Annotated in this window: 56 protein-coding genes (2 of these 56 only partly in view); 47 read left to right on the top strand and 9 right to left on the bottom strand. The window is 70.4% G+C overall.

Annotation, left to right across the window (positions count from 1 at the left end; translation table 11 throughout):
- The 8 genes from B7K21_RS09570 to B7K21_RS09540 form a co-directional block, all read left to right on the top strand.
- Positions 1–1,028, top strand: the 3' portion of a protein-coding gene (locus B7K21_RS09570; protein ID WP_084075206.1) for a polysaccharide biosynthesis tyrosine autokinase. The gene continues 388 nt to the left of window position 1, outside the view; only the last 1,028 of its 1,416 coding nucleotides appear in the window; its start codon lies beyond the left edge, outside the window; its stop codon occupies positions 1,026–1,028.
- A gap of 8 nt (positions 1,029–1,036) precedes the next feature.
- Complete coding sequence (locus B7K21_RS09565) at positions 1,037–2,437, top strand: hypothetical protein (protein WP_084075205.1); 1,401 nt, start codon at positions 1,037–1,039, stop codon at positions 2,435–2,437.
- Positions 2,434–2,724, top strand: a complete 291-nt coding sequence (locus B7K21_RS09560) for a hypothetical protein (RefSeq protein ID WP_084075204.1) — start codon at positions 2,434–2,436, stop codon at positions 2,722–2,724. Before B7K21_RS09565 ends, B7K21_RS09560 begins: the two co-directional genes overlap by 4 nt.
- Before the next feature lie 171 nt (positions 2,725–2,895).
- Positions 2,896–3,456 (top strand): hypothetical protein, encoded by a 561-nt coding sequence (locus B7K21_RS09555; protein ID WP_084075203.1) that lies wholly within the window; start codon positions 2,896–2,898, stop codon positions 3,454–3,456.
- A 135-nt stretch (positions 3,457–3,591) separates the two neighbouring features.
- Positions 3,592–4,230 (top strand): hypothetical protein, encoded by a 639-nt coding sequence (locus tag B7K21_RS09550; RefSeq protein WP_084075202.1) that lies wholly within the window; start codon positions 3,592–3,594, stop codon positions 4,228–4,230.
- Positions 4,231–4,327: 97 nt separating this feature from the next.
- Positions 4,328–5,326 carry a dTDP-glucose 4,6-dehydratase gene (rfbB, locus tag B7K21_RS09545; protein ID WP_084075201.1) on the top strand — a complete coding sequence of 333 codons (999 nt, stop codon included), beginning with the start codon at positions 4,328–4,330 and terminating at the stop codon, positions 5,324–5,326.
- Positions 5,327–5,537: 211 nt separating this feature from the next.
- On the top strand, positions 5,538–5,672 hold the full coding sequence (locus tag B7K21_RS12870; RefSeq protein ID WP_255373763.1) for a hypothetical protein: 135 nt from the start codon (positions 5,538–5,540) through the stop codon (positions 5,670–5,672).
- A 196-nt stretch (positions 5,673–5,868) separates the two neighbouring features.
- Entirely contained in the window at positions 5,869–7,425 is a 1,557-nt protein-coding gene (locus tag B7K21_RS09540; RefSeq protein ID WP_084075200.1) for an HNH endonuclease signature motif containing protein, read from the top strand.
- A gap of 123 nt (positions 7,426–7,548) precedes the next feature.
- On the opposite strand, the gene B7K21_RS09535 is transcribed toward B7K21_RS09540, so the two are convergent.
- Positions 7,549–8,742, bottom strand: a complete 1,194-nt coding sequence (locus B7K21_RS09535) for a homoserine O-acetyltransferase (RefSeq protein ID WP_084075199.1) — start codon at positions 8,740–8,742, stop codon at positions 7,549–7,551.
- A complete protein-coding gene (locus B7K21_RS09530; protein ID WP_084075198.1) occupies positions 8,742–10,121 on the bottom strand; it encodes a bifunctional o-acetylhomoserine/o-acetylserine sulfhydrylase in 1,380 nt (459 codons plus the stop codon). Before B7K21_RS09530 ends, B7K21_RS09535 begins: the two co-directional genes overlap by 1 nt.
- Before the next feature lie 403 nt (positions 10,122–10,524).
- Between B7K21_RS09530 and B7K21_RS12775 the strand changes: the two genes are divergently transcribed.
- The 4 genes from B7K21_RS12775 to B7K21_RS09510 all read left to right on the top strand — a co-directional run bounded on the left by B7K21_RS12775 (position 10,525) and on the right by B7K21_RS09510 (position 14,559).
- Positions 10,525–11,211 carry a hypothetical protein gene (locus tag B7K21_RS12775; protein WP_084075197.1) on the top strand — a complete coding sequence of 229 codons (687 nt, stop codon included), beginning with the start codon at positions 10,525–10,527 and terminating at the stop codon, positions 11,209–11,211.
- 195 nt (positions 11,212–11,406) lie between these two features.
- On the top strand, positions 11,407–12,735 hold the full coding sequence (locus B7K21_RS09520; protein WP_084075196.1) for a CAP domain-containing protein: 1,329 nt from the start codon (positions 11,407–11,409) through the stop codon (positions 12,733–12,735).
- Between the two features lie 23 nt (positions 12,736–12,758).
- Complete coding sequence (locus tag B7K21_RS09515; RefSeq protein ID WP_159448468.1) at positions 12,759–13,481, top strand: SGNH/GDSL hydrolase family protein; 723 nt, start codon at positions 12,759–12,761, stop codon at positions 13,479–13,481.
- 112 nt (positions 13,482–13,593) lie between these two features.
- Complete coding sequence (locus B7K21_RS09510) at positions 13,594–14,559, top strand: glycosyltransferase (RefSeq protein ID WP_084075194.1); 966 nt, start codon at positions 13,594–13,596, stop codon at positions 14,557–14,559.
- Between the two features lie 37 nt (positions 14,560–14,596).
- Here the strand turns inward: B7K21_RS09510 and B7K21_RS09505 are convergent, their stop codons facing one another.
- Positions 14,597–15,793, bottom strand: a complete 1,197-nt coding sequence (locus B7K21_RS09505) for a homoserine O-acetyltransferase (RefSeq protein WP_084075193.1) — start codon at positions 15,791–15,793, stop codon at positions 14,597–14,599.
- A 231-nt stretch (positions 15,794–16,024) separates the two neighbouring features.
- On the opposite strand from B7K21_RS09505, the gene B7K21_RS09500 reads away from it, so the two are divergent.
- Positions 16,025–17,395, top strand: a complete 1,371-nt coding sequence (locus tag B7K21_RS09500; RefSeq protein ID WP_144016159.1) for an NlpC/P60 family protein — start codon at positions 16,025–16,027, stop codon at positions 17,393–17,395.
- 214 nt (positions 17,396–17,609) lie between these two features.
- On the opposite strand, the gene B7K21_RS09495 is transcribed toward B7K21_RS09500, so the two are convergent.
- Positions 17,610–18,128 (bottom strand): inorganic diphosphatase, encoded by a 519-nt coding sequence (locus B7K21_RS09495; RefSeq protein ID WP_084075191.1) that lies wholly within the window; start codon positions 18,126–18,128, stop codon positions 17,610–17,612.
- An 89-nt stretch (positions 18,129–18,217) separates the two neighbouring features.
- Between B7K21_RS09495 and dacB the strand changes: the two genes are divergently transcribed.
- From dacB to B7K21_RS09420, 15 genes are all read left to right on the top strand, one after another.
- Positions 18,218–19,642 (top strand): D-alanyl-D-alanine carboxypeptidase/D-alanyl-D-alanine-endopeptidase, encoded by a 1,425-nt coding sequence (gene dacB / locus B7K21_RS09490; protein ID WP_084075190.1) that lies wholly within the window; start codon positions 18,218–18,220, stop codon positions 19,640–19,642.
- Between the two features lie 39 nt (positions 19,643–19,681).
- Positions 19,682–20,683, top strand: coding sequence for a tRNA lysidine(34) synthetase TilS (tilS, locus tag B7K21_RS09485; protein WP_084075189.1), 1,002 nt, complete (start codon positions 19,682–19,684; stop codon positions 20,681–20,683).
- Between the two features lie 82 nt (positions 20,684–20,765).
- Positions 20,766–21,305 carry a hypoxanthine phosphoribosyltransferase gene (gene hpt, locus B7K21_RS09480; protein WP_144016193.1) on the top strand — a complete coding sequence of 180 codons (540 nt, stop codon included), beginning with the start codon at positions 20,766–20,768 and terminating at the stop codon, positions 21,303–21,305.
- A gap of 282 nt (positions 21,306–21,587) precedes the next feature.
- Positions 21,588–22,481 carry a type IV toxin-antitoxin system AbiEi family antitoxin domain-containing protein gene (locus B7K21_RS09475; protein ID WP_084075187.1) on the top strand — a complete coding sequence of 298 codons (894 nt, stop codon included), beginning with the start codon at positions 21,588–21,590 and terminating at the stop codon, positions 22,479–22,481.
- A gap of 130 nt (positions 22,482–22,611) precedes the next feature.
- Positions 22,612–24,720, top strand: a complete 2,109-nt coding sequence (gene ftsH / locus B7K21_RS09470; protein ID WP_084075186.1) for an ATP-dependent zinc metalloprotease FtsH — start codon at positions 22,612–22,614, stop codon at positions 24,718–24,720.
- Between the two features lie 3 nt (positions 24,721–24,723).
- Positions 24,724–25,290: a GTP cyclohydrolase I FolE gene (gene folE / locus B7K21_RS09465; protein WP_084075185.1), complete on the top strand. Its 567-nt coding sequence runs from the start codon at positions 24,724–24,726 to the stop codon at positions 25,288–25,290.
- Between the two features lie 4 nt (positions 25,291–25,294).
- Positions 25,295–26,131: a dihydropteroate synthase gene (gene folP / locus B7K21_RS09460; protein ID WP_084075184.1), complete on the top strand. Its 837-nt coding sequence runs from the start codon at positions 25,295–25,297 to the stop codon at positions 26,129–26,131.
- 5 nt (positions 26,132–26,136) lie between these two features.
- Positions 26,137–27,345: a 2-amino-4-hydroxy-6-hydroxymethyldihydropteridine diphosphokinase gene (gene folK, locus B7K21_RS09455; RefSeq protein ID WP_159448467.1), complete on the top strand. Its 1,209-nt coding sequence runs from the start codon at positions 26,137–26,139 to the stop codon at positions 27,343–27,345.
- On the top strand, positions 27,342–27,821 hold the full coding sequence (locus B7K21_RS09450; protein ID WP_084075182.1) for a DUF3180 family protein: 480 nt from the start codon (positions 27,342–27,344) through the stop codon (positions 27,819–27,821). Before folK ends, B7K21_RS09450 begins: the two co-directional genes overlap by 4 nt.
- Before the next feature lie 177 nt (positions 27,822–27,998).
- Positions 27,999–28,475: a PH domain-containing protein gene (locus B7K21_RS09445; RefSeq protein ID WP_084075181.1), complete on the top strand. Its 477-nt coding sequence runs from the start codon at positions 27,999–28,001 to the stop codon at positions 28,473–28,475.
- Complete coding sequence (locus tag B7K21_RS09440; RefSeq protein ID WP_084075180.1) at positions 28,472–30,100, top strand: PH domain-containing protein; 1,629 nt, start codon at positions 28,472–28,474, stop codon at positions 30,098–30,100. The genes B7K21_RS09445 and B7K21_RS09440 overlap by 4 nt, the downstream gene beginning before the upstream one ends.
- On the top strand, positions 30,097–31,029 hold the full coding sequence (locus B7K21_RS09435) for a Rossmann-like and DUF2520 domain-containing protein (RefSeq protein WP_084075179.1): 933 nt from the start codon (positions 30,097–30,099) through the stop codon (positions 31,027–31,029). The genes B7K21_RS09440 and B7K21_RS09435 overlap by 4 nt, the downstream gene beginning before the upstream one ends.
- Positions 31,026–31,880 carry a pantoate--beta-alanine ligase gene (panC, locus tag B7K21_RS09430; RefSeq protein ID WP_084075178.1) on the top strand — a complete coding sequence of 285 codons (855 nt, stop codon included), beginning with the start codon at positions 31,026–31,028 and terminating at the stop codon, positions 31,878–31,880. The genes B7K21_RS09435 and panC overlap by 4 nt, the downstream gene beginning before the upstream one ends.
- Positions 31,881–31,908: 28 nt before the next feature.
- On the top strand, positions 31,909–32,385 hold the full coding sequence (gene panD / locus B7K21_RS09425) for an aspartate 1-decarboxylase (protein ID WP_234989266.1): 477 nt from the start codon (positions 31,909–31,911) through the stop codon (positions 32,383–32,385).
- Positions 32,386–32,468: 83 nt separating this feature from the next.
- A complete protein-coding gene (locus B7K21_RS09420; RefSeq protein ID WP_084075177.1) occupies positions 32,469–34,157 on the top strand; it encodes an L-aspartate oxidase in 1,689 nt (562 codons plus the stop codon).
- Positions 34,158–34,434: 277 nt separating this feature from the next.
- Here the strand turns inward: B7K21_RS09420 and B7K21_RS09415 are convergent, their stop codons facing one another.
- Positions 34,435–36,117, bottom strand: a complete 1,683-nt coding sequence (locus B7K21_RS09415; protein WP_084075176.1) for an FAD-dependent oxidoreductase — start codon at positions 36,115–36,117, stop codon at positions 34,435–34,437.
- Positions 36,118–36,295: 178 nt separating this feature from the next.
- Between B7K21_RS09415 and B7K21_RS09410 the strand changes: the two genes are divergently transcribed.
- Entirely contained in the window at positions 36,296–37,018 is a 723-nt protein-coding gene (locus B7K21_RS09410; RefSeq protein WP_084075175.1) for a hypothetical protein, read from the top strand.
- Entirely contained in the window at positions 37,015–38,172 is a 1,158-nt protein-coding gene (locus B7K21_RS09405) for a PrsW family intramembrane metalloprotease (RefSeq protein ID WP_084075174.1), read from the top strand. Before B7K21_RS09410 ends, B7K21_RS09405 begins: the two co-directional genes overlap by 4 nt.
- On the opposite strand, the gene B7K21_RS09400 is transcribed toward B7K21_RS09405, so the two are convergent.
- Positions 38,156–38,425, bottom strand: a complete 270-nt coding sequence (locus B7K21_RS09400) for a metal-sensitive transcriptional regulator (RefSeq protein ID WP_084075173.1) — start codon at positions 38,423–38,425, stop codon at positions 38,156–38,158. The two genes, B7K21_RS09405 and B7K21_RS09400, sit on opposite strands and share 17 nt — an antisense overlap.
- Positions 38,426–38,516: 91 nt before the next feature.
- On the opposite strand from B7K21_RS09400, the gene nadC reads away from it, so the two are divergent.
- From nadC to B7K21_RS09370, 6 genes are all read left to right on the top strand, one after another.
- Positions 38,517–39,425 (top strand): carboxylating nicotinate-nucleotide diphosphorylase, encoded by a 909-nt coding sequence (gene nadC, locus B7K21_RS09395; RefSeq protein ID WP_084075172.1) that lies wholly within the window; start codon positions 38,517–38,519, stop codon positions 39,423–39,425.
- 183 nt (positions 39,426–39,608) lie between these two features.
- Positions 39,609–41,072: a lysine--tRNA ligase gene (gene lysS / locus B7K21_RS09390; protein WP_084075479.1), complete on the top strand. Its 1,464-nt coding sequence runs from the start codon at positions 39,609–39,611 to the stop codon at positions 41,070–41,072.
- Positions 41,069–41,296, top strand: coding sequence for a hypothetical protein (locus tag B7K21_RS09385; RefSeq protein ID WP_084075171.1), 228 nt, complete (start codon positions 41,069–41,071; stop codon positions 41,294–41,296). Before lysS ends, B7K21_RS09385 begins: the two co-directional genes overlap by 4 nt.
- A 181-nt stretch (positions 41,297–41,477) precedes the next feature.
- Positions 41,478–41,804, top strand: coding sequence for an Lsr2 family protein (locus B7K21_RS09380; protein WP_084075170.1), 327 nt, complete (start codon positions 41,478–41,480; stop codon positions 41,802–41,804).
- A gap of 4 nt (positions 41,805–41,808) precedes the next feature.
- On the top strand, positions 41,809–42,912 hold the full coding sequence (locus tag B7K21_RS09375; protein WP_159448466.1) for a beta-propeller fold lactonase family protein: 1,104 nt from the start codon (positions 41,809–41,811) through the stop codon (positions 42,910–42,912).
- Positions 42,913–43,009: 97 nt separating this feature from the next.
- The gene (locus B7K21_RS09370) at positions 43,010–43,756 is read left to right on the top strand and encodes a phosphoglyceromutase (protein ID WP_084075168.1); all 747 of its coding nucleotides are present in this window, start codon (positions 43,010–43,012) and stop codon (positions 43,754–43,756) included.
- A gap of 141 nt (positions 43,757–43,897) precedes the next feature.
- On the opposite strand, the gene phoU is transcribed toward B7K21_RS09370, so the two are convergent.
- Complete coding sequence (phoU, locus tag B7K21_RS09365; protein ID WP_084075167.1) at positions 43,898–44,557, bottom strand: phosphate signaling complex protein PhoU; 660 nt, start codon at positions 44,555–44,557, stop codon at positions 43,898–43,900.
- 132 nt (positions 44,558–44,689) lie between these two features.
- Between phoU and B7K21_RS09360 the strand changes: the two genes are divergently transcribed.
- From B7K21_RS09360 to pstB, 6 genes are all read left to right on the top strand, one after another.
- The gene (locus B7K21_RS09360) at positions 44,690–45,811 is read left to right on the top strand and encodes a cell wall metabolism sensor histidine kinase WalK (protein WP_084075166.1); all 1,122 of its coding nucleotides are present in this window, start codon (positions 44,690–44,692) and stop codon (positions 45,809–45,811) included.
- Positions 45,808–46,509 carry a response regulator transcription factor gene (locus B7K21_RS09355; protein WP_084075165.1) on the top strand — a complete coding sequence of 234 codons (702 nt, stop codon included), beginning with the start codon at positions 45,808–45,810 and terminating at the stop codon, positions 46,507–46,509. The genes B7K21_RS09360 and B7K21_RS09355 overlap by 4 nt, the downstream gene beginning before the upstream one ends.
- Before the next feature lie 220 nt (positions 46,510–46,729).
- Positions 46,730–47,848 (top strand): phosphate ABC transporter substrate-binding protein PstS, encoded by a 1,119-nt coding sequence (gene pstS / locus B7K21_RS09350; protein WP_084075164.1) that lies wholly within the window; start codon positions 46,730–46,732, stop codon positions 47,846–47,848.
- A gap of 83 nt (positions 47,849–47,931) precedes the next feature.
- A complete protein-coding gene (gene pstC, locus B7K21_RS09345; protein WP_084075163.1) occupies positions 47,932–48,933 on the top strand; it encodes a phosphate ABC transporter permease subunit PstC in 1,002 nt (333 codons plus the stop codon).
- Positions 48,933–49,901 (top strand): phosphate ABC transporter permease PstA, encoded by a 969-nt coding sequence (pstA, locus tag B7K21_RS09340; RefSeq protein WP_084075162.1) that lies wholly within the window; start codon positions 48,933–48,935, stop codon positions 49,899–49,901. Before pstC ends, pstA begins: the two co-directional genes overlap by 1 nt.
- An 11-nt stretch (positions 49,902–49,912) precedes the next feature.
- Entirely contained in the window at positions 49,913–50,692 is a 780-nt protein-coding gene (gene pstB / locus B7K21_RS09335; protein WP_084075161.1) for a phosphate ABC transporter ATP-binding protein PstB, read from the top strand.
- Positions 50,693–50,940: 248 nt separating this feature from the next.
- Here the strand turns inward: pstB and B7K21_RS09330 are convergent, their stop codons facing one another.
- Entirely contained in the window at positions 50,941–51,408 is a 468-nt protein-coding gene (locus B7K21_RS09330; protein WP_084075160.1) for a hypothetical protein, read from the bottom strand.
- A gap of 185 nt (positions 51,409–51,593) precedes the next feature.
- Between B7K21_RS09330 and B7K21_RS09325 the strand changes: the two genes are divergently transcribed.
- From B7K21_RS09325 to rlmB, 5 genes are all read left to right on the top strand, one after another.
- A complete protein-coding gene (locus tag B7K21_RS09325) occupies positions 51,594–52,076 on the top strand; it encodes a CarD family transcriptional regulator (protein WP_084075159.1) in 483 nt (160 codons plus the stop codon).
- A complete protein-coding gene (ispD, locus tag B7K21_RS09320; protein WP_084075158.1) occupies positions 52,073–52,738 on the top strand; it encodes a 2-C-methyl-D-erythritol 4-phosphate cytidylyltransferase in 666 nt (221 codons plus the stop codon). The genes B7K21_RS09325 and ispD overlap by 4 nt, the downstream gene beginning before the upstream one ends.
- Positions 52,735–53,208, top strand: a complete 474-nt coding sequence (gene ispF / locus B7K21_RS09315; RefSeq protein ID WP_084075157.1) for a 2-C-methyl-D-erythritol 2,4-cyclodiphosphate synthase — start codon at positions 52,735–52,737, stop codon at positions 53,206–53,208. Before ispD ends, ispF begins: the two co-directional genes overlap by 4 nt.
- 71 nt (positions 53,209–53,279) lie before the next feature.
- On the top strand, positions 53,280–54,701 hold the full coding sequence (gene cysS / locus B7K21_RS09310; RefSeq protein WP_084075478.1) for a cysteine--tRNA ligase: 1,422 nt from the start codon (positions 53,280–53,282) through the stop codon (positions 54,699–54,701).
- 48 nt (positions 54,702–54,749) lie between these two features.
- The gene (rlmB, locus tag B7K21_RS09305; protein WP_084075156.1) at positions 54,750–55,709 is read left to right on the top strand and encodes a 23S rRNA (guanosine(2251)-2'-O)-methyltransferase RlmB; all 960 of its coding nucleotides are present in this window, start codon (positions 54,750–54,752) and stop codon (positions 55,707–55,709) included.
- 6 nt (positions 55,710–55,715) lie between these two features.
- Here rlmB and B7K21_RS09300 read toward each other — a convergent pair whose 3' ends face one another.
- Positions 55,716–56,345 carry the final stretch of a DUF4032 domain-containing protein gene (locus B7K21_RS09300; RefSeq protein WP_084075155.1) on the bottom strand. It continues 828 nt past the right edge of the window, so the window shows 630 of its 1,458 coding nt (coding positions 829–1,458); its start codon lies off the right edge, out of view; its stop codon occupies positions 55,716–55,718.

Here is a 56,345-nt window from a genome sequence, read left to right as displayed (position 1 = left end):
AGGCGTGGATCTTCGGCATGACAGAGGTGGTCGCGGGTATCGAGACCTCTGACGGCTCCGACACGATCGTCGCGCTCCAGACGCTCGACACTGCGTCTCTGCCGGGCGCTCCGTCGTCGCCGAACACCAAGCTGTATGTCGCGTTGGGCGTGCTGCTGGGCCTCGCGCTCGGCATCGCGTACGCGCTCATCAAGGCTGCGCTCGACCGACGCCTGCGGACCCCGGCGGACGTCGAGCGGGAGTTCGAGCTCGCAGTGCTGGGAGCGCTTCCGTACGACGACTCGATCGCCAGGAAGGGCGCAGGCAAGGCCGTCACCGACAACGCGATGGTCGAGGCGATCCGCCAGGTGCGCACCAACCTTGAGTTCATGGACGTGGACAACCCGCCGCGCGTCATCGTCATCACCTCGTCGCTGCCCGGCGACGGTAAGTCCACCACCTCCATCAAGCTCGCCGAGGCGATCGCGGACTCCGGCCGCAACGTCGTCCTGATCGATGCGGACCTGCGCCGCCCCACCATCGCCAAGGCGTTGGGGCTGGTGGAGGGCGTCGGGCTCACCGACGTGCTCGTGGGCCGCGCGCAGTCCGCTGACGTGATTCAGTCCTATGGGCGCACGGGCCTTCTCCACGTCCTCGGCGCAGGGGCCATCCCGCCAAATCCTTCGGAGCTGCTCGGCTCCCAGGCCATGCACTCGCTGCTGTACTCGTTCCACGAGGACGCGATCGTGCTCGTCGACTCTCCGCCGCTCATCCCCGTCACCGACGCCGCGATCCTCACCGCCCGCACCGACGGTGCGCTCGTCGTGGCGCGCGCCGGCAAGACGACGATCGACCTCCTGGACCGCGCGCTCGCGAACCTCGACCGCGTGAAGGGACGTGCGCTCGGGGTGATCCTCGACGGCGTCAGCCGCAAGGGCCCGGACTCGCAGCTCTACGGCTACGGCTACGAGTACACGCCCGGCAAGCTCACCCGCGCGGAGGCGCGCGCCGCCAAGGCGGCTGCCCGCAAGGCTGCGAAGGACGCGTAGAGGTTCGCATGCCGACCGGAGCCGGCGTTGCCTTCCGCGTGCTCATCGTCGACGACCTCAACATCGGCCGTGGGCCCATCGGCGAGCGCCTGCTGCGCCGCAGCCTGGGCGCCAACGCCATCCCCGCGTCGGCCATTCGCGTCACCAGCGCCGGCCTCGACGCACGGGACGGCGCGAAGCTCCACCCCGAGGCGGCCCGCCTCATCGTCGCGCACGGCGGCAACGCCGACGGGTTCATCGCCAGATCCCTCAGTCCCGAGATCGTCGCCACCACCGATGTGTTCCTGACCGGCACCTCCCAGATCCGCGACGAGCTCGTTCGCCGTTTCCCACGCACCGCACGACGCGCCTTCAGCATGTCCGAGCTCGCCGAGCTCTATCAGGGTGCGATCGAGATTGCAGCCCCTCTCCACGAGCACCCGCTCATCCTCGACCGGATGCGCCGCGGCCGCACGATCGCGGAGAACTGGGACCTGCCGTCGATCGAGGACGCCGACGCTCGGCGCGACGTCATTGCCGAGCGCATCTCCGAGACGGCCGCCTGGGCTGCGGACCTGTGGAGCGCGCTGCTACCTCAGCCCGCGCACGCCGCCGAAGCGCGGCCCGTCGGCGAGCACTTCTTGCTGGATGCCTTCGGGGTGCGCATGGAAGTGAACTGCACGGGAAGCGGGGCGCGTGCTCTGAGTGCAGCAACCCGCCGGGCGTGGAGTCGATGCCTGATGCCCGCCTCGACCGAGACTCAGCACGAAGACGTGATCGAGCTGTGCGTAGACCCCAGCCCGACCGTGCTCGCCACAGCGCGTTCTCGTGGAGCGCTCGCCTACCCGGACGTGGAGCAGGCGCTGCATTACCTGTCGTCCGCAGTGACGGTGCGCGCGATCGATGCGCGCGCGGGGCGGCTCCTGATGTTGCACGCGAGTGCGGTGGCGTCTCGCGAGGGCGATGTGGTGGGCTTCGTCGCCCCCTCAGGCACGGGCAAGACGACGCTCTCGCGCATCCTGGGCGCGCACTACGGATATGTCACGGACGAGACGCTCGCGATCGCGGGGGACCGCGTGGTGCCGTACCCCAAGCCGCTGTCCGTGATCACCGAGTCGCACCACGGCATCAAGCTCCAGTGGAGTCCCGACTCGCTCGACCTCGCGCTGCCCGGCCGCGATCTGCGGCTCGCGCGGCTCGTGCTGCTCGACCGGCGGCCCGACGGCCCCGACGAGCCGTACCTCGAGGAGCTGCCACACCTGCGAGGCATCGCGGAGCTGGCCGAGCAGACCTCCTACCTGCCGCGCCTGGCGCGGAAGCTCCACACCCTGTCCGACACCGTCGAGATGGTCGGCGGTCTCACCCGCCTCGTGTACCGCGAGGCCGCGACCGTGCTGCCCCTCATGCCGGAACTGCTGGGGGAGCGATGACCGACCCGCGCGCGAGCGACCTCCTCTCGACGACCATCATCTCGACCTGCTACGACGACGCGCTCGCGCGCGACGGAGAGTTGCTGGTACTCGCTGGCGACGAAGTCGTGCTGCTGTCGCCGCTCGCCTCAGAGCTGGTGTGGTCCGCGCGTCATGGTGCGACTCTTGCCGAGACAGTGGCTCACCTCATGAGTACTTTCGGCGCGCCCGAGGGCGCGGATCCTGAAGCGATGGTGCGCGACTTGGTGATCGAGCTCGCGGCTCGGGGCGTCCTCGAGCTGCGCTGACCCAAGCCGCGCCGCGAAACCCAGAATTCACACGGCGCCGTGCCAGTTTGTCCAGTTTCGCAACATTTGCATCGTTCCTGCTAGTAGACGTGATGTCCGTCACACCGCTATGGTCTTGCTCGATGGAACGCCGCCTACCCCCGGGCGGCGCTGACTGAGGGGTCCACTGCCATGACTGCTACTGTCCCTGCGCCCGAGCGCGCCCACGATGGCCTTTCCCGCCGCCGCATCCTGCAGGGCGCCGCGTGGGCCGCGCCTGCGATCGTGCTTGCCACCGCTGCTCCCGCCTTCGCCGTCGGCTCTGGCGACGCGTCGACCTCGACGCCCGTCGCGTCGGGCACGTTCACCGCGGACCTGAAGAACCCGGGCGCCACACAGAAGGCCGGGTCGCTCGTCGTGACCCGACAGGACACTGGCTCGACGATCCCCTTCGTGATCACGTCCATCACGATCGCCTTCACGTCGACGCAGCAGAACCAGGGCACTCAGGGCGGCATCAGCACCGCCGGCTGGGAGGTCGACGCCGACGCGAGCACGTTCCCGGTGCCGGGCAACCTGGCGGGCACCATGGTGATCGTCCCCACGTCCGGCGGCTACTCGCTCAGCGGCAGCGACGCGATCACGCTCGCATGGTCGCTGTCGCGTTACGAGTCGATCGACTCGGTGACGCTGGTGGGAACCGCCGGTGCTGGCGGCGTAGAGCTGCCTGGGGTCTCGCTGAGCCGCGAGTGAGGCATCGCTGTTCCCAACATCGGGAATGATGTGAGTTCTGTCACATTGCGTCACATAGTGCCAAATGCCCCCATAATGGGGGGCAGTGACGCGTCCGGCTGAGGGGCGCTCCAGCGTTGCTGAGGAGCGAGAGCGATGTACGACGATATGACCGCGCCTGCGGTCCAGGAAGAACTGCCCATCTCCGACGGGGGTCCGTTGCTGACCCGCCGCCATACCCTCCAGGGCTTCGCCTGGGCAGCTCCCGCGATCGTCGTGGCGCGTGCCGTGCCAGCCGTTGCGGGATCCGGCGTAGCGCCGGCCGGGGCCCTGCCGCAAGGTCAGGGACTCACGCCCACCTTCAACACAGCCCAGTACACGAAGGACCACTGGGTCGAGTCGGCAGGCGGCAAGGTCAAGGCCGTCGTCGCGGGCATGTACATCCAGAACCTCGACCCGAACCAGGGTGTGCCCGCCTCCGCGACCATGACGCTCACGCTCGTGGTGCCGATCCGGGGTGGAAGCAACCACCGCTGGGGCTTCGGCGGAGAGCAAGGAATCCCCTCCGGCATGCCCTGGACACTCGCCTCATTCTCGACGACGAGCACACATGCCACGCTCGTCCTGGTCTACACCGGCCCTGGCATGGGGGCTTGGGGCGGCGTCTCGCTCTCGAACCTCTGGATCGAGTCCCAGGGGTCCACCGCAAACGAACGCATCGAGGTGACCATCAACGCCACGTACCGCAACGGCGCCACCTCCACCCGCGTCGACTCGGCCACCGTCGCCGCCTAGCGTCGGCGCCCGCCCGGCCCCAGCGTCGGGCATGTGAGTTGGCGGCGCCCGTGCCCAGCAGGGATGATGGCCCCACCGGTACAGGAGGGGCACGACCATGGCGCGACTGCTCGTCACCGGGGGAGCGGGCTTCCTCGGCGTCAACTTCGTGCGCCACGTCCTGGCTGTCACGGATCACCGCATCACCGTGCTGGACAAACTCACCTACTCGGGCAACCGCGTGTCCCTGGAGGGGCTGCCTGAGTCTCGCCTGACCTTCGTCGAGGGCGACATCGTCGACGCGCTCCTCGTCGACGCCCTCGTGCAGGACGCCGACGCGGTGGTCCACTTCGCCGCCGAGACCCACAACGACCACGCGCTCGCCGAGCCCGCGCCCTTCGTGCGCGCGAACCTCGTCGGCACCTTCACACTGCTTGAGGCCGTGCGAGCGCACGGAGTGCGCTTCCACCAGGTTTCTACCGACGAGGTCTACGGCGACCTCGCGCTCGATTCGCCAGACCGGTTCCACGAGGGCGATGCCTTCTCACCCTCATCGCCCTACTCCGCCACCAAAGCCGGAGCCGACCTGCTCGTGCACGCCTGGGTCCGCTCGTACGGGCTGCGGGCCACCGTGTCGCACTGCTCCAACAGCTATGGCCCCTACCAGCACGTCGAGAAGTTCATTCCGCGCCAGATCACACAGGTGCTGCGCGGGGACCGTCCCCGCGTCTACGGCAGCGGCGAGCAGGTGCGGGACTGGATCCACGCCGAGGACCACTCCTCCGCCGTGCTCGCCATCCTTGAGCGCGGCACACCCGGCGAGACCTACCTGATCGGTGCCAACGGCGAGCGCAGCAACCTCGAGGTGGTGAAGCTCATCCTCGAACTCATGGGTCAGCCGCAGGATGCGTTCGACCACGTCGCGGACCGCCCCGGACACGACGCCCGGTACGCGATCGACTCCACCAAACTGCGCACCGAGCTCGGCTGGGAACCCGTGCACCGCGACTTCGAGGCGGGCCTGGCGGCAACCATCGCCTGGTACCGCGAGAACGAGGACTGGTGGGCGCCCGCGAAGGACGCAACCGAGGCCTTCTACGCCGCGCGAGGGCAGTAGGGCCCGCAATCCGTACGCCCGATGCGACTGGACGTGCGCTACCCCGGGTAGCCCGCGCGTCGGGCACCTACGCTGGAAAACAGCATCCCGCTCATGGCAATGAAGACATCCGGCCAGGGTGGGGCTCTCCATTGTCCCAACGTGGGGCCACTGGGAGGCCGGAACCCACGTTCCTCTCCCGGCCACGACAGCCGGTATGAGGAGAGCCGCGATGACCACCGCTCTGAAGATCACCATCTTCTTCTCCCGGCGTCCCGCCGCCAATGACTTCGGCCACCTGCCCGCGTCCATCCGCAACGAGGCCCTCTCGGCGATGGAGGCCACTTCGGTCTGCGACATTCGCTGAGGCTCTTCCACCGCGTTCGCGCCGATGCGCACCGCGCTGAGCTGAGCGGCCCCGCCGCTCGCGGCGCCCGAGCCCCGCTCGCCCTCCCCCGGGCGGCGGGGCTCGTTGCTTGGCGCGCTCGGCGGCACAGGGCTTCCTTGTGGACAGTTTGAGATGATTTGAGGTGAATGTCAGTGGTTTGATGTTGACTTGAGGGATGGATCTCAGGACCGCCGATCTCGCCCGGGCGCTGCGTGTGCTCGAGCGGCTCGACGGGCGCGAGTCCGCGAGTCTGCGGGACTCGGAGGTGATCGAGCTCGTCCAGGCCGGCTCGCTCGTGAACTGCCTGGGGGAGATGCAGCTCGCCGTGGGTGCGCACGAGGCGGACGTGAGATCCGACCCCGGGCTCGGCACGCAAGGATTCGCACGACGACATGGGCAACGCAACGCCGTTCACCTCATCGCGCGGCTCACCGGGCTCACCGCCGGGGCAGCGCTGAAGGTCATCGAGGTGGGCCGCATGCTCGCCGCCGCGGCTCGTGCGGCCTCAGAGGCCCACACGCCCGACGCTGGGGCAGGGCCGTCCCAGGGCGGCGGGCAGCCTTCAGGCAGTCCAGATCCTGACGACACGCCCCCTCGAGACGATCCACCGCCTGACGACGAGAAGCCTGGTGGTGCTGGCGCCGGCGGCGGGCCGCAGCTTTCTCGGCCCGCACCAGTCCGGGGCGCCGCGCAAGGCGTGTACCGGCGTGTGGCCCTAGCGACGTCCGCCGGATCGATCAGCGTGGAGCAGGCCAGCCTGGTGACGCGTACGTTGGACGCGGTACGCGGCCTCAGGGCCGACCTCTCCCGGGCACGTGCGCAGGGCGGGCCGGGTGCGCCAACGCACGAGTCAGCACCCTGGACGGAACCTGACGCACTCGAGGCGAGGCTCGTCCGCATCGCGACCACCAGCCCCATCGCAGAACTGCGCAAGCAGTGCCTGCACGCCCGCGCCGCCGCCGACCCCGTCGCGTGGGAAGCGCGTGAGCGCACGCACCGGCGCGACCGTTACCTCATGGTCAAGTCCGAGGAAGACGGTGCCGTCACCCTGCACGCCCGCATGGATGCCGCCTCCGCAGCACCCCTGATCGCCTTCGTCGACAAGCACGTCACTGTGGGAATGCAGAGCCGGCGAGGGCTCCCTGCGGGCGTGGACGACCGCAGCCCCGGCGCCATGCGGCTCGACGCATTGCTGGACCTCGCGCGCCACGGGCTCGGCTGCGAGTCGCAGGTGAGCAACGTGACCACGGAGGTCGTCGTGCGCGTGCCGCAGTCCGAACTCGAATCTGGGTTGGGGCTCGCCGACTGTGACGCTCTCATGGCCCCTGTCAGCATCGCGTCGCTGCGTCGACTCGCAGTCGACGCCGCAGTGATCCCTGCGGTCCTCGGAACCGAAGGCCAGGTGCTGGATCTCGGGCGGCGCAAGCGGCTGTTCACCCGGGCGCAGCGCATCGCCATCGGGGAGAGGGACGGTGGCTGCGTCATGTGCGGAGCCCCTCCGAGTTGGTGCTCGACACACCACATCGCCTGGTGGTCGCGAGGCGGTCCGACCGACCTCTCGAACGGTGTGCTCCTGTGCACGAACTGCCACCATCGGGTGCACGACGAGACCTGGGACATCGTCCCGCGCAACGGGGCGATCTACCTGCGGCCGCCCGCGACGATCGACCCTGCCCGCCAACTGCGACCAGCCCTGCGACGGCAAGAGCAACCCAGCGCCGCTGCGGCCTGAAGCAGACGACAACCCCGGCACAGGGGCCCGAGAGGCGGGCTCGCGTGGGCGGGGTCGTCGTGCTGTGCCAGTGGGCGGGCGTGGTGTTCCGGTGGGCGGGGGCCAGCCGTCCACCGACGTCAACTAGACCCCCGCGCCCACCTTCGCCAGCAGCCCCGCGACCGCGTCGTTGAGCCCCGTGGAGTCCACGAGGAAACCGTCGTGTCCGATGTCACTGTGAAGCACCGTGAGCTGCGCCTGCGGGATCGCGGCCGCGAGGCGCTCCGAGTTGCTCAGCGGGTACAGCCGGTCGCTGTCGATCGCCAAGATCAGCGCCTCGCCCTCGTAGCCGGCGAGTGCCTCATCGATGCCGCCGCGGCCGCGCCCCACATCGTGCGTGTTGACCGCGTGGATCATGCGCAGATAGCTGTTGGCGTCGAAGCGTCGGGCGAGCTTCTCCGCATGGTGATCCAGGTAGGACTCGACCGCGAAGATGCCCTCCGGTGACAGCACGTCGCCGTCCTGCACACGACGCCCGAACCTCTCGTCCAACTCCGGCTCCGAGCGGTACGTCGTGTGAGCGATCGCGCGCGCGAGCCCGAGCCCCAGGAACGGGCCGGCGCCATCGGGCGCGTCGTAGTAGTCGCCGCCCCTGAACGCCGGGTCCAGGCGGATCGCCGCCGCCTGCGCCGCGCCCCACGCGATCTGCTCGGCGGTGGTGGCCGCCGTGGTGCCGACCGCGCCGATCGCGCGCACGCGCTCGGGGAACGTCGCCGCCCACTCGATCGCGCGCATGCCGCCCATGGACGGCCCGATGACGAGTGCCCACGAGTCCACGCCCAGGTGGTCCGCCAGCAGCGCCTCCGCCTGCACCATGTCGCGCAGCGTCAGCCACGGGAAGCGCGAACCCCACGGACGCCCGTCCACCGGGTGCGGGTGCGCAGGGCCGGTGGAACCCTGACACCCACCCACCACGTTCGCGGACACGATGAAGTACTTCGCGGGGTCGATCGGCTTGCCCTCGCCGACCAGGCCGTTCCACCAGCCTCCCGTGAGATGACCCTCGCCCGCGGCGCCCGTCACGTGGGCATCGCCCGTGAACGCGTGCGCCACGTAGATCGCGTTGTCGCCGGCCTCGTTCAGCTCGCCCCACGTCTCGTAGGCGAGCGTCACGTCGATCCACTGCAGCGGATCGGCCTCGAGCGGCAGACGGTCGATCTTCAGGAACCGGCGGCGGCCGGGCTCATCACCCGGCCGCCAGGCCGCCGACGTGGGCACGGGGTCGCCCCCGTGCGGCGCGTCGGCGTCCGGCACCCACGACGAGTAGTCGTCATCCATCAGACGCCCGCGGTCTCCGTCGCGACACCAGCCACAGCGTCGGACGAGCCCGACGCGTCCCGCACCTTGGCGGCGGCGGCGAACCCGATCTCCAGGTCCGCCAGGATGTCCGCGATGTTCTCGATGCCCACCGCGAGGCGCACCAGGCCGGGCGTGACGCCCGCGGTCGCCTGCTCGTCGGCCGTGAGCTGCGAGTGCGTCGTGGTGGCGGGGTGGATCGCGAGCGAGCGCACGTCGCCGATGTTGGCCACGAGCGAGTGCAGCTCAAGCGCGTCGACGAACGCCTGGCCCGCCTCCTTGCCGCCCTCGATCTCGAACGCCAGCACCGAGCCGCCGCCCTTGGGTGCGTACTTGAGCTGCAAGTGGTGCCACGGCGAGCTCGGCAGGCCCGAGTAGTTGACGCTGAGGACGTCGTCGCGGTTCTCAAGGAACTCCGCGACCTCCTTCGCGTTCTCCACGTGCCGCTCGACGCGCAGCGACAGCGTCTCGATGCCCTGCGCGATGAGGAACGCGTTGAACGGGCTCACCGCAGCGCCCGTGTCGCGCAGCAGCGTGACGCGCGCCTTGAGGATGAACGCCAGGTTCGCGCCGAACGCCGAGCCGACGCCAAGGTCGCGGGCGTAGACGAGGCCGTGGTAGCTCGGGTCGGGGGTGTTGTAGTTCGGGAAGCGGTCGGGGTACTGGGCGTAGTCGAACGAGCCACCGTCCACGATGACGCCGCCGATCGCCGTGCCGTGCCCGCCCAGGTACTTGGTGGCCGAGTGCGTGACGATGTCGGCGCCCCACTTGAGCGGCTGCACCAGGTACGGCGACGCGACAGTGTTGTCCACGATCAGCGGCACGCCGATCTCGTGCGCGACCGCCGCGACGGCCTCGATGTCCAGCAGGTCCTGCTTGGGGTTGGAGATGGACTCGCCGAAGAACAGCTTCGTGTTGGGGCGGGCCGCCTTGCGCCACTCCTCAGGGTCGTCGGGGTTGTCGACGAACGTGACCTCGATGCCGAACTTGGGCAGCGTGTAGTGGAACAGGTTGTACGTGCCGCCATACAGGCTGGGGGAGGAGACGATGTGGTCGCCGGCCTCAGCGATGTTCTGGATCGCCAGCGTGTTCGCCGCCGAGCCGGATGCCACGAGGAGTCCGGCCACGCCGCCCTCGAGCGCCGCGACGCGGTCCTCGACCGCCGCCTGCGTCGGGTTGCCGATGCGCGTGTAGATCGGACCCAGCTCGGCCAGCGCGAAGCGGGCCGCGGCCTGGTTCGTGTCCTCGAACACGAAGCTCGTCGTCTGATAGATGGGGAGCGCGCGGGCGCCCGTCTCGGAGTCCGGCGTCTGGCCGGCGTGGATCTGCGTGGTCTCGAAGGCCCAGTTGGGGTTCGTCATGTCTGTGGCTCCTGCGGGGAAGGGTGGGATCTGATCGGGGGATTGATCCGCATCCCCAGGCCTTGCGTCGCCGTCCGACCGGGCGTGCAAGCGCGCCGACCGTCCGCGACTCCAGGGGTGCGGTTGCGCGGCGTTCAGGAAGTGAGCCCGTCAGGGGCTGTCTCGCTCCTCCGGTCCCTCATCGGACCGGGCGAGCGGCGCCCATACGGGCGCACGCCAAACGTGCGCTCGGGTCAGCGACACATTCGACGGAACATGGCTGGAACGCTAGGGCACGATGCCTCATTGCGCAACATGCCTGGTAAATCAGTTACAACGCGAGAGGATCCCGCCACGTGAGTGGTACTGGCATACGGTGGACGCACTGGTCCACACGTGGCCGACACGTCGGAGGGAGCGGACGTTGAGCAGCTCTGATGCCACCGTCGGCGAGGCGGAGACCCCTCGCGGTCGAACGCTCCCGCTGAGGCGACGCACCATTCTCGGTGCCGTTGCATGGACGGCGCCCGCTATCGTGCTCGCGACCGCCGTGCCCGCGCGAGCCGCCTCGATCGTGCCCGACGAGTACGGCGTGCGCGCCTCCTCCCTCTACGGCAGCTGGTACACCACCTGGAGCCAGGACTCGCAGGCCAACGTGCCAGCGGTCGTATGCGGCGGTGGGTTCCTGAACTTCGACGGAGGCGCCTCAAGCGGCGTGCCCGCCATCGAAGTCCTCACCGCCACCTTCGTCATCCCCATCGCAGGCGACTTCGAAGGGCGCGAGCCTCGAGTCGGCATCGGTGTCTACGAGCACGGCCCCGACATCGCTGCCCTGACCATCGGCACCCCGAGCTTCGACGCCGCACTCACCACCTGCACCGTGACCGCGACCTATGTCGGGTCCATCCCCGCAGGCGAATCGGTGCAGTTCTACAACGTGTGGGTCGAATCCCCGTCGCAGCCCACCGGGCTCGTCTCCGTCACCGCGAACGCGACGCATGCCGGCGGCGACACCTCTTCGGACGCCCGCGACGCCGACGTGCTCCGCAGCGACCACCCCAACGCGACGAGGCCCACCGTCCCCTTCCCGGAGACCTGGCCGCCAGCCTGACCTCGCTGCCCGACCCCACCCCAGCGTCGGGCAGGCGCGCTCAGACTTGAGCCCCCGAATGGGACGAATCCTCCTTAAGTGGGAAGATTCACATTCTCTTGAGGCTCCTTGCGGCCGCTTGCCACCATGGCGGCGTCGGCGAGATGGCCGCCGGCCCGCAAGCGCCCGGACCGGCGCGACTGAGGGAACGCACAGATGTACGCGCGCCAGCGATCGATCACCGCCGCACTCGTGGCACTTCTCGTCACCGCCGTGACCTTCGTGGCGGCCCCCGCCGCGCAGGCGGTCAGTTACGACGACCCCGCAGGCGAGATCATCAAGCAGACCAACGCGCACCGCGCCTCCCACGACGGTCTCGGCGGCCTCACACGCTCGGTCGCCATGGACGCCGTCGCACAGGCCTGGGCGGAGAAACTCGCCTCCGACTATGCGGCCGCGAAGTCTGTGAACCCCTCCACCTCGCCCAGGGACTTCCTCAAGCACAATCCGAGCTTCGCGGACCAGATCCCCACCGGCTGGAAGGCCGCGGGGGAGAACGTGGCCTGGAACTCCGGCTACCCCGACCCCGTGACGCAGATGGTGAAGCAGTGGGTCAACTCCTCCGGTCACCACGACAACCTCGCGAGCACCAAGTACACCCACATGGGCGTCGGCTTCTACACCGACCAATACAACGTCTCGTGGGGAGTGCAGGTGTTCGCGAAGTACACCGACGTCGACCCTGACGCGGGAGTGACGACCGGCGGTTCCAGCGAGGACACGACGACGACCCCCGAGGAGCCCTCAGGCAGCGGCTCCGAGTCCACCGGCGACTCCGGCGCCAAGGGCGACGGCGGTGCGCGGAACGGCACCGACACGATCACCTCGCGCAACGGCAGCCACTACTTCTTCCGCAACGGCTCGTACACGAACAGCTGGGACTACGTCTCCATGATCGGCAAGTCCACCGACGGCACCCTCGTGGGCGACTGGGACGGTGACGGCATCGACACCATCGCTTCGCGCAACGGCAACATGTATTACTTCCACAACACGCCGGGCTCCAACAAGGTGGATTACGTCGCGGCGATCGGCAAGGCCACCGACGGCGCGGTCGTGGGCGACTGGGACGGTGACGGCATCGACACCATCGCCTCCCGCAACGGCTGCTGGTACTTCTTCCGCAACACTCCCTACACGAACTCGTGGGACAAGGTGCGCTGCATCGGCCGGTCCACCGACGGTGCGGTCGTGGGTGACTGGGACGGCGACGGCATCGACACCATCGCCTCGCGTAACGGCAACCACTACTTCTTCCGCAACACGCCCTACTCGAACTCGTGGGAAAAGGTGGTCGGCATCGGCCGGTCCACCGACGGTGCGGTCGTGGGTGACTGGGACGGCGACGGCATCGATACGATCACCTCGCGCAACGGCTGCTGGTACTTCTTCCGCGACGACGCGTACACCAACAGCTGGGGCGAGGTGCGCTGCATCGGCCGGTCCACCGACGGCGCGATCGTCGGCAACTGGGACGGTCGCTGACCCGCACGATTAGCATGGCCGCCATGACTCTGGGTGGCCGCAGGATCACCGTTGCAGCGTCGATCGTCGTCACGCTGGGACTCGCGGCGCTGCTCGCGACGTGCGCGGCGGGCCCCCGCGTCGGGTCGGACCTCGCGGGCGGCGGCTCGACCGCGGTTCCCACCGCCGCGGAGTCCGAACCGGACTCCGACGGCGCAACGGCCGTCCTCTTCATTGGGGACTCCTACGCCGCAGGCGACGGACTGACGGACAGGGTCGATGCATGGCCGTGGCTCGTCGCAAGCGCCCTCGGCTGGACGGCGACGAACGTGGCGATCGGCGGCGCGGGCTACGCGACTGACACGCCGCTCGGCTACGGCTCGTACCCCGAGCAGGCGGTTTCCGCGTCGGGAGGCTTCGACCTCGTGGTTGTCAGCGGTGGCCGCAACGACGACCCCGGCGACTACGTCCCCGGCGTCCCGGACTTCTTCGCCACGCTGCGCGCCACGTTCCCCGAGGCGTCGATCGTCGCCATCGAACCCGCATGGGATGCGAGTCCGTATCCCGATCACCTCGCACGCATGTCCGTACTCGTCGCGGCCGAAGTCGCTGCCGTGGACGGAACCTATGTCGAGACAGGCCACGTACTTGCAGGCCGTTCCGACCTCATCCAGGCGGACGGCACCCACCCCAATGAAGAGGGGCACCGCGCGCTCGCCAATTCCACTGTGAGCGCGTTGCAGGCGCTCGGCTACGCGCTGCCGTGATGCGCCGCCACGGTCGACGACATCCGCGCTCGGCACGGGCGCTCCCGGCGGTTTGGAACAGGGTCGCGGCGCCCGATACGCTCACGGGGACTGTTGAGGGGTGAGGTGGCCGATGGCGGACACACACGCGCGCGTCACCGTGGCCGTGCGCACGATGAATCGACCGGGGTTCCTGCGACGCGCGCTCGAGGATGTGCTCGCTCAGGACTATGAGGCCTGGCACATGGTCGTGCTGAACGACGGCGACGACATTGCAGGCGTGAAGGAGACGCTCTCGCCGTACGAGGAGCGACTCGCGGGCCGGATCACCCTCGTGGATCCCGCCGAACGTCAGGGCCGTCAGGGCGCTGGGAACCGCGCTGTCGAGGTCCGCGACGACGAGTACGTCGTGCTCCACGACGACGACGACACGTGGGCGCCCACCTTCCTCAGCACCACTGTCGCCCACCTCGACGAGCACCCCGACGCGCTCGGCGTCGCGACTGCGACCGACATCATCTACGAGGAGCGAGACGGCGACGGATACCGCGAGACCGGACGCGCCCCCTTCGGCCCTCCGCGCGACGTCGTCACCCTGTTCGACCTGCTGCTCATCAACAGGTGGGTGCCGATCGCCTTCCTGTTCCGGCGCTCCGCATGGGAGCAGGTGGGCCGCTTCGACCCGTCCATCGTTGCCACCGGTGACTGGGACTTCAACATCCGCCTGGCCACCGCTGGCCAGATCGACTACCTCCCCGGCGAGCCGCTCGCGTTCTGGCACCAGCGACTCAGGGCAGAGGGTGCGGACGCCAACTCCATGTTCGCCGAGGCAGACAGCCACTATCTGTTCGATCGCATCGTCCGAGACCGCAAGATCCGCGAGCACCTTGAGCGCACCGGCGGCGGCGACCTGCTGTACCTCAGCAAGTACATCGACGAGCGCGCCCACCAGACCGAGCACGAGCTGCGCACACGCATCGACAATCTGGAGCACGAACTCGCGCGGCGCACCGACCACCTCGAAGCTCAGATCAGGTACTACTCACTGGGCGAGACGATCAGCCGCAACCTCAAGAAGCTGTTCCGACGTCGCCCGTGAGGCACGTGCGGGCCCGGCCCCAGCGTCGGGCGCGTGCCTAGAGTGACCGCTCGAACTCGTCCATGAAGGCGATCATCTGCGCCGCCTCCACCAGGAACCCGTCGTGCCCCACGGGGGAGTGCACCACCTTGATGCCGTTTGAGCCGGACAGCGCCGCGTCGAGCCGCTGCGAGTTCTGCATCGGGTAGAGCCTGTCGCTGTCGATCGCGATGACCAGGGCCGGGTTCGTGTAGCGCGCGAGCGCCGTCTCCACGCCGCCGCGACCCCGCCCCACGTCATGCGACTGGATCGCCTGCGCGAGCCTCACGTACGTGTTCGCGTCGAAGCGTCGCGCGAGCTTGCGCGCATGATGCTCCAGGTAGGACTGCACCGCGAACAGGCCGCCCTTGCCCAACGGGTCGCTCTCGCCCTGGTAGTTGCGGTCGAACCGGGAGTTCAGCTCGCCCGCGCTGCGGTACGTGGTGTGCGCGATCATGCGCGCGATCCCGATGCCTGTGTGAGGGCCGTCCCCGTCCGCGGCGTCGTAGTAGTCGCCTCCCCGGAACTTCGGGTCGGCCTTGATGGCCGCGATCTGCGACGTGGACCAGGCGATCTGATCCGCCGTCGTCGCGCCCGTCGACCCCACTGGGGCGATCGCGCCGACGCGATCCGGCTCCATCGCCGCCCATTCGAGCGTGCGCATCCCACCCATGCTCGGCCCCGTCATGAGTCGCCAGCGCGGGATGTCCAGGTAGTCCGTGAGAGCGATCTCGGCACGCGCCATATCGCGCATCGTCACGTACGGGAAGCGGCCGCCCCACGGCCGGCCGTCCTCCGGATGCGCGCTCGCCGGGCCGGTGCTTCCCTGGCAGCCGCCGATCACGTTCGCCGACACGATGAAGTGACGGCTCGGGTCGATCGGCCGGCCTGGGCCGACCATCGCGTTCCACCAGCCGCCTGTGTGATGACCGGGCTCGCTCGGGCCGAAAACATGACTGTCGCCCGTCAGCGCATGCGCGATGTACACCGCATTGTCCTTCGCGGCGTTCAGCTCGCCCCACGTCTCATACGCGAGCGTCGCGCCCGGCAGGCTCCCGCTCGGGTCCGCCTCGAGCGGCAGGTCGCCCAACGCGAAGAACTGGCGGCGGCCCGGGTGGTCGCCCTCACGCCACGCGGCCGACGCGGGGATGGGAGCCCCCGCCCCTGGCCCCTGATCGGCGGCCCAGGCGTCGGTCTCGATGCCGTCGTCGTCCATAGGCCACCAGGCTAGGGCAAGCCCGACGCTGCGCCCGCGCCGAACGGGACGCTGCCCACGCGTGAGGCAGGCTCAAGAACTCTGCGCACCTGCCGATAACGAAGAGAGCATTCTCACGCGCGCGCGACGCGTGCCCGAATGCGACCTACGATCGAAGCCTGCCCACGCGTCGGGCATGGGCGCGGAGGGTGCTGAGGCGAGTGCGCCGCGTGAGCGGCGGCGAGGAGCAACGTGGAGACCACACGCAGGGCATGGGCCGTGGACGCCGGCAGGCGCACGGCGGTGGCCGTCGTGCTTGCTCTCGTTGCCACCGTGCTCGCCGTGATCCACGCTCCCGCCGCCTCCGCCTACCCCGGAGCGGACGAGATCGAGGCCGCCAAGGAAGCCATCGCGAACCAGGCCGCCTCCGTCGAAGAGCTCGACGCCGCCATCGCCGCGCTCGAGCGTGCCGCTGAGGACGCCGACGTCGCCGCGCTCGTCGCAGGCGAGGACTACGCCGACGCCCAGCAGGCCAACATCGATGCGCAGCGCGCACTGTTCAGCGCCAACGCACGGGCCGACGAGGCCGCAGACGCGCTCGAGACCGCGCGCGCGGGACTCGCCGCCGTCGCACAGGCCACCTACCGCAACGGCGGCGACCTCGACGCGCTCGAGGCCATCCTCAAGGCCGACGGCTTCGAGGACGTCATCGCGCGGTACGACGCGCTCGGCCGCGCCTCGAGCAACGCCGACGTCCAGCTCCAGCAGGTGCGCGCCGCCGCGCTCGTCGCCGAGACGATGCAGACCTACGCCGACTCCGCTGCCGAGGATGCCCTCGCCGCCGAGCAGACCGCCCGCACCGCGCTCGACGACGCCAAGCAGGCACAGGCGGACGCGGTCGCCGCCATCGACGAGGCGCGCGCCGTGCAGGAGATGGCGGTCACGCAGCTCGCCGCGCTGCGCGGCGTCGCGATCGAGCTCGAGCAGGAGCGTCAGGACGGGCTCGCCGCCGCACGCGACGCGGCGGCGGCCGAGCAGGCCGCCGCCGACCGCGAGCAGGCGCAGTCCAGTGGGTCGGGCGGCTCGGGCGGGACCGGTGGGTCCGGGGGCTCTGGTGGGACGACCGGTGGGACCGGTGGGTCGACGGGTGGCTCGACCGGCGGGTCCGGCTCGACCCCCGACCCCGAGCCCACCGAGGACGACACGACACCGCTGCCCGGCGGCGCGACATCGGGCTGGAAGTCGTCCGCCGCGGACGGCGTCGCCGCCGCCGACTACTCGCTGACCCTTCAGGGCCTGCCCTACCTTCTCGGCGGCAGCGGACCCGACTCGTACGACTGCTCCGGCCTCACGCAGGCCAGTTGGCGCGCCGCGGGCTACAACATCCCGCGCACGTCGCGCACGCAGTACGCAGGGATGACACGTGTGTCGTTCTCGAACCTGCGCGTCGGTGACCTGCTGTTCTGGGGCGACAACCAGATCGCGTCGGAGATCTATCACGTCGCGATCTACATCGGCAATGGCAAGGTCATGGAGGCCCGCAAGCCTGGCGTGCCTGCGAGCACCAGGTACTACGACGACTGGGGCATCGAGAACCTCATGCCGTACGTCGCCCGCCCCTGACCGCACCGTCAGCGCTTCACGCGCCCCGCGTCTCGTGGCAGCCCGCACGGATGCGCGCGCGACACCCCGGTGACCACTGCGTCGGGCATGCGGAAGCCCGGCGTGTCGCACCAGAATCCGTGCGGGGTGTCAGCGGGCGTTGGTGCGGAGCGAACGCGCCGCGGACACGCGAAAGGCCCGGGCCGTGCGGTCCGGGCCCCTCGTGAGTCGCGGATCAGTGCTGCGGGTTGAGCGGGTTCATGTGCGCGAACGGGGTGCCCGCCGCGCGGTCGAACGAACGCTGGATCTCGACCTCGGCCTCGGAGCGGCTGACCCACGTCGCGCCCTCGACGGACTTGCCGGGCTCGAGGTCCTTGTAGACCTCGAAGAAGTGCTGCACCTCGAGTCGGTGGAAGTCGGAGACGTCGGTCAGCTCCTGGCGCCACGTCTGACGCTGGTCGCCGACCGGAACGCACAGCACCTTGTCATCGCCGCCGGCCTCGTCGCGCATGCGGAACATGCCGAGCGCGCGGCAACGGATCTGGCAGCCGGGGAACGTGGGCTCCTCGAGCAGGACCAGCGCGTCCAGCGGGTCGCCGTCCTCGCCCAGGGTTCCGTCGATGAAACCGTAGTCGTCCGGGTAGCGGGTCGAGGTGAACAGCATGCGGTCCAGCTTGATGCGGCCGGTCTCGTGGTCCACCTCGTACTTGTTGCGCGAGCCCTTGGGGATCTCGATGGTGACGTCGAACTCCATGGCGGTCCTTACGGTCGGGGACGCGGCCGATCGGACCGCGCTGACAGATGACTGGATACTAGTGTGACGCATCCAAGGGGAGGTAGCCGGTGAGAGCACGTGTGGTCACTGCGGTGGCGACCCCCCTGGTCGTGCTCACAGGGTACGTGGCTTTGGACATCGCCGACGTGGTTCCGGGATTTCTCACCGCGCAGGGCGAATGGGTCGCGCCCGCCCCGTTCGTGACCGCCGCGCCTATCGAGGTGCTGACGCCCGACGCCACGACGGGGCTGGGCGAGGACACCCCGCTTCCTGCGGCACCGGTGGTGCAGGGGTATGCGCAGGCACTGCGCGACGACTCCCGCACCGGCACGTCGACCAATGTCTCCGTCGTGGATCTGCTCACGGGCGAGACCCTCGCTGACCTCGATGCGGCTGACCCGCAGGTGCCCGCGTCGACCACCAAGGTGCTCACGACCGTCGCGGCGGTCGCGCAGATGGGTCCCGATGCGACGTTCACCACGTCCGTCACCTGGGACGGGACGACGCTCACGCTCGTGGGCGGCGGCGACGCGCTGCTCACGGACGGGTACGGCCACGGAGGCTCGCTTGACGCCACCGAAGAGCAGATCCACGAGTTCGGCGGCGTCCACCCGGCGCGCGGCTGGGCGGGGCTCGCGGACCTGGCCGACGCCGTCGTCGCCGCGCTCCCCACGGGCGCCCCGGTCGACACGCTCGCTCTCGACGACACGCTGATCTCCGGTCCGCTCTACCCCGTCGAGTTCCCCAGCTACGCCCTCCAGCTCGGGTACGCGGGCCGCGTCGCGGCGATCGCGATCGACGAGGGGCGCGAGACCGACGACGTGTACTCCCAGCGCTCCACCGACCCGGCGCTCGACGCGGCCGAGACCTTCGTGACGCTCCTCGAGGAGCGGGGCATCAGCGTCGGGCATGTGACCAGGGCCGCAGCGTCGGGCACGACCATCGCCAGCGTCGAATCCGCGCCTCTGTCGGTGATTTCCCAGTACGTGAGCCGCGACTCCGACAACACGATCGCCGAGACCCTCGCGCGACTCACCTCCGTCGCCCGCGGAGGCGCGGGCACCGCAGAGGCCGGCGCCGCCGCCATCACCAATACCCTCACCGAGATCGGGATCGACACCGCCGGACTGCAGCTCTACGACGGCGCGGGCTTCTCGACGAAGAACCAGATCTCTCCCCGCACGCTCGTGAGCACGCTGCGCACTGCCGCGCTCGACCCGTCGCTGTCGTCGATCCTGGACGAGCTCGCGATCGTCGGCGTCAGCGGCACCACCACGTCCCGCGCCGCGAGCCCCGACGTGGTCGGACGTGCCCTCGCCAAGACGGGCTCCCTCACCGGCGTCACATCGATGGCAGGCCTGGCGGAGACCGCCGACGGACGCTGGCTCGTCTACGCGACGCTGCTCGACGGCATGCCCTACGGCCAGGCCGACCCGCGCGCAGCCATCGACGAGTTCGTGGCCGCTTTGGCAGGATGTGGGTGTGAGGGCTGAGGCAAGGTGCGCGTCACACGCGTGCGAGAGGATAGGCGCGTGAGCCAGCCGCACCCCGCCGTCGCCCAGTGCCGCTCCGCAGTGCGCCAGGCGCTCGACGTGTGCGACATCGGCACCCGCGTGTGGGTCGCCCTGTCCGGCGGGCCGGATTCGCTCGCGCTCGCGGCCGCCACCGCGTACGTGGGGCGCAAGGAGGGCTACCTCACAGGCGCGATCATCGTCGACCACGGGCTCCAGGACGGCTCAGCCGAGGTCGCCGAGCACGCCGCCCAGCAGGCGCGGCGCGCAGGCCTCTACACAGTGCACGTCGAAAAGGTCACCGTCGGGCGTGACGGAGGGCTCGAAGCCGCCGCCCGGCGCGCGAGGTACGAGGCGATCGAAGCACGCGTGGACGCCGAGGGCGGGCTCAACCCCGTGGTGCTCACCGGGCACACCATGGACGACCAGGCTGAGACCGTGCTCCTCGCGCTCGCACGCGGCTCCGGAGCCCGAGCACTGTCAGGGATCCCCGCCCGGCGCGGTCGCATCGTCAGGCCCTTCCTCTCGGTGCGGCGCAAGGACACGGTCGCCACGTGCGAGGCCCTCGGGCTCGACCCGTGGCACGACCCCACCAACCTCGACCCCGACGGTCCGCGCCGCTCAGCGTTGCGCGCCGCGGTCATGCCCGCGCTCGTGGACGTGCTCGGCCCCGGCGTCGTCTCAGGGCTCGCGCGCTCCGCCGCGCTGCTGCAGGCCGACGCCGACGAGCTCGAACGTCAGGCCCGCACCGCCATGCAGGCCTCGGCCTCCACCGTGCGCACCGACGAATGGCGCTGCGACATGCTCGCCGCACTGCCCGACGCGATCCGCTCCCGCATGCTCAAGATGCTCGCCGAGGCACGCGGCGCCGGACCGCTCACCAACACCCACGTCGCCGCGCTCGACTCGCTCGTATCCAAGTACAAGGGACAGGGCGCCGTGCACCTCCCCGGCGGCTACGAGGCGCGCCGCGAATATGGCAGGCTTGTCATCACGCACCCCCTCGACAGGCCCGCGCAGTGACCCACCCGGCCCGCGCGTCGGGCATGTGGCCCGCCCGGCGGGCATGACCTCCCAGGAGCCCCCCGTGGACCAGACGTTCGACATGAACGACTTCACCAAGATCATCGTCAGCGAGAACGACATCGGCCGGAAGCTCGACGAGATCGCGGTGCGCATCCGCGAGGACTACGAGGGCAAGGACCTGCTGCTGATCGGCGTGCTCAAGGGCGCCGTGATGGTGATGGCCGACCTCGCGCGGCGCATGCCTCCCACGGTGCAGATGGACTGGATGGCGATCTCGTCGTATGGCTCGGGCACCAAGTCGTCGGGCGTGGTGCGCATCCTCAAGGACCTCGATGCCGACCTCACCGGCAAGCATGTGCTCATCGTCGAGGACATCATCGACTCCGGGCTCACGCTGTCGTGGCTGCTGGGCAACCTGCGCTCGCGCGGCGCCGAGTCCGTGGAGATCGCGGCGCTGCTGCGCAAGCCTGACGCCGTGCAGGTCGAGGTGCCCGTGAAGTACATCGGCTTCGACATCCCCAACGAGTTCGTCGTGGGCTACGGCCTGGACTACGCGGAGAAGTACCGCACGCTGCCGTTCGTGGCGATCCTCGACCCGAAGGTCTACGCGGGCGAGTAGCCCCCTCCCGGGGCCCCGTGCCTCAGACAGTTTGAACCAATCTGAGTCCGACACGCGGGTCTTGAGCGGTCGATTGCGTAAATACGTGGCGTGTCGCGGGCCGTTCTGGTTCGCACTGAGAATCCTGTGGTGTAGGCCACCACCGTTCACGAGCGCTCGCGTGCGTCGCAGGTGCTGTGCTCGGAGCGCTCAGTCGTCCCCAGGCTCGGGGCTGGTAGTGCTCCTCACCAGTCGGTCACCCATGCCTCGCGTCGCCGCGCTCGCTCGTGCAGGGTCCGAGCCATGGACCCGATCGATGCACTGAGACGCTTCGGTGGAGTCGCGCGCTGGACCGAGCTTGAGCGTGCAGGCGTGCGCCGTGGCGCACTGCTCTCTGCCTCACACAGGGGAACCGTCGTCCGACCGCACCGTGGTTGCTTCGCGCTGCCCAACGCGAAGCGGGCGGCCGTGCTCGCGACGATCTTCCGCGCCCAACCGACGTGCGTCACCTGGTGCGAGTCCGTCGGTCTTCAGATGGAACAGAAGCCGACGCTCGCGCACCTCGGTGTGCCGCAGTCGCGTGGGCTGGGCGAGGCGCGGAGTCGCCCCACCTCCGAGGTCGTGCTGCATCGCCACGGCTCTTATGACTGGATGCTCGCACTCGAGCATCTGGACATCGCGGCGCAGTGCACGTCGCCCGTTCAGCAGGTCGCTCTGCTTGATGAGGCATTGCGGCGAGGCCTCATCACACCGCCCGAACTTGAGCGTTTGCAGCATGGCTCCACATGGCGGCGCTCGTGGGTGCGTCACCATGTGGATCTGCGCGCTGGCTCCATGCAGGAGACGGTGGCGCGCGTGGAGCTCCGCGAGGCTGGGTTCCTCGTGCAGCCACAAGCGCTGATCAGTGATGTCGGATCCGTGGACCTCCTGGTCGAGGGCTCGGTTGTCGTCGAGACCGACGGATACGCGTATCACTCTGATCGTCGGGCATTCGCCGCGGACCGTGACCGCGACCGGCGGCTTCATGTGCTCGGGTTTCAGGTACTGCGGTACACGCAGGCCGATGTGCTGCATCACGCCGATCAGATGGTCGCCGACGTGACGGCGCTGCTCTGGCGTCAGCGCCGATTGACCGATTCAGTGCGAACCAGAATCGATGCCGCTGCCCGCGTGTCGCACCGCGATTGGTGGCGCTGACGGCGTGGCGCTCGCGAGATTGGTTCGCGCTGTCCGGGGGTGGTGCCGGGGATGAGGGGTGGCAGAGGCGATCTGCCGGGGGCGAAACCGTCTTCAGGCCCCGAGGCCGCTCGCGTAGAGTCGAACCACGATGAAGAACTTCATTCCCCGCATCATCCTCATGGTCTCGGCCGCCGTGCTCGTCGCATGGCTGGTCTCCGGCCTGTTCAGCTCCGGTCCTGAGCGCGTCGACACCTCGGAGGGCTTCGCCCTGCTCGAGGCAGGCGTCGTCGAGCAGGCGAAGGTCATCGACGGCGATCAGCGCGTCGAGCTGACCCTCGTCGAGGAGCTCCCGAGCGACAGCCCGGAGGCCTGGACCGAGCTGCCCGGCTCCGTGTACTTCACCTACGCCGAGCCTCAGGGTGAGGCCGTGATCGAGGCGGTGAACGGCGCGGGGATCGAGTACGTCGCGGAGCTCGCGCAGGCGAGCATCTGGACCACGCTGCTCATCACCTTCCTGCCGGTGCTGCTGATCGTGGGTGTGCTGATCTTCCTGATGTCGAGCATGCAGGGCGGCGGCGGTCGCCTCATGCAGTTCGGCAAGTCGAAGGCGTCGCTCGTGAGCCCAGACACCCCGAAGGTGCGTTTCGAGGACGTCGCGGGCGTGGACGAGGCGGTCGACGAGCTGCGCGAGATCGAGGAGTTCCTCGAGAACCCCTCCAAGTTCCAGGCGGTCGGCGCGAAGATCCCCAAGGGCGTCCTGCTGTACGGCCCCCCGGGAACGGGCAAGACGCTGCTCGCCCGCGCGGTCGCAGGCGAGGCGGGCGTGCCGTTCTTCTCGATCTCCGGCTCCGACTTCGTGGAGATGTTCGTGGGCGTCGGCGCGAGCCGCGTGCGCGACCTGTTCGAGCAGGCCAAGAAGAACAGCCCGGCGATCATCTTCGTCGACGAGATCGATGCGGTCGGTCGCCACCGCGGCGCCGGCATGGGCGGCGGTCATGACGAGCGCGAGCAGACCCTCAACCAGATGCTGGTCGAGATGGACGGCTTCGACGCCACGACGAACGTCATCATGATCGCGGCGACCAACCGCCCCGACATCCTGGACCCCGCGCTGCTGCGCCCCGGCCGCTTCGACCGTCAGGTGGGCGTGGACGGGCCGGACCTCAAGGGCCGTCTCAAGGTGCTCGAGGTGCACGCGAAGGGCAAGCCGATCGCACCCGAGGTGGACCTCGAGGCGGTGGCGCGCCGCACCCCGGGCTTCACCGGCGCGGACCTCGCGAACGTCCTCAACGAGGCCGCCCTGCTGACGGCGCGGCGCGATGAGAAGCGCATCGGGCCCACCGAGATGGATGAGGCGATCGACCGCGTCATCGCGGGCCCGCAGAAGCGCACGCGTGTCATGAACGACCACGACAAGGCCGTCACGGCGTATCACGAGGGCGGTCACGCGCTCGTGGCGGCCGCCATGAACCACACGGACCCTGTCACGAAGGTGACGATCCTGCCGCGCGGCCGCGCCCTGGGCTACACGATGGTGATGCCGCAGGAGGACCGTTACTCGAAGACGCGCAACCAGCTGCTCGATTCGCTCGCGTACGCCATGGGCGGCCGCATCGCGGAGGAGCTCGTGTTCGGCGACCCGAGCACCGGCGCGAGCAACGACATCTCGCAGGCCACGGAGACCGCGAAGCAGATGGTCACGGAGTACGGCATGTCCACGCAGGTGGGTGCGGTGCGCCTGGCCGGCAGCTCGGGTGAGGTGTTCCTGGGCCGCGACATGGGCCACGGACGCGACTTCTCGGAGCGTGTGGCCGCAGTGGTGGACGACGAGGTGCGTCTGCTGATGGATGGCGCGATGGCGGAGGCCACGGCCGCGCTGCAGGCCAACCGCGGGATCCTGGATCGGCTCGCGCACGAGCTCCTCGAGAAGGAGACGCTGAACGAGATCGAGCTGGCCGACATCTTCAAGGACGTGGTGAAGGCCCCGCGGCGCACCCACTGGATCTCGGGCGAGTGGGCCCCGACGGAGGCCCCGACGCCTCCCGAGCTGCCCCAGGCCCCCGCGGCCGAGGAGGACACGGCACAGCCCGACGCGCTGGTCGAGCCCGGCACGGGAGCGACCCTCCCCGCGGAGGCGGCGCAGGTCTCCACGTCCGACGCAGCGGTCACCGAGGCGGCCACGCCCGACGCAGGCGCGGCACCCGAGCCGAACCCGGCCGACGCGTCGGGCACGTCCGAGCAGGACCCCAAGGAGTAGTCGATGGCTGTCGACAAGCCCCGCATCGAGGCGGCGGTGCGCGAGATTCTCGCGGCCGTGGGCGAGGACCCGGACCGCGACGGTCTGGTCGAGACGCCTGCCCGCGTGGCGCGCGCGTATGAGGAGTTCTTCGCGGGGCTCGACAAGGACCCCGCCGAGGTGCTCAGCGCCGTGTTCGAGCTGGGCCACGAGGAGATGATCCTCGTGAAGGACATCGAGCTGTACTCGATGTGCGAGCACCACCTGGTGCCGTTCCACGGCGTCGCGCACGTGGGCTACATCCCCGGTCCGGACGGCCGCATCACGGGGCTGTCGAAGCTCGCGCGCCTGGTGGAGCTGTACGCACGGCGCCCGCAGGTGCAGGAACGTCTCACGACGCAGGTCGCGGACGCGCTCGTGGAGCATCTGGGCGCTCGCGGCGTGATCGTGGTGGTCGAGGCGGAGCATCTGTGCATGTCGATGCGAGGCATCCGCAAGCCCGGTTCGCGCACGGTGACGTCCTCGGTGCGCGGCGTGATGCGCAACAGTGCGACGCGTGCGGAGGCGATGAGCCTCATCGTCGGGAAGTAGCGCCATGGGGGGCCAGACCACACGCCCGACGCTGGTGATGGGCATCCTCAACGTCACCCCTGACTCGTTCTCGGATGGCGGCCGGTGGACGGATGTGGACGCTGCGGTCGCGCAGGGACTCCGCCTGGCTGCCGACGGGGCGGCGCTCGTGGACGTGGGCGGGGAGTCGACCAGGCCCGGCGCCGCGCGAGTGGCGCCCAGCGAGGAGCGCGAGCGTGTGATCCCAGTGATCGAGGCGCTGACGGAAGCGGGCGTCGCGACGAGCATCGACACCATGCACGCGGACACGGCGGTGGCTGCGGTGAGCGCTGGCGCGAGCGTCGTCAACGACGTCAGCGGAGGCCTTGCGGACGCGCGCATGGCGCCTGCGGTGGCGGAGCTCGGGTGCGATTACGTCGCGATGCACTGGCGTGCGCACTCTCACGAGATGGACGCGGCGGACGTCTATGAGGACATCGTGCGCGAGGTGGGCGACGAGCTCGCGGCGCGCGTGGACGCGCTGACGCGCGCGGGAGTCGACGAGAGCCGGGTCATCCTCGACCCCGGTCTGGGCTTCGCGAAGGTCACGGACTCGAACTGGCCGCTGCTCGCCGACCTGGACTGGGCCCGTGGGCACCGCGTCCTCATCGGTGCGAGCCGCAAGCGTTTCCTGGGCGCCGCGATCGCGGCGGTGGGCGGCGACGGCGCCGACCCGAGTGCGAGGGAGCATGCGACGACGGCGGTGACCACCGCGTCGGCGTTGCGAGGCGTGTGGGGCGTGCGCGTGCACGATGCGGCGGCCGCGCGCGATGCGATCGCCGTCGTGTCCGCGTTGACAAACACCTCACACAGGGCACGATGAGGGACATGGGCATCTACGCGACCCCGTACGTCAAGGACGGCATCGAGCTGGACCAGATCGCGGTGCATGGCATCCGCGTGAAGGGTTCGCACGGCGTCTACAGCTCTGAGCGCGAGACCGGTCAGCTGTTCTTCGCCGATGTGGTCGCGCATGTCTCGACTCGCGCCGCGGCCAGCTCGGACGATCTGACGCGCACTCTCAACTACTCGGATATCGCCGACAAGGCGGCCGGGATCCTCGCGGGCGATCCGTCCAATCTGCTCGAGACCGTCGCGGAGCACATCGCGCTCGCGATCCTCGAGATGGAGGGCGTGCAGTGCGTGGATGTGATCGTCCACAAGCCGCAGGCGCCGCTGCATGTGGAGTTCAAGGATGTGACGGTGCGCATCCGGCGCGATCTGCGCACGGGTGGGCTGTGGTCGGACAAGCGCATCGGCTCGTCCGCAGGCATGCCGGACGACCCGTTGGCGCTCGGCAGTCCCGCGCCGAGCACGGATGAGTTCGATGCGCGGCCGGATCAGCCCGTGAAGGCCGTGCTCGCGCTGGGGGCGAACCTGGGCGACATGGCGCAGACGCTGAGCTCCGCGCTGGCCGACCTGCACCGCATCACGGGCATCCAGGTGACGGGCGCATCGCCGCTCGTGCAAACCACGCCCGTCGGCGGCCCGCCGCAGCCCGACTATTTCAACGCGGTCATCAACGTGAGCACGTCGCTGTCGCCGCGCGAGCTGCTGCAGGCGTGCCAGGGGATCGAGATGGTCTACGGGCGTGAGCGCACGGTGGAGAACGGTCCGCGCACGCTGGACATCGACATCATCGCGTTCGGGGACCTGGTGGGCGAGACGGCCGATCTCACGCTGCCGCATCCCCGTGCGCACGAGCGTGGCTTCGTCCTGTCGCCGTGGGCGGCGCTCGATGCCGACGCGGTGCTCCCGGGGTCGCACGGAGGTCGCGTAGGCGACCTGGTGCAGCGCGTGGACCTCAGCGGGGTGCAGGTGGTCGCGCAGCCGCAGGCGTCCGACGCGGGTGCGGCACCGGGCGCCGACTCCGACGCGGCGGTCGCCGGGGGCTCGGAGCCGACGCATGATGCCGCCGACGAGGACTTCGTCGTGCCCGATGCCGGGGGCGACTTCGCGCCCGAGCCCGTCGAGGACGCCGGCGAGCCCGCCGAGGGTGACAGCGACGAGAACGACCCGTCCCCGTACGGCCCGTGAAGCACCTGACCTGGACGCGGCTGGCCGCGCTCGGGGGCGGGGCGACGGCGGTCGGCTGGCTGGTGTCCATGCTGGCGCTGAATGCAGGGCGTGTGCCTGTCGCGGTCCCGTTCACGATGACGGTGGTGTGCCTGGTGGGCGGCGCCGTGTCGCTCGCGCTCGGCTGGACGGTGCGCGCCTACAAGAAGGGCGACCGTCCGCATCTGGATGCGGGGCGCGCGGTGGCGACTGCGGCGTATGCGCAGGCGTGCGCGTATGCGGGTGCCGTGCTCGCGGGTGGTCTGGTCGGCTATGCGCTCGCGCTGGTGCCGGACTGGGGTCACGGTCCGCGCAGGTCGATCGCGGTCGAGGCGCTCGTGTCCGCGGTAGCGGCGCTCGCCCTGCTGGCCGCGGGCGCGGTCGCCGAGCGCTGGTGCCGCACCGAGGACCATGACGACGACGACCTGGACGGTCCCGCGTCGGGCGCGACGGTCTGAGCAGGCCTCGTCTTCCGATACTCGCCCGATCGCCCCGCCCCGGGCAGTGCGAACCGTTCTGGGCCCGACACGCCGTCTGCAACGCGCGCTGCCCGCATCTGCATCGGGGTGTCGCACTCGTGCTGGTTCGTTCTGCGGAAGGAGGGGCGGCGCGTGCGGATTTGGCAGACTGGAGCCATGTGGTTCGAACCTGAAGGTGCGACGTGGACTTACGCTGACCGACGCCTGATCCCCGCCCGGCTGGGCTCCTTGGCGCTGCCCGCTCTGGTGCTGATCGCCGGCGCGACTGTGCTGGGACTGCTGGTGGGCGGCTGGGCATGGACGCCCCTGGTTGTGGTGGTGATCGGCGTCGCGTGGACGGCGTACGTGCTGGTCCGCCAGGTGGGCGCGCATGCGTGGTCGGAGCGTGAGGATGACCTGATCGTCAAGCGCGGACGCCTGTTCAAGACCGTCACCGTGGTGCCGTACGGTCGCATGCAGTACGTGGAGGTGCAGGCGGGCCCGATCGCGCGGTCGCTCGGCATCGCGCGCGTGCAGCTGCACACGGCGTCGCCCGGCACGGATGCGTCGCTCTCGGGAGTGCCGACGGACGAGGCCGCGCGCCTGCGCGACCGCCTGACGTCGCAGGGCGAGGCGAAGCTGGCGGGGCTGTGACCTCCACGGCACCCACGGTCCACGCCGCGCCTCGCGACTGGACTCGCCTGCATCCCGTCTCGCCGTTCCTGGGCGGCTGGTCGGTGATCGCGGCGGTCGGTGCGTACTGGTTCATCAACAACGCCCCTGCGTGGGCGGGCGGCATGGGCGACGACGACGGGACCTTCCACCCGGGCATCATCGTGCTCGCGGCTGTCGCCGTGGTGGGTGCGCTGTTCGTGATCGGCGGTGGCTTCCTGTCGTGGCGCATGCGGACGTACCGCATCACTGATGCGGCGGTCGAGCTGCGCAAGGGCATCCTGTTCCGCCAGTTCATGCAGGCGCGACTTGACCGCCTGCAGGCGGTCGACGTGGTGCAGCCACTCGTGGCGCGGATCTTCGGCTTCGCGGCGCTGCGGGTCGAGGTCGCGGGCGGCGAGGGGTCGACGGTGGCGCTCGAGTACCTGCGCCTCGCCGACGCGGAGGCCCTGCGCAACGAGATCCTCGTGCTGGCCGCGGGCCTGCGTGCGGAGCGGCCCACGCCCGACGCGGCGGCCGGGTCAGAACCGGCGCTCGCCCCCGCGCCCAGCCTGCGGGACGTCATCCCCGGCCAGGACGTCGGGGTGCCGCAGTTCGCGGCGGCGGCCGAGCGCGATGTGCTTCAGGTGCCGCTGGGGCGCCTGATCGCGTCGATCGTGCTGAGCGGTCCCGTGCTCGCGCTGGCCGTGGTGCCGATCGCGTGGCTGATCGCCGTGCTCGCGTTCGGTCGGGACGTGCAGGAGATCCTGATCGCCTTCGTGGGCGGCTCCGTGGCGGCGGCGCTGCCGCTGCTGTTCGCCTTCGTGGGCGTGATCTGGGGCCGACTGAGCACGGGCTTCGGCTTCGTCGCGGGCATCTCCGCGGACGGCGTGCGCCTGCGCCACGGACTGCTGGAGACGCGCCGTCAGACGGTGCCGCCGGGTCGCGTGCAGGCGGTGCGCCTGCGCCAGACGCTGCTGTGGCGGCGCAAGGACTGGTGGCGACTCACCGTGAATGTGGCGGGTTACCAGGTGGATCAGACGGCCTCCGTCTCGACGTTGCTGCCGGTGGGCACGCGCGCCGATGCGTTGACGGCGCTGTGGCTCGTGCTGCCCGACCTGGGCGACCCCGACCCGGAGGGCACGGTGTCGCGAGCGATGTCCGGCGTCGGCACTGACGGAGGCTTCGTCGCCTCGCCGCGCGAGTCGCGCTGGTTCGATCCGTGGCAGTGGAAGCACCGCGGGGTGCGCGCGACCGAGACGGCGCTGCTCATCCGCCGCGGCCTGTTTGTGCGCGAGCTGATGGTCGTGCCGCACGAGAGGACCCAGTCCATCGGGCTGTCGCAGGGTCCGCTGCAGCGCGCCGCAGGGCTCGCGAACGTCGAGCTCCACTCGACGCCCGGACCCGTCACGCCCGTGGCGCACCACCTCGCGCTGCGGGACGCGTTCGCCCTCGTGGAGGAGCAGGCGGCGCGGGCGCGCAGGAGCCGACGCACGCAGAGTTCGGAGCAGTGGATGGCCACGGTCGCGCCCAGCCTCGACGACGTGCTCGCCGCTGACGACCTCACGGTCGCGCCCGACGCCCTGACCACCGAGACGCCCGTGGTGCCAGGCGCGGAGCAGGCATGAGCGCGCAGCCAGCCGATCCCGCTCAGCGCCCCGGGAGGCTCGCCGTCGGCATCGTGGGTGCGGGTCGCGTCGGCGCCGTGCTCGGTGCCGCGCTGCGGGAGGCGGGCCACGAGGTGGTCGGGGCGTCGGGCTCGTCTGCCGAGTCCGTCTCGCGCATTGAGACGCTCCTGCCGGGAGTGCCCCGGCTCGACCCCGACGAGGTGGTCCGCCGAGCCGAACTGGTGCTCCTGACCGTGCCGGACGACGCCCTCGAGCCGCTCGTCGCCGGGCTGGCCACCGTCGGCGCGTGGCGTGCGGGCCAGCTGGCGGCGCACTGCGCAGGCCGCCACGGCGTCGGCATCCTCGCGGAGGCGCGTGCGGCAGGCGCGATCCCGCTCGCGATCCACCCCGCCATGACCTTCACCGGCACCAGCCTTGACCTCGCTCGCCTGCGCGACGCCGCCTTCGCCGTCACGGCCGCCGCGCCCGTCCTGCCGATCGCGCAGGCGCTCGCGGTCGAGATCGGCGGCGAGCCGGTGGTGATCGCCGAGGAGGATCGGGTCGCCTATCACGCGGCTCTCGTGCACGGCGGGAACCACGTGGTCACCGCCGTGGCGCAGGCGAGCGCGATGCTCGCGCGCATCGGGGTCGAGGAGCCGGCCCGCGTGCTCGGCCCGCTCACGCGCGCCTCGATCGACGGCGCGCTCGGCGATGCGCCGGGTGCGGTCTCCACCCTGACGGGTCCGGTGGTGCGAGGCGACTCCGGCACCGTCGCCGCGCACCTCGCATCGCTCGCAGGCATGCCGGAGGCGCTCGCCGCCTACCGCGCCATGGCGCAGGCCACCGCAGATCTGGCCTACGCTGGCGGGCGGCTCGCTGCCGATGGCTATGCGAGCGTGATCGCCGCACTCAGCCTGTCCGAGAGCGCGGCCCCGCAGGAGGATCGATGAGGTTCGTCACCACCCCCGCCGAGCTCGACGCGCTCGCGCCGTTCTCGGCCGACGGCTCGGCAGGCAGTCGCGCCGTCGTCATGACCATGGGCGCCCTGCACGAGGGCCACCTCGCACTCGTGCGCGCCGCCCGCGAGGCGAACGATCAGGTCGTCGCCACGATCTTCGTCAACCCCCTCCAGTTCGACGACGCGAACGACCTGCAGCGCTACCCGCGCACGCTCGAGGCGGACGCGCAGCTGCTTGAGGACGCGGGCGTCGACGTGCTGTTCGCGCCCAACGTGGAGACCGTCTACCCGGGCGGCGATCCCGTGGTGCGCGTGAGCGCGGGCACGCTCGGCGACGTCCTCGAGGGTGCGCATCGGCCCGGCCACTTCGATGGCGTGCTCACGGTCGTGCTCAAGCTGCTAAACCTCACGCGCCCCGACCGTGCGTACTTCGGTCAGAAGGACGCCCAGCAGCTCCTCGCCATCCGCGCCATGGTGCGCGACCTCAACGTGCCCGTCGACGTGATCGGCGTGCCCACACAGCGCGACCCCGACGGGCTCGCGCTGTCCTCGCGCAACGTGCACCTCAGCGCCAGCGAGCGCGCGAGCGCGCTGTCGCTGTCGCGATCGCTCGAGGCAGTCACGGCAGCGCTTGAGCTCGGCGAGCCACTCGCGGACGCACTCACGGACGGGCGCCGCGTGCTCGACGCGACCGAGGGTGTGCAGGTCGACTATCTCGAGGCGATGAACCCCGCGGACGCGCAGCCGCTCCCGGCGGGATACCGTGGAGATGCGGTGATCGCCGTCGCGGCCCGCGTGGGTGCGACGCGCCTGATCGACAACGTGCCGGTGCGCATCGGCTGATCGCCGCGCCCACGACTGGAAGGACACCATGACCTCGCTGCAGCGCCCGATGATGATCTCCAAGATCCATCGCGCGACCGTCACGCAGGCCGACCTGCACTACGTCGGCTCGATCACGATCGACGCAGACCTGATGGAGGCGGCCGACCTGCTGCCGGGCCAGCAGGTGGACGTCGTCGACGTCACCAACGGGGCGCGCCTCACCACGTACGCCATCCCGGGTGACGCGGGCTCGGGCCAGATCTGCATCAACGGCGCGGCGGCGCACCTCGTGCACCCCGGCGACCTGGTGATCGTGATCGGCTACGGCATGCTCGCCGACGAGGAGGCGCGCACCTTCGAGCCGCACGTCGTATTCGTCGACGGCGACAACAGGGTGGTCGAGTGCTCCGACGAGCCGGGCCAGGTGCCCGAGGGCACCGGGCTTGAGCGCTCGGGTCTGCCCGTGCACCAGTTCCGCTCCGAGGGCTGGGACGCCTACCACCACGGCACGCCCGGAGCCTGAGCCAGCCCGACGCTCGGGTCGCCCGGGCGCGGTGCCCGGCCGCCGCGTCGGGCATGTGCCGCGACCGGTCCTAGAGTGAGCGCATGACCCGATTCGTGCAACGGCTGCGCGCGCCCGCGCCCGGCTGGACCGTCGAGGCCGACGTGGTGGTCGTCGGATCCGGCATCGCCGGGCTCACCGCGGCGCTCGAGCTGCGCCAGAAGGTGGACCGCGTGCTCGTGGTCACCAAGGGCGTGCTCAGCTCGGGCTCGACGGTGTGGGCCCAGGGCGGCATCGCGGCGGCGCTCGACCCCGAGGACACGCCCGAGGAACACCTGCAGGACACGCTCGTCGCGGGCGCAGGCACGTGCTCCGAGGAGGCGGTGCGCGCGCTCGTCACCGAGGGCCCCGATCGTGTGCGCGAGCTCGTGGGGCGCGGCGCCAACTTCGACACGGGCGCGGACGGCTCGATCACGCTGACGCGCGAGGGCGGACACCACCGCGATCGCATCGCGCACGCCGGCGGTGACGCCACGGGCGCCGAGATCTCGCGGGCGCTCATCGCGCAGCTCGAGGCAGTGCGCAACGACCCTGGCATCGAGGTCATCGAGCATGCGATGGTCGTCGACCTGCTGACCGCGGCGCCCGATGCCGACGGACGCCCCGGCCCCATCTGCGGCGTCACGCTGCACGTCATCGGCGAGGGCTCGCGCGACGGCGTCGGGGCCGCGCTGTCCAAGGCGGTGGTCGTCGCCACCGGCGGCATCGGCCAGCTGTTCCGCTCCTCGACCAACCCGGCGTCGGCGACCGCCGACGGGCTTACCGCCGCGCTGCGCGCGGGTGCCGCGGTGGCGGACATGGAGTTCGTGCAGTTCCACCCGACCGTGCTGTGGGAGGGGTCGTCCGCGCTGGGTCAGCTGCCGCTGATCTCTGAGGCCGTGCGCGGCGAGGGCGCCTACCTGCTGAACGCCGAGGGCGAGCGCTTCATGGTGGGCCGACACGAGCTCGCGGAGCTCGCGCCGCGCGACGTCGTGTCCAAGGGCATCGTCGCGATGATGGCCGAGGAGGAGTCGGAGAACGTCTTCCTCGACTGCCGCCACCTGGGCGGCGACTTCCTGCGCGAGCGATTCCCCACCATCCACGCGCGCCTCGCCGAGCGTGGCATCGACATGGGTGAGGACCTCATCCCCGTCGCGCCAGCGCAGCACTTCCACTCGGGTGGCATCCTCACCGACCTGCGTGGACGCTCGACGCGCCCCGGCCTGTACGCGGTGGGCGAGGCAGCGTGCTCGGGCGTGCACGGCGCCAACCGCCTCGCCTCCAACTCGCTGCTCGAGGGGCTGGTGTTCGCCACGCGCGCCGCGAAGGACGCGGCGACGGTCGTCGCGGACGGCGTGGTCGCGCAGCACGAGCCTGCGGACCGGTCGGGGCCTGCGTCGCTCGTGCCCGCGACTCAGCGGGGGCGCATCCAGTCGGTCACTCACCAGGGTGCAGGCGCGGTGCGTGATGCTGAGGGGCTCGCGCGTGCCGAGGTCAAGCTGGAGCGCCTGCGGCACCGCTTCCACACTGAGGCCGAAGGGCCCGAGCCTCAGGTGGCCGAGTGGGAGACGACCAACGTGCTGCAGGCTGCCTCGGTGCTCACGCGCACGGCGCTGCTGCGCGAGGAGACCCGCGGCGGCCATCTGCGCACTGACTTCCCTTCGCGCGACAGTGCGTGGGAGCGACGTCAGGCCGCGATGCTGGATCCTGACGGCGCGCTGCAGGTGATGCACACGCCGCTCGAGATCGGCTGACCGCACGCCTCCCTGAGTCACCCGTCGCCCGGCGCGCGGCCTGCTCTGATCAGAACGAACCACTTCTTCTCCGACGCGCCGCAGGTTCAGCAAGCGAGGCGCGATCGTCGCGGCGTGTCGAGCGCGGCTTGGTTCGCACTGTCGCGGGGGCGGGGGCGTGAAGAGCCCGGACACAGCACCGCGCGGAGAGCGCCACCCCGGAATCGGGCGCCCTCCGCGCGGAGGTCTGGGTGCCGGGCGATGCCGGCGCGGTGTCGGACGAGTCCGACGCTGGGGGTCAGACTCCGGCGGTCTCGGCTGCGCCGTTGACGAGCTCGAGCTCGGGCAGTGCGGTCTGCATGGTGAGCATGCCGCCGTCGAAGTTCGCGGAGTCGAACCCCTCCTGGTCGAGGATGCGGTGCGCGAGGTACGAGCGGAAGCCCGAGGCGCAGTGCACGCGCACCGGTCGCCCGGCCGCGAGCGAGCGGATGCGGTCGAGGTTCTCGCGGATCTGGTCGTGCGGGATGTTGACGGCCTCGGGCAGGTGCCCGCGGGTGAACTCGCCGGCGGAGCGCACGTCCAGGATGAGTGCGTTCTCGCGCGCCCACTCGACGTCCTCTGCGTGCCAGAGCTTGAGGGTGCCCATGAGCGTGTTCTGCATCATGAAGCCCAGCATGTTGACCGGGTCCTTCGCTGAGCCGAACGGCGGCGCGTAGGCGAGCTCGAGCTCGGCGAGGTCGTCGGCGCCGAACCCGGCGCGCAGCGAGGTGGCGAGCACATCGATGCGCTTGTCGACGCCCGAACGTCCCACGCCCTGCGCACCGAGCAGGGTGCCGTCGGGTGCGAACGCGGCCATGAGGTGCACCTGGTCGGCGCCGGGGTAATAGCCCGCGTGGTTGAGGTGGTGGGTGTGGTGCACGACGTGCTCGATGCCCGCCTGGTTGAGCATGCGCGGCGAGGCGCCGGTGATGGCGGCGGTGAGGCCGAACACCTTGACGATGGCGGTGCCGAGCACGGGCTTGGCGGGCTTGGCCACGCCGAAGATCGACTCGGCGGCGCGGCGGCCCTGGCGGTTGGCGGGGCCAGCGAGCGGGACGGGGCCGACGGCGCCGGTGACCTGGTTCTTCACGGCGATCGCGTCGCCCACGGCCCAGATGTGCGGGTCGTTGGTGCGCTGCTCGTCGTCGACGAGGATGGCGCCACGCTCGTCGATCCCGAGCCCCGCGTCGGAGGCGAGCGCCGAGTTGGGGCGCACGCCCACGGACACGACGACGAGGTCCACGTCGGCAGCGGCACCGTTGGTGAGCGTCACCGTGACGCCCGACCCGGACGCGGCGGGTGCGACAGCGGCGGCTGCCAGGCCCGTGACGACGTCCACGCCGTTGGCGAGCAGCTCGAGCTCGACGAGGCGCGCCATCTCGGGGGCGAGGGGCGGAAGCACCTGCGGTGCCATCTCGATCAGCGCGACGTCGAGGCCGCGCTCGCGCAGCGCCTCGGCGGTCTCGAGGCCGATGAACCCGGCGCCGAGCACGGCGGCGCGCTGCGCGGTTCCGACCCGGTCGGCGAGCGCGGTGGCGTCGTCGACGGTGCGCAGGTGCGTGACCTCGGGGAGGTCCATGCCGGGGATGGGCGGCGTGAACGCGGTGGCGCCGGGGGAGAGCACGAGCGCGTCGTAGTCGAGCGTGATGAGGCCGTCGGGGCCTGAGGCGGTGACGGTCTTGGCGTCGCGGTCGATCGCGATGGCCTCGGTGTTGACGCGGACGTCGAGTCCGAGCGACGCGCCGAGCGTGGTGGGGGTGTGCAGCAGGAGGGCGTCGCGGGACTCGATCTGGCCGCCTACGTGGTACGGCAGGCCGCAGTTGGCGAACGAGACGTCGGGGCCCTTCTCGAGGACGATGATCTCGGCCGACTCGTCGAGTCGACGCGCGCGGGCCGCGGCGGACATTCCGCCGGCGACGCCTCCGATGACGACGATGCGCATGGGTTCCTTCTTCCGGGAGGTACAGCTGGGATAGGTGCTGCCCACGACTGTAACACATACCCCCCGGGGTATTCAGGACGAGAGTCCCAAAGTGCCTCGAGCGCGGAGCCTCAGGGCCCGGCCCGGTCCTCGATAGGCTGGGGCGACCGACCGGGGGAAGGCGAGGTGACGGCACATCATGAGCGTCGAGAACCACGCTACGCCTGACCACGGGCCCCGGCACGGCCAACCGAGCAAGTCGCCCGACGCGGCAGTCGCGAAGACGTCCGGCCTGCCCGACGCTCGGGCCGCCTCGACGATCGAGGAGCCACCCGTCCGGCTGGCCTCCGCAGGGTGGGTCGTGGCAGTGCTCGCGCTCGCCGTCATCATGGCCTGGCTGCTCCCCACGCTCGCCGACGCGCTGCACGCCGAGCGGACGCTCGAGCAGGACACCCTCCTGCCATTGGCCTCCGCCGACCTGACGGTGCCCGCAGGCTGGAGCGTCGACCCTGCGAGCATCGGGCCCGTCGAGGTGGCCCTCGCACGTGATGGGATCGCGGTGGATGTCGTCTCAGGCTCGTGGCAGGGCATGACCGGCGCCCTGCTGGAGCGGCTCGAGGACCTCTACCTGGGCGGAGAGCCCCTCGCGTGGGAGCCCGACGGCGTGGGCGCGTTGGACGACATGCTCGACTCTCCGCGCGCGCTGTGGCGCGCCGAGACCTCGGTCGCGGACGGCCCGCCGGTCGCCGTCGCGCTGGTGCGCCAGAGCGCCTCCGTGGTCCTCGTCGCCTCGTCTGCGCAGGGCGATGCCGACGTGCCCGAGGAGCAGCTGCAGGCCGCGGTGGAGGCCATCCTCAAGGGCGTCGCGCTGTTCGAACCCGGCCTCGGCCTCGACGAGGCGGGTCAGGGGGGCCTGCGATGACTCGTGCGCCTGCGGCCCGCACCGAGCCGCGCGCCCCGCAGCGCCGCTGGGCGCGCATGCGGCGCACGGATGTGCGCAGCATCGGCTGGCTGGTGTTCGTCACGACGGGCGTCGTCGGCGCCGCACTGCTCGTACCGGTGGCGTTCACCCTGGCCGAGCAGATGCCGGTGGCCGCAGTCATCGGCGCGCTCGGCGCAGCAGTCCTCGTCGCCGCCTGGACCCGCGTGCTGGCGCGCCTGCCGATGACCACGCGCCCCGCAGCGTCGGGCGTGCTCGCGTCGATCGTGTGGGGAGGCCTCGCCGCGACGGGTCTGTATGCGTTGCCCGCCAACGGCGCGCTGTTCGGCCTCCTCGCACAGACGCTGCCCGTGGACTTCGTGGCCGAGTGGGGTGCGGCGGTCATCGCACCGCTGACCGAGGAGCTCGCGAAACTGCTCGGCATCGTCGCGATCCTGCTGGCCGCACGGCACCGCCTCCGGCACCCGGTCGAGGGCGCGGTGCTCGGCGCGCTCGTGGGGCTGGGCTTCGAGGCGACCGAGCTCGTCGTGTACGCCGGCAACGCCGACGTCATGACCTTCGGCGAGAACCCCGTGCAGACCGCGACGACGATCGTGCTGCTGCGGGAGGTGCTGCTGCTGGGCTTCAGCCACATGCTGCTCACCGCGATCGCCGGCATGGGGCTCGCATGGCTGTGGCCCGCGTCCGGCGCGCCCGCCCGACGCTGGGGCAAGGGCCTCGGCGCGCTCGCCTTCTCCTACGGGGCGCACCTCCTGTGGAACTCTCCGCTGCTGACGGAGATCCTGCCGCGGCTCGCGGGCGCCGTGGTGCTGCCCGTGCTCGCGCTGTGGCTGCTGCAGGTCGCGCGCCGGGACGAGCGGGCCTGGCAGCGCGCCGTGCTCGCGCCCGACGTGGAGAGCGGGCTCATCCCTGGCGTCTATCTGGAGTCGCCGACCACCTCGTGGAGGCAGCAGCGCAAGCGGCTCGGCGCGATCGCCCGCGCATATGGGTATCCCGCGACCCTCAGCCAGATCGCACTCGACGCCCGGCTCGCTGACCTCGCCGACGCGATCACCGCGCCGGACCCGGCCGACGCCGCGCGGCTGCGTGAAGAGCTGCGCGCGCAGCTGAGTACAGCGTCTACGACAGCGACATGAACATCTTCTCGAGGCGCTCCTTGGCGGCCGCGCCGCTCTCGCCCTCGCGCACGCACTGCTCCAGGCCGCTCGCGATCATCGCGAAGCCGGCGCGGTCGATGGCCTTGGAGACGGCGGCGAGCTGCGTGACGACGTCGCCGCACTCGCGTCCCTCCTCGACCATGCGCAGCACCCCGGCGAGCTGACCGTGGGCGCGCTTGAGGCGCTTGACGACGGGCTCGAGCTCGTCGGACGTGAGGTGAACCTCGGCCATGGGTGCCTCCTTCAGGCGTGATGACGTCCCAGGATACCCCTCCCCGTACCAAAGGGGGTAGAACGCCGCGAAGGTCTGCCACGATGGTGCCATGACGTACCCCGAGGAGCTCGATCAGGAGCGTCCACTGAACACCACCTGGCTGCGTGACACGGTGCGACTCGCGCTCAGCGAGGACCTCGGCGGCTACCCGGGCCGCGACGTGACCACGCAGGCGACGCTGACCGAGGACGCCGCAGCGTCGGGCGTGATCGTGGCGCGCGAGGCAGGCATCATCGCAGGCGTGGCCGTGATCGAGGAGGCGCTGAACCAGACCGCGATCCGCCTGGGTCTGCGCCGTCCGGTGGTCGAGCTGAAGGTCGCGGATGGCGATGCGCTCGCGCCCGGCACGGTCATCGCCGAGGTGAACGGCGCCGCGCAGGTGCTGCTCGTCGCCGAACGCACGATCCTCAACCTCGTCTCCCGCGCGTCGGGCGTGGCCACCCACACCCGGCAGTGGGCCGATGCGCTCGCAGGCACCGGGGCGCGCGTGCTGGACACGCGCAAGACCACTCCAGGGCTGCGCGAGCTCGAGCGGCTCGCGGTGCGCTGCGGCGGGGGCGTGAACAAGCGCTTCGGCCTGTTCGACTGCGCGATGATCAAGGACAACCACATCGTGGCCGCGGGTTCCCTCGCGGGCGCGATCGAGGCGATCGGCGAGGCCTACCCCGACGTGCCTGTGCAGGTCGAGGTCGAGTCGCACGCGCAGGCGACCGAGGCGATCGGCGCCGGCGCGCGCTTCCTCATGCTCGACAACATGGCGCCCGACGCGATGGCCGAGCTCGTCGCGCGCGTCAGGCAGGGCGAGAAGAAGACCGGCAAGGTGTGGCTCGAGGCCACGGGCGGTCTCACGCTCGACAACGCCGCGGACGTCGCTGCGACCGGCGTGGACTTCATGTCCGTGGGCGCGCTGACGCACAGCTCGCCCATCCTGGACCTCGCGCTCGACCTCGCCCCTTGACCTCACCCCGTCAACAGTCCGCACGGATTCTGATCCGACGCGCCGGACAGGAGGCCGCGCGAGGCGGGTTGGACGGCGCGTCGCCGGAGAATCCGTGCGGAGTGAAGGGGGCGCGGCACCGCCGGTAACCTTGAGCACGTGACTGACGAGACCACTCCCGCTGCAGACGACGTCCCCGAGCAGATGCGCATCCGGCGCGCCAAGCGCGACCGGCTGATCGCCGACGGCGGCGAGGCGTACCCGGTGTCCGTCGATCGCACCCACGAGATCGCCGACGTGAAGGCGACGTACGCGGGCCTCGAGGACGGCGAGGAGACCGACGACGTCGTGGGCGTAGCGGGCCGCGTGGTCTTCATCCGCAACACGGGGAAGCTGTGCTTCGCCGCGATTCAGGACGGCGCGGGTGAGCGCCTGCAGATCATGCTGTCGCTCGGCGAGGTGGGCGAGGAGTCGCTCGCGGCCTTCAAGGCGGACGTCGACCTGGGCGATCACCTGTTCGCGAAGGGTCGTGCCATCAAGTCGCGCCGCGGCGAGGTCAGCGTGTTCGCGACGGAGTGGGCGATCGCATCCAAGGCGCTGCGCCCGCTGCCGGTGCTGCACAAGGACCTCGCCGAGGACACCCGCGTGCGCCAGCGCTACGTGGACCTCATCGCGCGTCCCCTTGCGCGAGACACGGTGCGTCACCGCAGCGCCATGATGCGGTCGCTGCGCGAGTCGCTGCATGCGCGCGGGTTCATGGAGATCGAGACGCCGATGCTGCAGACGCAGGCGGGCGGCGCTGCCGCGCGTCCTTTCGTCACGCATATGAATGCGTACGACATCGACCTGTATCTGCGCATCGCGCCGGAGCTGTTCCTCAAGAAGGCCGTCGTGGGAGGAATCGAGAAGGTCTTCGAGATCAACCGCAATTTTAGGAATGAGGGTGCGGATTCTTCGCATTCCCCGGAATTCGCGATGCTCGAGGCCTATGAGGCCTACGGCGATTACGACACGATGGCTGAGCTCACGCGCTCGCTTGTGCAGGGCGCCGCGGACGATCTGTTCGGCACGCGCGTCGTGACGCTCGCAGACGGCTCCGAGTACGACCTCTCGGGCGACTGGGACACCATGACGATGTACGGCTCGCTCTCCGAGGCCCTGGGCGAGGAGATCACGCCGCAGACGTCCGTGGCGCACCTGACGGCCCTGTGCGACGCGGTGGAGCTATCGGTGGATCCGAAGAAGGTCAGCCACGGCAAGCTCGTCGAGGAGCTGTGGGAGCACCACGTGGGCGACGCGCTCACGGCGCCCACGTTCGTCCGCGACTTCCCGGTCGAGACCTCGCCGCTCACGCGCGATCACCGCTCCATCCCCGGCATCGTCGAGAAGTGGGACCTGTACGTGCGCGGCTTCGAGCTCGCGACGGCGTACTCCGAGCTCGTGGACCCCGTCATCCAGCGCGAACGCTTCGCGCAGCAGGCGCGCCTCGCCGCGCAGGGCGACGACGAGGCGATGAGCCTGGACGAGGACTTCCTCACGGCGATGGAGCACGCGATGCCCCCGTCGGGCGGCATGGGCATGGGCGTGGACCGTCTGCTGATGGCGCTGACGGGACTGGGCATCCGCGAGACGATCACGTTCCCGCTCGTGAAGCCGGCCGAGGCGTGAGCACCTGGCAGGCCGTCGCGGTCGGGGTCATCCCGAGCATCGGCGTCGCGCTGCTGTTCTGGTTCGTCATGCGTGCGGTGATCCGTGCCGATCGGCGCGAGCGTGCGGCCATCGCCGCGCAGGAGGCCGCGATCGACGAGGCCGAGGCCGTGGTGCGCGACGCGCCCGACGCGGATCCAGGACATTCCGATGACGCCGATTCGCGCGGCGTGGGTGACGCGTAGACGTTTTTCGGCTCTCGAAGCGACTTTTCGATTTCGGGTGCGGTTCTCCACATTTGTCGTGCGCGATGTAGGAGTTTTCGTCTGCACCGCCTAGGGTGTGGCTTATGAGGGGAAACGACGCCCCACCGGCGTCGTGCATTCACAGCGGATTACGGGAAATCTCCCGGTGAGAGGAAGCCCCATGGCCCAGAAGGTTCAGGTTGTGCTGATCGACGACATCGACGGCGGCTCAGCCGACGAGACGGTGACGTTCGCGCTGGACGGCGCGCGCTACGAGATCGACCTCACCACGGCGAACGCCGAGCGGCTCCGGGCCGACATGGCCGAATGGATCTCCAAGGCGCGCCGTGTGTCCGCCGCGAAGGTGGGAACCCGCCGCTCCGCTGGCTCGAAGAAGTCCTCTGACGCGGCGAAGATCCGCGAGTGGGCGCGTGCCAAGGGCATGGACGTGCCGGAGCGCGGCCGGGTGTCGCAGGAGTTGCGCGACGCCTACGACGCCGCCCACTGACCCGTTGACGCCCCCACACGAGCCCGCCACCGCACTGTGGTGGGGCACGTACCCCACCGCGGGGCTCGGCACACCGACGGGACAGGGCGAGGGCCTCTGGCGGCATGACGCCTCTGGCGTCGCCCAGGTGCTCGAGCTGCCCGCACCGTCGTTCGTGCTCGCCCACCCGTCGCTGCCGGTGCTGTACGCGGTATCCGAGACGGCGCGATCGGCACTGCACGCGATCGACGTCTCCGACCCCGCAGCGCCGCGCGTGGCCGCGACCGTGCCCACCGGAGGCGCGTTCGCGTGCCACCTGCTGATGGCTCAGGGCGAGGTCGCGATTTACGTCAGCCATTACGGCACGGGCGACCTCGCGGTGGTTCCGCTCGAGACGGACGGGTTGCCCGCTTCGCACGAACCGATGCAGTTGCTGCCGCACGAGGGCTCGGGCCCGAATGCGGCACGGCAGGAGGGCCCGCACGCGCATTCGGCGGCCTACGCGCCGGGCGGGCGTCACGTGCTCGTCGCCGACCTCGGGACCGATCAGCTGCGCCGCTACGCGGGAGTGCCAGGCGGCATCCTCGAGGAGGATGGCATCGCCGCGACCCTGCCGCCCGGGTCGGGTCCGCGTCACATGGTCATCGACGGCGAGCTCATCCACCTCGTGTGCGAACTTGACGTCACCCTGCGCACGCTGCGCTGGGACCCGGTGAGTGCGACCGCTGAAGTGGTCGGCGAGACTCCGATCACTACCGTCGGCCCGCGCTCCGCCGAAGTCGACGGCTCTCACATCCTGCGCGTGGACGCGACGCCCTACTCGGAGCCGGTCCTGCTCGTGGGCGCACGAGGGGCCGACGTGATCGCGGTCTTCGACCTCAGCCCCGAGGGCTGGCCGCGCTACCGCGCGAGCTTTGACGCCGGGCACTGGCCCCGCTACTTCATGGTCGACGGGTCCGCCGCCGACGGTGCGCGCCTGCTCGTCACCGAGGAGCGCGGGCATGCGGTCCGGTCGTACGCGCTGTCCGACGTGGTCACGCTGCTGCCCGAGCACGAGGCGGGCGCCGTCGCGGCCCTGCCGCACGAGAGCTACGAGGTCACGAGCCCCGCGTGCGTCGCCCGCGCCTGACCCGGCCCCGGCGTCGGGCGTGGGCCGCGTGAACCTTGGGTGACGGGGGCACTCGGTCCCGGAAGCGTCGGGCGGTCGCGGGGCTAGGCTGGGGGACATGACCTACACACTGATCCTGCTCCGCCACGGTGAGAGCGAGTGGAACGAGAAGAACCTGTTCACCGGCTGGGTCGACGTCCCCCTCAACGAGAAGGGCTGGGGCGAGGCCAAGCGCGGCGGCGAGCTGCTCAAGGAGGAGGGCATCCTGCCCGACGTGCTGCACACGTCGCTCCTGCGTCGCGCCATCATGACCGCGAACCTCGCGCTCGACGCCGCCGACCGCCACTGGATCCCCGTGAAGCGCCACTGGCGCCTCAACGAGCGCCACTACGGCGACCTGCAGGGCAAGAACAAGGCTGAGACCCTCGAGCAGTTCGGCGAGGAGAAGTTCATGATCTGGCGCCGCTCCTACGACGTGCCGCCGCCCGCGATCTCGGCCGACAACCCGTACACGCAGGAGGGCGACCCCCGCTACGACGGCGAGCCGATCCCCAAGACCGAGTGCCTCAAGGACGTCCTCGAGCGTGCGCTGCCGTACTGGGAGGAGCAGGTGGTCCCCGACCTCAAGGCCGGGAAGACCGTCATGGTGGCCGCGCACGGCAACTCGCTGCGCGCCATCGTCAAGCACCTCGACGACATCGCGGACGACGAGATCGTGGGGGTCAACATCCCCACGGGCATCCCGCTCGTCTACCACCTGGACGAGGAGACACTGAAGCCGACCAACCCGCGCGGCACGTACCTCGACGCGGAGGCCGCGGCCGCCGCGATCCAGGCCGTCGCGAACCAGGGCAAGAAGAAGTAGCAGGAGTAGTCTGAGATCAGACGTTCGGTCAGCCTCTCATCGCCTGGCCGGCACACGAAGGGCCCCGACCGTGAGGTCGGGGCCCTTCGTCGTGCTGAGCAGTGCGGCGGGTGCGAGCAGCCGCGGGTGTCCGCGTGAGCGTCAGATGCGCGCGCGCTCGCCCTTCGTGTCCCCCGTGACGAGGTACACGATGCGGCGCGAGACGCCGACGGCGTGGTCGCCGAAGCGCTCGTAGTAGCGCGACAGCAGCGAGACGTCGAGCGTCTCCTGCGTAGTGCCCTCGTAGCCGTCCGCGAGCAGACCCGAGTACGCGGCGTCGTGCAGCTCGTCGAGCTTGTCGTCGTCGGAGACGATCGCGGCGGCCACGTTGAGGTCGCGCGTCTCGAGCAGGCCGATGATCTCGGTGGCGGCCTGGCTCGCAGCCTCGGCCATCGCCTCGAACGTGTCGCGGTGAGACGCGGGAATCGCGCCGTCCGGGTACGCGCGGCGCGCCGCCTCGGCGACGTGCTGCGCGAGGTCGCCCATGCGCTCGAGCGACGCGGAGATGCGCAGGCTCGCGATGATGGTGCGCAGGTCCAGGCTGACGGGCTGCTGCTGCGCGATCAGCAGCACGCAGCGCTCGTCGACGGTCTCCTCGAGGTCGTCCAGCTTCGCGTCGTCGGCGATGACCGCCTGGGCCAGCTCGACGTTCTGCGTCAGCAGCGCCTCGGACGCGCGGTCGATGGCGGACGACACGTGCTTGGCCATGGTGACGAGGTCGTCGGCCAGCTCGGACATCTCGGCGGTGAACAGCGTTCGCATGTCTCTCCTACAGTGACTCGTTGCCGACCCAGTCTCCCACCTCACCCAGGGCTCTTGCATGCTCACGGGTGAACAATCGGTGACCTCTCTGAACATTGGGTGAACTGCGCCGACGCTGGGTACGGTGAGCGCATGACCGCCCTCGACGTGCTGTGGCTCGCCCTTGCGCTCGCTCTCGGCTTCGGGTTCGGCGCGCTGCTGGTGCGCTCGCGGCACCGCAGGGAGGTGGTGGCGCGCACGCTCGTGCCGCATCGGACGCGTGAGGTGATCAACGCGATGCAGTCCGGTGCGGTCATCGTGCGCCGGGACAGGCGCTCCGCGTTCGCCAATAGCCGTGCGGCGGCGCTGTCCGTCGCGCGCCTGGACGGCGCGCTCCACCCCGCGATCGCGGACCTGGCCGAGGAGGCGTGGCGCCGTGAGGAGCCGGTGGAGCAGGAGCTCGAGATCAAGCGCGGCGTGCTCTCCACCCCGACGCTGATCCATGCGCGCGTGACGCCGCTCGGGGACGAGCTTGCGCTCGCCGTCGTGAACGACAACACCGAGCTGCGCGCCGCGGAGCAGACCCGCCGCGAGTTCGCCACGAACGTCAGCCACGAGCTCAAGACGCCGGTCGGTGCGCTGTCGCTGCTCGCGGAGACCATCGAGGAGGGCGCCGACGACCCGGAGACGGTGCGGCACTTCGCCAAGCGCATGCGCAAGGAGTCCCGCAGGCTCTCGAAGCTGATCCAGGAGATCATCGAGATCTCGCGGCTGCAGGGCGGTGAGGGCGTGCGTGACCACGAGCCGGTGCGGCTCGACGAGGTCGCCACGGAGGCCATCGACGGCGCGGGCCTCGCGGCGGAGCAGCGCGGCATCGAGCTCATCGCGGACCTCCGCGCGCATCCCACCGTGATGGGCGACCACGACCTGCTCGTGATGGCGGTGCGCAATCTTGTGGACAACGCGATCTCGTACTCCGACCCTGGCGCCAAGGTCACGGTGACGGTCGGCGACCACGATGGCGTCGCGTCGGTCGCGGTGATCGATCGCGGCATCGGCATCGACCCCGCGGACCAGGAGCGCATTTTCGAACGTTTCTTCCGCACCGACCCCGCCCGCTCTCGCCAGACAGGCGGCACGGGGCTGGGGCTCAGCATCGTCAAGCACATCGCACAGCGCCACGGTGGCGCGGTGGAGCTGTGGTCGCAGCGTGGAGTCGGCTCCACGTTCACCCTGCGCTTCGAGTCGCAGGAGGAAGGCACAGGGGAGCAATGAGCGAAGGTCGCATCCTGGTCGTCGAGGACGAGGAGTCGTACCGCGACTCACTCAAGTTCCTCCTGAACCGTGAGGGCTTCTCGGTGGCACTCGCCGAGACGGGCACACGGGGGCTCGAGATGTTCGAGCGCGACGGCGCCGACCTCATCCTGCTGGATCTCATGCTGCCCGGCATGTCGGGCACCGACGTGTTCCGTGCGGTGCGCGAACGCTCGGATGTGCCGATCATCATGGTCACCGCCAAGGACGACCAGGTGGACAAGATCATCGGGCTCGAGCTCGGTGCCGACGACTACGTCACCAAGCCGTACTCGGGGCGCGAGCTCGTCGCGCGCGTGCGCGGCCTGCTGCGCCGCGCCGCGGCGGGCTACGCCGCCGTGATCGACGAGCCCGTGCGCGTGAACGTCGCCGGCATGACCATCGACCCCGAGCGCCTCACTCTCACGCGCGACGGCGAGACGGTGTCGCTGCCGCCCAAGGAGTTCGCGCTGCTGCACCTGCTCGCCGAGAACGCCGGCCGTGTGCTGCCTCGTCAGGTCATCATCGACCGCGTGTGGGGCGCCGACTACTTCGGCGACACCAAGACCCTCGACGTCCACATCAAGCGCCTGCGCAGCCGCATCGAGGCCGATCCGCACCAACCCGTGCTCATCCAGACGGTGCGCGGAGTCGGCTACACGCTCGAGCCGCCGGCCTGACGCACCCGCCACGGGCCTGCCCGACGCTCGGGTGAGCCCGACGCGCACGCTCGCCCCGGCGTCGGGCGTGACCATTTCGTGACCTCCTGCGAGGCAGTTCACCCAACGTTCACCCACAGTTCAGATTTCCCCCTTCGAGGCGTCACCTTGCGTGCCTAGCGTGGGGGTCATCCGGCAGGAAGCCGGGTCATCTCAACATCTGCATGTGAGGAACACGAACGTGAAGATTGCCACCCGCACTGGTGCCGTCGCTGCGGCGGCCGTGCTGTCGATCGCCCTGGCCGCCTGCTCGGCCTCCAACGAGGACCCGACGCCGTCGGACACCTCGTCCGAGACGCCCACCGAGGACGCCATGGAGCTGTCCGGCACGCTGAACGGCGCCGGCGCCTCGTCGCAGGAGTCCGCTATGGAAGCATGGCGCGCCGGCTTCCAGTCGACCTACGCCGACGTCACCGTGAACTACGACCCGGTCGGTTCCGGCGGCGGTCGCACCCAGTTCCTCGACGGCGCGACCTCGTTCGCCGGCTCGGACTCGCTCATGGACGCCGAGGAGTACGAGCTCGCAGTCGCACGCTGCGACGGCGACTCGGGCGCGGTCCACCTCCCCATGTACATCTCGCCCATCGCGGTGATCTTCAACCTCGAGGGCGTCGACTCCATCAACATGGACGCCGACACGATCGCCGCCATCTTCAACGGCGAGATCACCTCGTGGGACGACGCCGCGATCGCCTCGCAGAACGAGGGCGTCTCGCTCCCGTCGACCGCGATCACGATCGTGCACCGCGCCGACGAGTCGGGTACCACCAAGAACTTCACCGACTACCTGGCCAAGGCCTCGAGCAACTGGGGCCACGACGCCTCGGGTGACTGGGCCGGCGCTGCGGGCGAGTCCGGCAACGGCACCTCCGCCCTCGTGCAGATCGTCCAGGACACCGACGGCGCCATCGGCTACGCCGACGCGTCGCGCGCCGGTGACCTCGGCACCGTCGCCCTGAAGGTCGGCGAGGAGTACGTGCCGTTCTCCGCCGAGGCCGCTGCCGCGGTCGTCGACGCCTCCCCGCTCGCGGAGGGCGCCAACGGCGAGAACGACCTGGCCTACGAGCTGGACCGCACGACCACCGCGTCGGGCGCGTACCCGCTGGTGCTGGTCTCGTACCACATCCTCTGCCAGCAGTACGACGACGAGGCCGAGCGTGACCTGGTCACCTCGTTCCTGAAGTACGTCGCCTCGGCCGAGGGCCAGGAGCAGGCGGCCTCCGCCGCCGGTTCGTCGCCGATCTCCGCGGGCCTGTCCTCGCAGATCACCGCGATCCTCGACGAGATCGCTGCGGCCTAAGCACTCGACTGGACTGGTGGTGGGCTCGTCCGGGAGGATGAGTCCACCACCAGCCTGTCCGCCCTCTGCATGGAGATAGCGCGTTGACCACCACCCAGGACGCCCCCGCATCGGCGGGAAGCACCGACCTCACGGCCCGCCAGGAGCAGGCCGCGAACACGATCTTCAGGGGCCTGTCGACCACGGCGGCGCTGCTCATCCTCATCACCCTCGCGGCCGTCGCCACGTTCCTCCTCGCCGAGGCGTGGCCGGCCCTCACCGACGCCTCGGGGGAGCTCGCCGCGAAGGTCTCCTGGATCAAGCCCGACGACGGCGAGAGCCTCATCCAGATCGCGGGCTTCCTCATCTATGGCACCGTGCTGATCTCCGCGATGGCGCTCCTGATCGCCACGCCGCTGTCGATCGGCATCGCGTTGTTCATCTCGCACTATGCCCCCCGTCGACTCGCGTCCGGGCTGGGCTACCTCATCGACCTGCTCGCCGCGATCCCGTCCGTCGTGTACGGCCTGTGGGGCGCGATCGTGCTCATCCCCGTGCTGCAGCCCTTCTACCAGTGGCTCGCCGACTACCTGGGATGGATCCCGCTGTTCGCCCCGGCGGAGGACGGCACCGTGTCCGCGACCGGGCGCGTCGCGCTGTCCGCCTCGATCGTGCTCGCCATCATGGTCATCCCGATCATCACCGCCGTCACGCGCGAGGTGTTCCTGCAGACCCCCAAGCTGCATGAGGAGGCCGCGCTCGCGATGGGCGCGACCCGCTGGGAGATGGTCCGCATGGCCGTGTTCCCCTTCGGGCGCTCCGGCATGATCGGCGCGACGATGCTCGGCCTAGGGCGCGCGCTCGGCGAGACCATGGCCGTGTTCATGATCCTGTCGTCCGGCCTGACGTACTCGCTGCAGATCCTCAACGCCGCGAACCACAACACGATCGCCTCGTACATCGCGAGCCAGTTCCCCGAGGCGAACTCGCAGGGAGTGAGCGCGCTCATCGCGCTCGGCCTAGCGCTGTTCGTCATCACGCTGCTGGTCAACATGCTGGCGCGCTGGATCGTCTCGCGCCGCGCCGAGTTCTCGGGAGCCAACTGATGACCACGACGCCCCTGCGCCCGCAGTCCGACGTGCTGGAAAAGATGAGCTTCCGGCGCAAGTTCGCCAACAACGGCATGACCGTCGTCATCTTCGGCGCGTTCCTCGTCGCTCTCATCCCGCTCGTGTGGCTCTCCATCACGGTCATCGAGCGCGGCGTCGACCGCTTCATGGTCGATTCCAACGGCGACGCGAACTTCAACCTCGACTTCCTGCAGCAGTCCATGCGCGGCGTATTCGGCGGCATGCCGGAGGGCGGCATCCTGCACGCGATCTGGGGCACGGTGCTCATCACGCTCGCCGCGACCGTCATCTCGGTGCCGATCGGCCTGCTCACCGCGATCTACATCGTCGAGTACGGCAGCGGCACCCTCAAGAAGGCCGTCACCTTCTTCGTGGACGTCATGACTGGCATCCCGTCCATCGTCGCCGGTCTGTTCGCGTACGCGCTGTTCGCCATCATCGTGGGGCCAGGGACTAAGACAGGCTTCGTCGGAGCCGTCGCCCTCTCGGTGCTCATGATCCCCGTCGTCGTGCGCTCCTCCGAGGAGATGCTGCGGCTCGTGCCCAACGAGCTGCGCGAGGCCTCGTATGCGCTCGGCGTGCCCAAGTGGCTCACGATCGTCAAGGTCGTCGTGCGCACCGCGATCGCCGGTATCGCGACCGGTGTCACGCTCGCGATCGCGCGCGTCATCGGCGAGACGGCGCCGCTGCTCGTCGCAGTCGGCGTCGCTGACTCCATGAACTTCAACCTCTTCGACGGCCGCATGATGGCGCTGCCCGTGTACATCGTGTCCGAGTGGCGCAAGGGCGCGCAGCCCTGCAACGACCCCTCGATCCCGTGCGTGCCCGAGATCACCGAGTACCGCGCGTGGGCCGCAGCGCTGGTGCTCATCCTCATCGTCATGGCGCTCAACCTCATCGCGCGCCTCATCTCCCGCTACTTCAGCCCCAAGACCGGCCGGTAAGGACCCCCTTCATGTCCAAGCGCATCGACGTCAACAACCTCAACGTCTACTACGGCTCGTTCCTCGCCGTGGAGGATGTCTCCCTCGCCATCGAGGCGAAGTCCGTGACCGCGTTCATCGGCCCCTCCGGCTGCGGCAAGTCCACGTTCCTCAGGACGCTCAACCGCATGCACGAGGTCATCCCTGGCGCGCGCGTCGAGGGCGAGGTCCTCATGGACGGCGTCAACCTGTACGGCTCGGACGTGGACCCGGTCGCGGTGCGCCGCCACGTCGGCATGGTGTTCCAGCGTCCCAACCCGTTCCCCACGATGTCCATCTCGGAGAACGTGCTCGCGGGCGTGCAGCTGAACAACAAGCGGATCTCGAAGTCCGACGCGGAGGATCTCGTGGAGTCCTCGCTGCGCGGCGCGAACCTGTGGGAGGAGGTCAAGGACCGCCTCGACAAGCCGGGCTCCTCGCTCTCCGGCGGTCAGCAGCAGCGCCTATGCATCGCCCGCGCGATCGCGATCAAGCCTGACGTGCTCCTCATGGACGAGCCCTGCTCGGCCCTGGACCCCATCTCGACGCTCGCGATCGAGGACCTCATCCAGGAGCTCAAGGACCAGTACACGATCGTCATCGTGACCCACAACATGCAGCAGGCCGCGCGTGTGTCCGAGCGCACGGCGTTCTTCAACATCGCGGGCACCGGCAAGCCTGGCAAGCTGATCGAGATGGATGACACCACCACGATCTTCTCGGCGCCGTCGGAGAAGGCGACGGAGGACTACATCTCGGGCCGCTTCGGTTGATCCGCGAACGCTGACCCGGGCCCGAACCCGGATGCACGAGGGCCCCTGGCGATCGCCAGGGGCCCTCGTCGTCTGCAACACGATTCGCTCCGCACCATGCGCTCCGCACCCACGGCAGTCAGCACGGATTCTGGTGCGACATCCCGGTCGAGTGGCCGTCACAGCGCGCTTCAGCGGCGTGTCGCCTGAGAATCCGTGCGGAGTGTCGGAGGGGGGCGGGGGAGATGAGCGGGGAGAGCGGACCCGCGTCAGCCGAGGCTGTCGAGGATCGGCGCGTACTCCTCGAGGGTGCCGTCCATGACGGGCACATCCACGGACTGCGCGCCGGTGCGGGGAGCGTCGATCGTGATCTGCGCGATGAGGCCGGGTGCCGCAGGCGACGTGCCGACGACCTCGGTCTGGCCCTCGCCGGTGCCGAGCGCCACGACCTCGCCGGCGGCGACCTCGAACGCGGTCTGGTCAGAGCCGAGCGTGACGGTGAGCGTCGCGTCCTCGGACGAGGTGTTGATGAACGAGCCGATGAGCGCGGCGGGCTCTCCCTCGGCGGAGCTGATGACCAGCAGGTTCTCGGCCTTCACGCCGTCCAGGTCCACCTGGATACCGTCGGACGCGGCATAGGGGTCGGACGTGGTGATGTCCGCGGCGAACGAGCAGCCCGTGAGGGCGAGGGCGAGGACGGCGGACGCGACGATGCGTGCGGGGACGGCGAGCTTCACGGCGGGAACCTTTCGAGGGGGACGTGCCGGTCCCAGGATAGTGGGTGCGAGGCGCGATGCGGCGCTTCGTGGCTCCACCCGGGACCTCGCTCGGCGTGTCGATGCCAGAGGTCCCAGGTCGGCTCTGTTATGGGCCCGGGGCGGAATGATAGACTGGCTGTCCTGACGAAGGGGCAACTTCCACAATGAACTTTGCAGTCGGCGAGACCGTCGTCTATCCGCACCACGGTGCGGCGACCATCCAGGACGTGTTCACGAGGAAGGTCGCGGGCGTCGACAAGATGTACCTCGAGCTCCGCGTGGCTCAGGGGGACCTGACCATCAAGGTGCCGGCGGAGAACGTCGACCTGGTGGGAGTCCGCGACGTCGTGGACGAGAAGGGCCTGGAGAAGGTGTTCGCCGTGCTGCGCGAGCCTTACGTGGAGGAGCCGACCAACTGGTCGCGCCGCTTCAAGGCCAACGGTGAGAAGCTCGCCTCGGGCGATGTGATCCGCGTGGCAGAGGTCGTGCGTGACCTGAGCCGCCGCGACACCGACAAGGGCCTGAGCGCAGGCGAGAAGCGCATGCTCCACAAGGCTCGCCAGATCCTCGTCAGCGAGCTCGCTCTCGCCGAGAAGTGCGACGAGGAGACTGCCGAGGTCCGTCTCGACGAGGTTCTCGCGTCGTGACCGTCGCGGCCGTCGTGACGGCCGCTGGGTCCGGGACCCGCCTGGGCCGAGACCTTCCCAAGGCCTTGGTGCCCGTCGCTGGCACGCCCCTCGTGGCGTGGGCCGCGTCGAGCCTCGCCTCTGTGTGCGAGCAGGTTGTCGTCACTGCTCCCGCCGAGCATCTGGACGCGTTCCGTGAGGCCGTCGCGCACATCGCCGCCGATGTCACGGTCGTGGCCGGTGGCGACACCCGCCAGCAGTCCGTGGCGCTGGGCCTCGCGGCCGTGAGCGACACCGCAGACGAGATCCTCGTGCACGACGCCGCGCGCGCCTTCATGCCGATCGCAGTCGCGGGCCGCGCGCTCGCCGCGCTCGAGCAGGCTGACGGCGTCATCCCCGTCCTTCCGGTCGTGGACACCGTCGTCAGCACGTCCGACGCTGGAGTCGTCTACCTGGATCGCTCCGCCTTGGGTGCGGTGCAGACGCCGCAGGCGTTCCGCGCCGAGGCACTGCGGGACGCGCACGCGCGTGCGGCGGCCGAGGGGCTCGAAGGCACCGATGACGGCTCCCTGCTGGTGGCGTGCGGCTACACGCTGGCGACGTGCGAGGGCGATCCGCAGGGGCGCAAGATCACCTATCCCGAGGATCTCGACCACTTCGAGCACCGGATGGCGACGGCATGATCCGCACCGGCATCGGCACCGACACCCATGCCTTCGGCGACGGCACCGGCCTCGCCCTCGCGTGCCTGAGCTTCCCGGACGAGCGTGCGCTGGCGGGCCACAGCGACGGCGACGTCGCCGCCCACGCGGTGTGCGACGCCCTGCTCAGCGCGTCGGGCCTGGGGGACCTGGGGAGCAACTTCGGGACGGACCGCCCCGAGTGGGCCGGGGCGTCGGGAGCGGCTCTGCTGAGCGAGACCGCGCGGCGCGTGCGGGAGGCAGGCTTCGAGATCGGCAACGCGGCAGTGCAGGTGATCGGCAACCGGCCCAAGATCGGCCCGCGCCGCGACGAGGCGCAGGCGGCGATGTCACAGGCGATCGGCGCCCCCGTGACCGTCTCCGCGACCACCACGGACGGCCTGGGTTTCACCGGGCGCGGCGAGGGCATCGCCGCGATCGCGACGGCCCTCGTCAGCACCATCGAGGCCTGACGGCCGGGGCGCCCGACGCCTGACGCACCCCCGCGCGTCGTGCCTGCCACCTGGCCGGTAGCCTGGTGGACGTGACTCTGCGCCTGTTCGACACCGCTACCCGCGAGGAGCGCGACCTCGCGCCCCTGACCCCGGGCAAGGTGGGCATCTACCTGTGCGGGCCGACCGTGCAGTCCAGCCCGCACGTGGGTCACCTGCGCAGCGCCGTCGCATTCGACGTGCTGCAGCGCTGGCTCGAGCGCACAGGTCACGAGGTGACCATGGTGCGCAATGTCACCGACATCGACGACAAGACCCTCGCCAAAGCGAAGGACGCGGGCGTCGAGTGGTGGGCATGGGCCATGCGCTACGAGCGCGAGTTCCAGGCGGCCTACGCCGCGGTGGGCGTCCTCCCGCCGGCGGCCGAGCCGCGCGCGACCGGTCACATGCCGGAGATCATCGCGCTGGTGGCGCGCCTGATCGCCCAGGGCCACGCCTATGAGCTGGACGGCTCCGTGTACTTCGACGTGCGTTCCTACGCGGACTACGGCTCGCTCACGCGCCAGGCTCTCGACGACCTCACGCCCGCGCCCGACGCGCCGGTGGACCCCAAGCGCGACCCGCGCGACTTCGCGCTGTGGAAGGCCAGCAAGCCCGACGAGCCGGCCACGGCCTCGTGGGACTCGCCATGGGGCCCTGGCCGCCCGGGTTGGCACATCGAGTGCTCGGCGATGGCGAGGCGCTATCTGGGCGACGCGTTCGACATCCACGGCGGCGGCCTCGACCTGCGCTTCCCGCACCACGAGAACGAGCAGGCGCAGTCGCGGGCTGCCGGCTACGGCTTCGCGCAGATGTGGCTGCACTCGGCGTGGGTGACGCAGTCGGGCGCGAAGATGTCCAAGTCGCTCGGCAACGGGCTGCTCGTGTCCGAGGTGCTGGAGAAGCACAGCCCCGCAGCGCTGAGGCTCGCGCTCGCGGGCGTGCATTACCGCTCGATGCTCGAGTACTCGCCCCAGACCATGGAGGACGCCGAGGCCACGTGGGCGCGCCTGCAGGGCTTCGTGACGCGCGCGAGCGAGCGCGTGGGCGGGGTCGGTGTCGACGAGGTGCGGGCCGCGCAGCTGCCCGAGCCGTTCGTCGAGGCGATGGATGACGACCTGGGCGTGCCCCGAGCCCTCGCGCACGTGCACGAGACGGTCCGCGCGGGCAACGCCGCGCTCACGGCGAGCGACGACGCGGCTGTCGCTGACGCGCTGCTGAGCGTGCGCGCCATGCTCGACGCGCTCGGCCTCGACCCCGCCTCGCCGCAGTGGGCCGACGCGTCACGCGCCTCCGAGCCCGCCCTCACGGCGCTCGACGTGCTCGTCAAGGCGACCCTCGAGGCCCGCGCCGAGGCGCGCGCCGAGAAGGACTGGGCCACCGCGGACGAGATCCGCGATCGGCTGCAGGCCGCTGGCATCGTCATCGAGGACGCCGCCGACGGCGCCCGCTGGAGCCTCGCCGCCGACGCCTGACGCGGGACCCGGCCACAGCGTCGGGCATGCGCTCGGTACCCTGGTGCCATGGCAGGTAACTCGAAGCGCCGCGGCGCCACGCGCAATGCAGGCTCCAAGAAGGGCGCGACCGTCGGCACAGGCGGCCACGGCCGCAAGGCGCTCGAGGGCAAGGGCCCCACGCCCAAGGCGGACGAGCGTCCCTATCACAAGGCCTACAAGGCGAAGCAGCGCGCCGAGCGTGAGGCCGCCAAGCAGCCGGCGGCGCGCGGCAAGGCGACTCCCCGCCACCGCACGTCACGGTCGGACGAGCTCGCGATCGGCCGCAACAGCGTGCTCGAGGCACTGCGCATGGGCATCCCCGCGAACGTGCTCTTCGTGTTCAACCGCATCGAGGCCGACGACCGCGTCACCGAGATCGTGTCGCTCGCCGTCGAGGCGGGCATCGAGGTGCGCGAGGTCACCAAGGCCGTGCTCGACGGGCTCTCCGACGGCAGCCCCCACCAGGGCGTCGCGCTTGAGGTGCCGCCGTACGAGTATGCCGACCCGCAGGACCTGCTGGAGGCGCCCGCGCCCGTGCGCCTCGTCGTGCTTGACCACATCCAGGACCCGCGGAACCTGGGCGCGATCATGCGCTCGGCCGCCGCGTTCGGGGCCTCCGGAATCGTCGTGCCCGAGCGCCGCGCGGCGGGCGTGACCGTGGCAGCCTGGAAGGTCTCCGCGGGAGCCGCAGCCCGCATCCCCGTGGCGCGCGCCACGAACATCGCGCGCACGCTGGAGGACTACAAGAAGGCCGGCGTGTTCGCCATCGGGCTGGACGGCGGGGGCGACGTCCAGTTGCACGAGTCGAACCTGCTGGACGGCCCGCTCGCGATCGTGGTGGGCTCCGAGGGCGACGGGCTGTCGCGCCTGGTCGCAGAGACGTGCGATCAAATCGTGTCGATCCCCATCGCTGCGTCCACGGAGAGCCTCAACGCGTCCGTCGCGACCTCGATCGCGCTGTACGAGGCGGCACGCGCGATCGCCTGACGCGGTCTACTCGTCGGGCGAGTCGAGCGTCCCCAGCTCTTCATCGGCGGCTTCGGCTGCGCGGTCGCGCACGCGCGCCTGCGGCCTGTCCGACACCGGAATCCGGGTGGAGCGTCGCTGCACCTGCGGCGGCTCGCTCGGCTCCGGCTCGGGCACGCCGCCCCAGCCGTGCGTGTTGTCGTTCGCGTAAGGATCCCGCGCCTCGTAGCGCGTGCCGTGTTCCTTGGTAAGCGCGGGCAGCTCGGCCGTCATCTCGGCGATCGAGCGGCCCAGCACGGCCTTCTCGTCGGCCTTCGTGGGGAGCACGTTCTTCACGTACGACGCGGTGGCGACGGGCATCGGCACGTCTGCGCCCGATGCCTCGGCCAGGTACCAGCGGTGGTCGAGCACCTCGTGGAACACCTGGGCGGGCTCGAGCTTGCCGCGCAGGTCGCGCGGCACGGCGCGGATGGTGGGCTCGAAGATATGCGTGAGCCACTCGTGCGCCGCGAACGTCTCGTCGTCGCCCTCGGTGTGCACCGCGCGGTACTCGTCGAGGTCGTTGAGCAGGCGGCGCGCCTGGTTCTCCTGGACGTCCAGGCCGGTCAGGCGCATGAGACGCCGCGAGTGGAATCCGGCGTCCACGACCTTGGGTCG

It is taken from the genome of Demequina sp. NBRC 110052 (genome assembly GCF_002090075.1).
In the GTDB taxonomy this organism is placed as follows: domain Bacteria; phylum Actinomycetota; class Actinomycetes; order Actinomycetales; family Demequinaceae; genus Demequina.
This window is presented reverse-complemented; position numbering and strand designations above follow the sequence as displayed.

Excerpts from the sequence above, each read along its gene's own strand:
- B7K21_RS09410 (WP_084075175.1), top strand. The coding sequence starts at position 36,296 with ATGAGCGTCGAGAACCACGCTACGCCTGACCACGGGCCCCGGCACGGC.
- B7K21_RS09565 (WP_084075205.1), top strand. The coding sequence starts at position 1,037 with ATGCCGACCGGAGCCGGCGTTGCCTTCCGCGTGCTCATCGTCGACGAC.
- pstB (WP_084075161.1), top strand. The coding sequence starts at position 49,913 with ATGTCCAAGCGCATCGACGTCAACAACCTCAACGTCTACTACGGCTCG.
- B7K21_RS09515 (WP_159448468.1), top strand. The coding sequence starts at position 12,759 with ATGACTCTGGGTGGCCGCAGGATCACCGTTGCAGCGTCGATCGTCGTC.
- hpt (WP_144016193.1), top strand. The coding sequence starts at position 20,766 with ATGAACGACTTCACCAAGATCATCGTCAGCGAGAACGACATCGGCCGG.
- B7K21_RS09420 (WP_084075177.1), top strand. The coding sequence starts at position 32,469 with ATGACCCGATTCGTGCAACGGCTGCGCGCGCCCGCGCCCGGCTGGACC.
- rfbB (WP_084075201.1), top strand. The coding sequence starts at position 4,328 with ATGGCGCGACTGCTCGTCACCGGGGGAGCGGGCTTCCTCGGCGTCAAC.
- rlmB (WP_084075156.1), top strand. The coding sequence starts at position 54,750 with ATGGCAGGTAACTCGAAGCGCCGCGGCGCCACGCGCAATGCAGGCTCC.
- B7K21_RS09360 (WP_084075166.1), top strand. The coding sequence starts at position 44,690 with ATGACCGCCCTCGACGTGCTGTGGCTCGCCCTTGCGCTCGCTCTCGGC.
- lysS (WP_084075479.1), top strand. The coding sequence starts at position 39,609 with ATGCGCATCCGGCGCGCCAAGCGCGACCGGCTGATCGCCGACGGCGGC.
- ftsH (WP_084075186.1), top strand. The coding sequence starts at position 22,612 with ATGAAGAACTTCATTCCCCGCATCATCCTCATGGTCTCGGCCGCCGTG.
- panD (WP_234989266.1), top strand. The coding sequence starts at position 31,909 with ATGACCTCGCTGCAGCGCCCGATGATGATCTCCAAGATCCATCGCGCG.
- B7K21_RS09560 (WP_084075204.1), top strand. The coding sequence starts at position 2,434 with ATGACCGACCCGCGCGCGAGCGACCTCCTCTCGACGACCATCATCTCG.
- pstA (WP_084075162.1), top strand. The coding sequence starts at position 48,933 with ATGACCACGACGCCCCTGCGCCCGCAGTCCGACGTGCTGGAAAAGATG.
- ispF (WP_084075157.1), top strand. The coding sequence starts at position 52,735 with ATGATCCGCACCGGCATCGGCACCGACACCCATGCCTTCGGCGACGGC.
- B7K21_RS09540 (WP_084075200.1), top strand. The coding sequence starts at position 5,869 with ATGGATCTCAGGACCGCCGATCTCGCCCGGGCGCTGCGTGTGCTCGAG.
- B7K21_RS09535 (WP_084075199.1), bottom strand. The coding sequence starts at position 8,742 with ATGGATGACGACTACTCGTCGTGGGTGCCGGACGCCGACGCGCCGCAC.
- B7K21_RS09505 (WP_084075193.1), bottom strand. The coding sequence starts at position 15,793 with ATGGACGACGACGGCATCGAGACCGACGCCTGGGCCGCCGATCAGGGG.
- B7K21_RS09325 (WP_084075159.1), top strand. The coding sequence starts at position 51,594 with ATGAACTTTGCAGTCGGCGAGACCGTCGTCTATCCGCACCACGGTGCG.
- B7K21_RS09405 (WP_084075174.1), top strand. The coding sequence starts at position 37,015 with ATGACTCGTGCGCCTGCGGCCCGCACCGAGCCGCGCGCCCCGCAGCGC.
- B7K21_RS09550 (WP_084075202.1), top strand. The coding sequence starts at position 3,592 with ATGTACGACGATATGACCGCGCCTGCGGTCCAGGAAGAACTGCCCATC.
- B7K21_RS09555 (WP_084075203.1), top strand. The coding sequence starts at position 2,896 with ATGACTGCTACTGTCCCTGCGCCCGAGCGCGCCCACGATGGCCTTTCC.
- B7K21_RS09400 (WP_084075173.1), bottom strand. The coding sequence starts at position 38,425 with ATGGCCGAGGTTCACCTCACGTCCGACGAGCTCGAGCCCGTCGTCAAG.
- panC (WP_084075178.1), top strand. The coding sequence starts at position 31,026 with ATGAGGTTCGTCACCACCCCCGCCGAGCTCGACGCGCTCGCGCCGTTC.
- B7K21_RS12870 (WP_255373763.1), top strand. The coding sequence starts at position 5,538 with ATGACCACCGCTCTGAAGATCACCATCTTCTTCTCCCGGCGTCCCGCC.
- folP (WP_084075184.1), top strand. The coding sequence starts at position 25,295 with ATGGGGGGCCAGACCACACGCCCGACGCTGGTGATGGGCATCCTCAAC.
- B7K21_RS09475 (WP_084075187.1), top strand. The coding sequence starts at position 21,588 with ATGGACCCGATCGATGCACTGAGACGCTTCGGTGGAGTCGCGCGCTGG.
- B7K21_RS09415 (WP_084075176.1), bottom strand. The coding sequence starts at position 36,117 with ATGCGCATCGTCGTCATCGGAGGCGTCGCCGGCGGAATGTCCGCCGCG.
- B7K21_RS09370 (WP_084075168.1), top strand. The coding sequence starts at position 43,010 with ATGACCTACACACTGATCCTGCTCCGCCACGGTGAGAGCGAGTGGAAC.
- B7K21_RS09380 (WP_084075170.1), top strand. The coding sequence starts at position 41,478 with ATGGCCCAGAAGGTTCAGGTTGTGCTGATCGACGACATCGACGGCGGC.
- B7K21_RS09510 (WP_084075194.1), top strand. The coding sequence starts at position 13,594 with ATGGCGGACACACACGCGCGCGTCACCGTGGCCGTGCGCACGATGAAT.
- B7K21_RS09495 (WP_084075191.1), bottom strand. The coding sequence starts at position 18,128 with ATGGAGTTCGACGTCACCATCGAGATCCCCAAGGGCTCGCGCAACAAG.
- B7K21_RS09435 (WP_084075179.1), top strand. The coding sequence starts at position 30,097 with ATGAGCGCGCAGCCAGCCGATCCCGCTCAGCGCCCCGGGAGGCTCGCC.
- phoU (WP_084075167.1), bottom strand. The coding sequence starts at position 44,557 with ATGCGAACGCTGTTCACCGCCGAGATGTCCGAGCTGGCCGACGACCTC.
- B7K21_RS09520 (WP_084075196.1), top strand. The coding sequence starts at position 11,407 with ATGTACGCGCGCCAGCGATCGATCACCGCCGCACTCGTGGCACTTCTC.
- B7K21_RS09530 (WP_084075198.1), bottom strand. The coding sequence starts at position 10,121 with ATGACGAACCCCAACTGGGCCTTCGAGACCACGCAGATCCACGCCGGC.
- folE (WP_084075185.1), top strand. The coding sequence starts at position 24,724 with ATGGCTGTCGACAAGCCCCGCATCGAGGCGGCGGTGCGCGAGATTCTC.
- nadC (WP_084075172.1), top strand. The coding sequence starts at position 38,517 with ATGACGTACCCCGAGGAGCTCGATCAGGAGCGTCCACTGAACACCACC.
- folK (WP_159448467.1), top strand. The coding sequence starts at position 26,137 with ATGGGCATCTACGCGACCCCGTACGTCAAGGACGGCATCGAGCTGGAC.
- B7K21_RS09445 (WP_084075181.1), top strand. The coding sequence starts at position 27,999 with ATGTGGTTCGAACCTGAAGGTGCGACGTGGACTTACGCTGACCGACGC.
- B7K21_RS09355 (WP_084075165.1), top strand. The coding sequence starts at position 45,808 with ATGAGCGAAGGTCGCATCCTGGTCGTCGAGGACGAGGAGTCGTACCGC.